The organism is Buttiauxella cochleicola, assembly GCF_021283185.1.
In the GTDB taxonomy this organism is placed as follows: domain Bacteria; phylum Pseudomonadota; class Gammaproteobacteria; order Enterobacterales; family Enterobacteriaceae; genus Buttiauxella; species Buttiauxella massiliensis.
The window spans coordinates 173,015-230,685 of record NZ_JAJSOS010000009.1 but is presented as its reverse complement, the minus strand read 5'-3'; the positions used below and the strand labels follow the sequence as shown (position 1 = coordinate 230,685).

Below are 57,671 nucleotides of genomic sequence, written 5' to 3'. Positions count from 1 at the left end.
CGGCTGGCGGTCGTGCGGCACCAACCGTTGAAATGACGCAGATCGACACCCCGAATGCGAAAACCATCGCTGAGTTGGTTGAACAGTTCAACCTGCCGGTAGAAAAAACCGTTAAGACTTTGATGGTTAAAGCTACCGAAGGCAGCGCTTACCCGCTGGTCGCTCTGCTGGTTCGAGGCGATCATGAACTGAATGAAGTTAAAGCAGAAAAACTGCCACAAGTTGCTAGCCCGCTGACTTTCGCGACCGAAGAAGAAATTCGTGCCGTCGCTAAAGCAGGTCCTGGCTCACTTGGCCCAATCAATCTACCAATCCCTGTTGTGATTGACCGTACCGTTGCTGTAATGAGCGATTTCGCGGCAGGCGCAAACATCGACGGTAAACACTTCGTTGGTATTAACTGGGAACGTGATGTTGCGCTGCCAGAAGTTGCTGATATCCGTAACGTTGTTGAAGGTGATCCAAGCCCGGACGGTAAAGGTACCCTGCTGATTAAGCGCGGTATCGAAGTGGGCCATATCTTCCAGCTTGGCACTAAGTATTCAGAAGCGATGAAAGCTTCAGTTCAGGGTGAAGATGGCCGTAACCAGACGCTAACCATGGGTTGCTACGGTATCGGTGTGACTCGCGTAGTTGCTGCTGCAATCGAACAGAACAATGACGAGCGTGGCATTGTGTGGCCAGATGCAATCGCACCATTCCAGGTTGCGATTCTGCCAATGAACATGCACAAATCTTTCCGCGTGAAAGAACTGGCTGAAGAGCTGTACTCAACTCTGCGTGCCAAAGGCATCGACGTATTAATGGATGACCGTAAAGAGCGTCCAGGCGTGATGTTTGCCGATATGGAACTGATTGGTATTCCTCATACTGTCGTTATCGGCGATCGCAACCTTGATAGCGAAGAAGTTGAATACAAAAACCGCCGTGAAGGTGAGAAGCAGATGATCAAAACCGGCGAAATCATTGATTTCTTGCTGGCACAGATTCAACGCTAAGACTGGCGTATAAAGTAAAAAGCCCCGCTAAGTGATTAGCGGGGCTTTTTTATATCCACTTGTTTATCAATCGTGGCAGCTTTTCTTAGGCTCAAATTTGGCTGCTCGGTCTGCAACGACTGTTTTCTTCAACTCGCCGCTATCTGGTGATGCCTGCAATGTAAAGTGAGCATCAACCACCAGCAATACCGGCTGATAATCCTCACCCCGCGCTGCCGCATATCCACGTTCCAGCTCTGCGTTACTGGCCACAGAGAATGTTTTCCCTGTAGAGCAATCCTGGAAAATCGCCGCATCAGCCATGTACTTATACATGCCTTTCATGGTCATCGGCGTTGCAGGTAACGCTTCTTTACTTGGCGTCAGAGTGTAAGTGAGCTGAGACTCAATCGAGTTACCTGCCCTATCCAACATCTCCAGGTTATCGCCTTTCGGGCGGAAATAGAGTTTTTCGCCGTCGCGTTCAGTGAGAACCAATTTATCCGCGGTACGTGCCCAACTTCCGTAAGAGGCAAAGACTGAAGGTTCTTTCACGCCCTGATAACGTTGATTCATCACCCAGGTACCGTCTTTTTCCAAAAACAGCGACGTTTCAATCCCTGAACAATCCGCGCAAGGTAAAACCCCTTTGTAACTTTGCTGCATTGGCTGTAGCTCTGCGGCTTGAGCAGGCTGTAACGTTTGAACTTCAGCCCGGTTATTACAGCCAAAAAGTGCAAACAAGCTACACACAGCGATAGCTGACAATAGAATCTTTTTCACCATCTCTTCCTTCTTCTGGTCAATATCTTTGCCGTTCGTCATTCAGGGCGACGGACTTTCCCGCGTAATGATTTCGTCGTTGATTTCTGTGATTTAGATGCGAGACGGCGCTCTTTCGATGCACGCGTAGGTCGTGTGGCTCGTCGGTTTTTTTGCTCAACAGTTAACTCTTGAATCAATGAAATCAGCCTTGCTACTGCAGCTTCACGATTCATTTCCTGACTACGGTACTCCTGCGCCTTTATCACCACCACGCCATCGGGCGTAATAAGATGGTGGCTGGCCGCCAGCAAACGTTCTTTATAATACTCTGGCAGGCTGGAGGCCCGGATGTCAAAACGCAAATGAATCGCCGTTGAGGTTTTGTTCACATGCTGGCCGCCCGCTCCCTGCGCGCGGATAGCCGTAATAGTGACCTCACTGTCCGGTATTGCTATCGTTCGTGACACTTCGATCATTAATGATGCTGCCAGGCCGTAAAGTGAATTTCGAGATTATTCTCAGCATCAGATAACCAGATTGCACCGTCCTGAATGGTGGCCTGTAAGTTCATCGAACGTGTACCAAATTCGCACAGCTTCGCCAGTTGCTCATCATCCAGATACCAGATAGACAAGTTTTGGTATTGCTTGAGTTTGTTCTGATGCTGCTGCCACCAGACTTCAGCGGCACGACTGTTATAAGTAAACAGTGCCACTTCACCAGACTGGCTACAGGCTTTTTTCAGGCGTTTTTCATCTGGCAGACCTAGTTCAATCCATAGGTCGATACCCATATGGTCGTTACGCTGCCAGATTTCTGGTTCTTCTTCTGCGCTTAAACCCCGGCTGAATTGCAGACGCTCGTTAGCGTATTTAATCCACGCCAGCAGACGCAGCATCATACGTTCTTGCGTTTCCGAAGGATGGCGCGCAAGCGTCAGATTGCTATCCAGGAATTGATTGCGATCGAGATCGGCAACATTCACCATCGCTTTATAGATTGTTGCTTTTAACGCCATCACACTTCTCCGAACTCAATTAGGCGCTCATTGTAACCAAAACCTCGCTAAAACGCTGTTATGTATTCACTCAAGTAGAGGGGTGCGCTGCTGATATCGGTTTCATGCCTGTGGTATAGTCACCTTGCTAAACAGAGTTTATCTTCGTAGGCTTAACTGGCATCACACGATTAAGTCTGAGGTCGGGACTCTGAAAGGAGGGCGTGTGGAAAAGTATTGTGAATTAGTACGAAAGCGCTATGCGGAAATAGCCAGCGGAGATTTGGGTTACATTCCCGATGCACTGGGCTGCGTCTTGAAGGTGCTGAACGAAGTGGCTTCCAACGAAGCACAACCAGAATCTATTAGGGAACAGGCGGCGTATGCGGCCGCGAACTTACTGGTGAGCGACTATGTCAATGAATGATGCCTATCAACCCATCAATTGTGATGATTATGACAATCTCGAGCTCGCCTGCCAGCAGAACTTAATACTGACGCTGGAGTTGAAGAGCGGAGAAGTTTTCAAGGCGAAAGCCAGTGATCTGGTGTCTCGTAAAAACATCGAATACTTGATTCTCGATGATGCCGGTACCATTCGCGAAGTTCGTCTCGATAAAATTGCCAGCTTCAGCCATCCTGAAATTGGTACTGTCGTAGTTAGCGAATCCTGATACGCAAAGTATCCGCATGCGTGGGCAGCCTTGGGGCTGCCCTTTTTTATGGCTTCATTGAAGCGTAATAAGCAGCCAAATTGCTGATATCCTCGTCGGAAAGGCCACTTACATAAGCCTTCATCACTTCAGCTTGCCCACCACTACGCTCGCCCTTTTTATATGCCTTCAACGAGTGTTCAAGATACGCCTCGTTTTGCCCGGCAAGATTCGGGTACATCGGCACGGAAACTTTCCCCGTAGCCCCGTGGCACGCCACGCACATCATGGCTTTTTGCTCACCTGCAGCGGCATCACCTTTTGCCAGTACCGGTTGAGCACACAATAATATGCCCGCTAAAATAATGATTCTCTTCATGATTTATTCTCCTTTTGCCAGTCGACATGCCAGCATAATTCTTCCGTCGCCTTTCCATCCTGGGTAACAAAAACCCCAAGAGCGGCAATCAATTTTTCGCCGTAATATAACAGCGGCGTTCTTTCGCGCTGCCATGGCGCAATACCTGACTCTTGCCAGATCTTTTTCAAACTACGGCCACGTTCGCGCCCAACGATATGGAACTGTCCGGAAGCCTTAAAACGTACGGTAACGGGCTCGTCAACACCAGGTATGCGAACCTCCTGCCCAATAGATGCCAATTGAAGAGTGCCTAAGCCACCGGGCAATGTTAATGGCGCAAAAGGTGCAGACCAGGAAACGATCTCATCACCCAATCCGTTCATCAACGGCAACCAGTACAATGCCCCCTGATATCGGCGAACTTCAAAGCTGCCAAATTTCAAACGGGGGTTGGCATCTTCACGACTTGTTGCAACTTCATTCCACAGGCGTGCCAGCGCTGCTCGCGAAGGCATAGCTGCTTTCTGACGGCCAAACCAGCGGCGTAGCAACGCCGAACGCCGGATATCACTGAGCGGCTTTAGAGGCTCAATGAGTAATGAGCCATCGTCCTGAATCAGCGCCTCAAGTTGTTCGGCAAGCAACTCATCAAGTAATTGTTCTTGCTCTCCACATAACTCAGCGCTGCGGGCAACGCTTTGTGGGAAATGGGGCCAACGCTGTTGGATTTCAGGAATGACCCGCAACCTTAAGAAATTCCGATCGTAGCTATCATCCTGGTTACTTTCGTCTTCTATCCACGTTAATTGATGTTCATTAGCCCACGCTTCCAGAACTTTGCGCGTCTGCCCCAGCAATGGCCGGATTAATTCTGTCTCACCAAACGGCAAACGTTCAGGCATTGCGGCCAGCCCCGCAGGGCCACTTCCCCGCTTCAGGGCAAGTAGAAATGTTTCACACTGGTCATCAAGGTGCTGCGCCGTCAGCAAAACTTCGTCTGGTCGTATTGTTTCAGCCAGCGCCTGATAACGTGCTGCTCGCGCATGGGCTTCAATCCCTAATCCATCGTCTGCCAACTGCACTCGTTTTACTTCAAACGGTACGTTCCATTGTTCGCAAACTTGCTGGCAATGTTCGGCCCAATTATCGGCATAGGGGCTTAAACCGTGATGAATATGCATCGCACGAATTTGGAAGTTAGCACCATGAAGATCGCGAAGCGTGACCAGTTGATGAAGCAAAACCGTGGAATCCAGCCCACCACTAAACGCCACCAGCAAATGTGTGTGCGGTTGCAGTAATTTGTTGAGAAAACGAAGTGGCATAGTCAGTAATTAAAATAAGGATTTGCCCGGAACGTTACCGGGCAACAAGAAGTGAGGCAAGCGTTACTGCTGGTAAAGTTCTAACGGCAGCCCATCAGGGTCATTAAAGAAGGTAAAACGCTTATCGGTGAAAGGATCGATACGAACCGGCTCACACTTCACGCCGTGCTTTTCGAGGTGAACAATCGCGTTGTCGATATCATCCACGCTAAAAGCCAGATGGCGCAGCCCGCAGGCTTCCGGTCGGCTTGGTCTGGCGGGGGGGGAAGGAAACGAGAACAGCTCAATGACATATTGCCCGTTCAACGCCAAATCTCCTTTCCATGAATCCCGTTCCTCCCGGTACGCCTCAGCCTGTAGCGTGAAACCGAGAATATCGCAGTAAAAATGTTTACTGATCTGATAATCCGACGCGATGATCGCGATGTGGTGAACCTGCTTTAAACCCAGCATAAATGCTCCTTTATCTTTTTTGCACGGCAGTTACACCGATTTTAAAACTCGTACTCGATAGATGCCGTCTTCGCCCAGTTTGGCACCGTGGATATCCGTTTCAAACCCTGGATAATGCTCGCCCACGGAACAGAGCATCAGCAAGAAATCGAGCACTGCGCGGCTTTCATTGGTGATCATCTCACCCGGCATCACCACCGGCACGCCCGGTGGATACGGCAGGATCATGTTTGCTGAAACACGGTTTAGCAGTTGTTCTATTTCGACCGTTTCAACGTTGCCTTTCACCTGCTGCTGATAAGCCTGATGCGGCGTCATTTTCATTTCTGGCAGCACATCAAAAGCACGCAGCATCAGGTCAGAAAGATTGTGCTGCTTAATCAGTTTGTGAATGCCCTGCGCCAAATCCTGAATGCGCATATTGCGGTAAAAATCAGGGTCTTCGGCATACAAATCTGGCAGCATGTTTTTCACCCGCAGATTAAGATCGTAAGAGCGTTTAAACTCCGTCAAACCGCGCAGCAAGCTCAATGCTTTGGTTTTGTCGATACCAATACTGAACAGGAACAGTAAATTATACGGCCCAGTTTTTTCGACGACTACGCCGCGCTCATCGAGGAATTTCGCCACCAGCGCCGCCGGAATCCCCTCTTCTGCCATGCTACCCAGCTCATCCATTCCCGGCGTCAGAATGGTGACTTTTATCGGGTCGAGATACATATGGTCGGCATCAGCATCTTTGAAACCGTGCCAGTCTTCTTCACCTGGCGAGATCGGCCAGCAGGCGGCTTCGTCGATATATTCCGGCTGCCAGATATCGAAGAACCAATCCTCCGATTCTTCACGCAGGCGCTGAACTTCACGGCGAAAATGCAGCGCACGCTCAACGGAACGATTGATCAAACGCTTGCCCGGATTGCCACGTAGCATGGCCGCCGCTGTTTCAATCGACGCCACTATCGGATAGCTCGGCGAAGTGGTGGTGTGCATCATGTAGGCTTCGTTAAACGTCTCTTCGTCGTAATCCCCTTTGATATGGATTAGCGAAGCCTGCGACAGCGCCGCCAGAAGTTTGTGCGTGGACTGGGTTTCGTAGATGATTTTCCCCGGCACACGGTCGCCGCTCATGCCGCTCTTCCCCTGATAAATCGGGTGGAAGTTGGTGTACGGCACCCAGGCTGAATCAAAATGAATCGAAGGCACGTCCAGCGTTTGCTTAATAAATTCGGTGTTGTAGAGCAAACCGTCGTAGGTCGAATTGGTGATCACCGCATGCACCGGCCATTGCGCATCTTTTGTCGCGGCAACTTTTGCCTCGATGCTTTCACGCATAAATTCACGTTTAGGAATGCCACCCAAGATCCCTAATGCGTTACGTGTCGGCTTAAGCCAGAGAGGAACCAAATCCGTCATCATCAGCAAATGAGTCAACGATTTGTGGCAGTTGCGGTCGATAAGCACCGTGCTGCCGGAAGGTGCGGCATACATGCCGACGATTTTGTTCGACGTTGATGTGCCGTTGGTCACCATATAACTCTGTTCGGCACCGAAAGTGCGGGCAATATATTCCTCGGCTTCCAGATGCGGGCCGGTGTGGTCAAGCAACGACCCCAACTCCGTCACCGAAATAGAGACATCAGCCTTAAGCGTGTTTGCGCCAAAGAAATCGTAGAACAGGCAGCCGACCGGGCTTTTCTGGTACGCCGTTCCCGCCATATGGCCCGGCGTGCAAAAGGTATATTTCCCTTCGTTGACATAATTGAACAGCGCCTTAGTCAGCGGCGGCGTGATGTTATCCAGATATTCATTGGTGTACTGACGGATGCGCAGGGCGATATCGTCGGCGGCACTGAGTGCGTATTCAAAGAACCACAGCGCCATGCGCATTTCGTTGACGCTGACATCCAGCGAAGAGTGCGTATTGATAAACGCATATAGCGGCAGATACTCATTCAGCTCATTTATTTCGCTGCATAAATCCAGGCTGTACTCGTCCCAGTCAAAAATGACGCCACAAATACGCGGATTATGTTCGATGAGTTTGAGCAGGTCGGTGCTGTTGGTTGGGTAAATCAGGCGAAAACCTTGTGCTTCCAGAGCCTGATGCAGTTCTTTAATTGGCTCGTCTTTATAGAAAACGCCGTGCGGCCCCATGATTGCAATAATGTTCAACGCTCACCTCCTGGCAAAAAACCTTCAGGTAATCATAGTTTATTGAAAAGGGATGCAGAACAAGCGCAGAAGGGTAAGGTTTCTTAAAGTGTGGAATTGAGATAATAAAAAAGGCCAGAATTTCTTCTGACCTTCTTCTTCAATATACCCGTTAGCATTCGAGTTGCAGGTAGGCGGCCAGGGAGCTTATCCCGATGAGCTTACTAAAGTAAGTGATTCGGGTAAGTGAGTGCAGCCAACGCCCCTGCAGCTTGAAGGATGATGGGTATATCACGCGTAGCCGTAACTCATCAGACGATGATACCGACGAGCCAGCAGCTCTTCGGTATTCAGCACGTCCAGATCGGCTAAATCTGCCAGCAGTTGCGCTTTCAGAGAAGCGGCCATTGCTTCCACGTTACGGTGTGCACCGCCCAGTGGTTCAGGAATGACAGAATCAATCAGTTTCAACTCTTTCAGACGTGGGGCAATAATGCCCATGGCTTCTGCGGCGATTGGCGCTTTGTCAGCGCTTTTCCACAGAATAGACGCGCAGCCTTCCGGGGAGATAACGGAATAGGTGCTGTATTGCAGCATATTCACTTTATCGCCCACGCCGATTGCCAGCGCACCACCGGAGCCACCTTCACCAATCACGGTACAGATGACCGGCACTTTCAGGCCAGACATTTCACGCAGGTTACGCGCGATAGCTTCTGACTGACCGCGCTCTTCCGCGCCCACGCCAGGATAGGCGCCTGGGGTGTCGATGAAGGTAATGATTGGCATCTTGAAACGCTCAGCCATTTCCATCAAACGCAGTGCTTTACGGTAGCCTTCTGGAGCTGGCATACCGAAGTTGCGGCGAATCTTCTCTTTGGTTTCACGGCCTTTCTGATGGCCAATAACCATCACCGGACGACCATCAAGACGCGCAATCCCGCCAACAATAGCTTTATCGTCAGCATACGCACGGTCACCCGCAAGTTCATCGAACTCATCAAAAGCGAGACGCAGGTAATCAAGCGTATACGGGCGCTGCGGGTGACGCGCCAGTTGAGCAATCTGCCATGCTCCTAAATCGGCGAAGATCTTACGTGTGAGTTCTACGCTTTTTTCACGCAGACGCTGCACTTCTTCGTCCAGATTAATATCTAACTTTTCATCCTGACGGCTAACTGCAGTCAGGGAATCAATTTTCGCTTCCAGCTCTGCAATCGGCTGTTCAAAATCGAGGAAATTCAGACTCATAATATTCCTGTATTAGTCAAACTCCAGTTCCACCTGCTCCGAGCCTATCAGCGAGCGAAGCTCATTGAGCAAACGATCGCTTGGGGAAACACGCCATGCCGCGCCGAAGCGCAAACGTGCTCGTGCATCCGCTCTCTGATAGTAGAGATGTACTGGAATGGTCCCCGAACGATGGGGTTCCAGAGACTGACGGAGACGGTTCAAAAGCTGGTCATCAATTTGCCTGTCCGTCAGCGAGATAGCAAGCCCACGCGCATACTTTTCGCGGGCCTCGTCTATGTCCATAACTTCGCGAGCAGTCATTTTAAGGCCACCGCTGAAGTCATCAAAGCTGACCTGTCCACTGACGATCAGGATACGGTCTTTTTCCAACAGATGCTGGTACTTTTCTAACGCATCTGTGAATAGCATCACTTCCAGGCGACCAGAACGGTCATCCAGAGTGCAGATGCCAATGCGATTGCCACGCTTGGTAACCATCACCCGCGAAGCAATCACCAGACCCGCAGCTGTGGTCATTTTACCACGTTCTGTCGGGTGCATCTCTTTCAGGCGCATGCCACCGACATAGCGCTCAATTTCTTTCAGATACTGCGTGATGGGGTGTCCAGTCAGGTATAGACCTAACGTTTCACGTTCGCCATCCAGTACCACTTGTTCTGGCCACGGAGTCACGCTGGCGTAGGACTGCTCAACCTGCTCCGGCTCATCGGCCAGCACACCGAACATATCCACCTGGCCGATAGCTTCGGCTTTCGCGTGTTGATCGGCAGCTTTCAGCGCATCGGGCAGCGCATTCATTAATGCGGCGCGATGCGGTCCGAGGCGGTCAAATGCCCCGGACATCACTAATTTTTCAAGGATTCGTTTATTGAGTTTTTTAACGTCAGCTCGCGCACAGAGGTCGAATAACTCCCGGAAATAACCGCCTTTGTTACGCGCCTCAATTATCGCTTCAATCGGGCCTTCACCGACACCTTTAATCGCACCGATACCGTAAACAATTTCCCCGTCGTCATTAACGTGGAAATGGTACAGCCCGGAGTTGATATCCGGTGGCAGGATTTTCAGACCCATGCGCCAGCATTCGTCGACCAGGCCGACAATTTTCTCGGTGTTATCCATATCCGCGGTCATCACCGCGGCCATAAATTCTGCCGGATAGTGCGCTTTTAACCACAGCGTCTGGTAGGAAACTAATGCATAAGCAGCTGAGTGAGATTTGTTAAACCCGTAACCGGCAAATTTCTCTACCAGGTCGAAGATCTTAATCGCCAGCTCACCATCAATGCCACGAGACTTCGCGCCATCTTCAAAACCACCACGCTGCTTCGCCATCTCGACCGGGTTCTTTTTACCCATCGCACGACGCAGCATATCCGCACCGCCCAGCGAGTATCCCGCCAGCACCTGCGCAATCTGCATCACCTGTTCTTGATACAGGATAATACCGTAAGTCGGCTCCAGCACCGGTTTCAGGCTTTCATGCTGCCATTGAATATCAGGGTAAGAGATGGCTTCACGCCCGTGTTTACGGTCGATAAAGTTATCAACCATGCCTGATTGCAGCGGGCCAGGGCGGAACAGCGCTACCAATGCGATCATATCTTCGAAGCAGTCAGGCTGCAGACGCTTGATAAGATCTTTCATGCCGCGGGATTCTAGCTGGAACACCGCTGTGGTTTCCGAGCGTTGCAGCATGTCGAAGCTTTTCTTATCTTCGAGCGGGATAGCGGCGATATCAATCGGATCTAAACCTTGCTTCGCCCGACGCGGGTTGATCATCTTCAACGCCCAGTCGATGATGGTCAGCGTACGCAAGCCCAGGAAGTCGAACTTCACAAGGCCCGCATATTCCACATCGTTTTTATCGAACTGGGTGACCGGGTTTTGGCCCTGGTCATCGCAATAAAGCGGAGCAAAGTCAGTAATTTTGGTTGGCGCAATTACCACGCCACCGGCATGTTTACCGGCGTTACGCGTTACGCCTTCAAGTTTACGCGCCATGTCGATAAGCGCTTTAACTTCTTCGTCAGCGTCGTACATTTCAGGAAGCTGCGGTTCAACTTCAAACGCTTTAGCAAGCGTCATCCCCGGATCGGGCGGGATCAGCTTAGAAATACGATCGACAAAGCCGTACGGGTGCCCCAGTACACGGCCCACATCGCGGATAACCGCTTTTGCCGCCATCGTACCAAAGGTAATAATCTGTGATACCGCCTCGCGCCCGTACATTTCGGCGACGTGGTCAATAACCCAATCGCGTTTTTCCATGCAGAAGTCGATATCGAAGTCGGGCATCGACACACGTTCCGGGTTAAGGAAACGTTCGAACAGCAGGTCAAATTCCAGCGGATCAAGATCGGTAATCTTCAGAGCATAAGCAACCAGTGAACCCGCACCAGAACCACGGCCAGGGCCTACCGGCACGCCGTTGTCTTTGGACCACTGGATAAATTCCATCACGATCAGGAAGTAGCCTGGGAAGCCCATCTGGTTGATAACTTTAAGCTCAATATCCAGACGCTCGTCGTACGGCGGTCTTTTTGCCGCGCGCTCTTCAGGATCTTTGAACAAGAATTCCAGACGATCTTCGAGCCCTTCCTTAGACTTCATGACCAGGAAGTCTTCGGTCGACATATCACCAGTTGGGAACTGCGGTAGGAAGTACTCGCCCAGACGCACGGTAACGTTACAGCGTCTGGCGATTTCTACGCTGTTTTCCAGCGCTTCCGGGACGTCTGAAAAGAGCTCGCACATCTCCTCTTCGGTACGCAGATATTGCTGCGAAGAGTAATTACGTGGGCGTTTCGGGTCGTCAAGGGTAAAGCCATCGTGAATAGCAACGCGGATTTCATGTGCATCAAAATCTGTGGACTCAATGAATCTTACATCGTTGGTTGCTACGACTGGCAAACCACGTTCATCCGCCAGAGCGACGGCTGCGTGCAAATAGCTTTCTTCATCAGGACGACCAGTACGAATCAGTTCCAGATAGAAGCGATCGGCAAAATATTGCTGGTAGAATTCCAGGCACAAATCAAGCTGTGCTGTATTCCCACGCAACAAGTTTTTGCCAATATCCCCCATACGCCCACCAGAAAGAAGGATTAGCCCTTCGTTCAGTTCGCCAAGCCAGGCTCGGTCGATAATTGGGCCCGCAGCACCGTAACCACGCTGGTAAGCTTTAGAGATGAGCAACGTCAGGTTTTGATAACCGACATTGTTTGCGGCAAGCACGGTTAAATGGCTGAGTTCATCGCCCAGCAATTCATTCGCAACGTTAAAATCTGCACCAATGATCGGCTTAAGCCCTGCACCATGCGCAGCACCATAGAATTTCACCAGCCCGCAGAGGTTGGTAAAATCAGTGATAGCAATTGCTGGCATCCCCATCGCCGCGGCTTTCTTCACCAGCGGAGCTGTTTTTGCCAGGCCATCAACCATGGAGTAGTCGCTGTGCACCCTAAGGTGCACGAAACGTGGTTCAGCCATTTCTCATTCCGTTTAGATGTGTAACGTACGTCCGCAAATCAGGACGCCAGTCCGAGAGCGCGTTTGACCGGAGCAAAGCTACGACGATGATGTTCAGTCGCGCCATGCTCTGCCAGCTTTTCCAGATGGAAAGCTGTGGGGTAGCCCTTATGTTGGGCAAAACCGTATTGCGGGAAAGAGAGATCAAGCTCTGCCATTTCACGATCGCGCGTCACTTTGGCAATTATTGATGCCGCACTTATTTCAGCAACCCGACTGTCACCTTTCACCACCGCCAAAGAAGGCATTGGCAATGCAGGGCAGCGGTTACCATCAATCAATACATATTCAGGAACCACGCACAGGCCTGCGACAGCACGCTGCATCGCAAGCATAGTGGCATGCAAAATGTTTAACTGGTCGATCTCTTCTGGCTCAGCACGGCCAAGGCTCCATGACAGCGCCTTTTCGACGATTTCATCGTACAGCGCATTGCGGCGTTTTTCAGAGAGTTTCTTAGAATCAGCAAGGCCAATGATAGGCTTTGCAGGATCGAGAATAACCGCAGCAGTGACGACTGCGCCAACCAGCGGGCCTCGACCCACTTCATCAACACCTGCGACCAGATGTGTATGAGGGTAAATAAATTCAATCATTGAGCGAGCTCCAGCACGGCATTCGCCGCCTGTTCATCGGCGTTACAACGAATTTGCTGATGCAGTTCGCGGAAGGTGTCATGCATTTGGTGGCTCTGCGCCCCATCTTCAAGCAGCGGGCCAAGCGCCTTTGCAAGCGCATTGGGCTCGCACTCATCCTGCAATAATTCTTTAACCAGTTCACGGCCAGCCAGCAGATTTGGCAGTGAAACGTAATCCGTTTTGACCAGACGCTTTGCAAGCCAGAAAGTGAACGGTTTCATGCGATAACCAACCACCATTGGGCATTTTGCCAGCATGCACTCAAGGGCTGCGGTACCCGATGCCAGCAAGGCAGCGTCACTTGCGACCATCGCTTCACGCCCTTGCCCATTGAGCAGGTGCATCGTCAGGTCAGGTGCGACTTCTGCTTTGATACGCTCAAATTGTTCACGACGTTTTGCGTTAACCAGCGGAACGACAATTTCCAGCCCCGAGAAACGCTCACGCAGTAAAAGAGCTGTTTTCAGGAAATCCGCGCTGAGCATTTCAACTTCTGCACCACGACTCCCCGGTAATAGCGCCAGGCATTTAGCCTCTGGGGAAATTCCCAGAGTCGCGCGTGCGGCATTTTTATCAGGATCAAGCGGCATGGCATCAGCCATGGTATGACCGATAAACCGACAAGGGACATTAAATCTATCGTAAAACGCTTTTTCGAAAGGCAGAAAGGCGAGCACTAAATCCGTTGCTCTGCCAATTTTGAAAACGCGTTTTTGCCGCCATGCCCAAACGGAAGGGCTGACGTAATGAATGGTGCGAATACCCTGCTTCTTAAGATTGCCTTCGAGCGTGATGTTGAAATCAGGCGCATCGATGCCGACAAAAACATCTGGCTGCAATTCGGTGAAACGGCGCGTGAGATCGGCTCGGATATGTAATAAGCGACGCAGGCGACCGAGCACTTCAACAATGCCCATTACCGCTAGCTCTTCCATCTCATACCAGGCTTCGCAGCCTTCAGCCTGCATCAAAGGCCCTGCAACACCAATAAAGCGAGCATCAGGATGACGGGCTTTCAGAGCACGAATCAGACCTGCGCCAAGAATATCGCCGGAAGTTTCTCCGGCGACCAGGGCAATCGTAAGCGGACGACCAGGTTTCATTTAGCGAATCAGACCACGAGTTGAACGTTCAAAAAATTCAACAAATGCGTTCACTTCTGGATGTTGCTCGGCAATCGCAGCAATCTCAGGCTTCGCTTCTTCGAAGGTTTTCCCGCTGCGGTAGAGAATTTTATACGCGTTGCGAACAGCGTGTATCGCTTCTCTTGAGAAACCGCGGCGTTTCAGACCTTCGATATTTACGCCGAACGGCGTTGCGTGGTTGCCCTGCGCAATAACATACGGTGGAACATCTTGTGCCACACCAGAACACCCCCCCACCATCACGTGCGCACCGATAATGCAGAACTGATGCACAGCGGTCATACCACCAATGATTGCGAAATCATCAACGGAAACGTGACCAGCAAGAGTTGCGTTATTTGCGAGGATACAGCGGTTACCGACCGTACAGTCATGCGCTACGTGAGCGTTGACCATCAGCAGGTTATCGCTACCCACCTTCGTCAAACCACCGCCCTGCTCTGTTCCACGATGGATGGTGACGCTTTCGCGAATGCGGTTGCGATCGCCAATTTCCACACGGGTCGGTTCACCAGCATATTTAAGATCCTGGTTAACTTCACCAATGGAAGCGAACTGATAAATCTCGTTGTCACGGCCAATAGTCGTGTGACCATTTACCACAACATGAGATTTCAGAACGGTACCTTCACCGATTTCAACATGCGGACCAACAATACAAAACGGACCAATATGGACGTTAGCACCAATAACAGCACCGTCTTCCACAATGGCTGATGGATGAATAAAGGCGGATTTATCAATCACGTATTAACTCTCCCGGCTGCGGGCACACATCATAGTTGCTTCACAGACAATTTTACCGTCAACAGTTGCCACGCCTTTAAAGCGCGTCAGACCACGGCGGGTTTTCTCGAAAGTAACTTCCATGACCATCTGGTCACCAGGTACGACAGGACGTTTGAAACGTGCTTCATCGATACCAGCAAAGTAATAAAGCTCACCAGGTTCCAGTTTCCCTACGCTTTTGAACGCAAGAATACCGGTGGCTTGCGCCATCGCTTCAAGAATCAGCACGCCCGGGAAAATCGGTTTACCAGGGAAGTGGCCCTGGAAAAACGGCTCGTTTACTGTGACATTTTTTACTGCACGTAAAAAACGCCCTTCTTCAAAATCCAGCACGCGGTCTACCAGCAAGAACGGGTAACGGTGTGGCAGAAGTTCCAAAATCTCTTCGATGTGCAGAGTATGAGTGTCGGTAGTCAAGATACTCTTCCTGTCTAAATGTACCAAATGACAATAATAACACGGCCTGCGACTATCTCGAGATAGCTAGCAGGCCGCAAATCAGTAAGCACTAACGCGTCTTGGGCGGGTGACTTTTAGTCTTGTTGATTGATTTTTTTCTCAACGGATTTCAAGCGTTTGCTGATCTCGTCGATATTCATCACCAACGCGGCTGTTTTACGCCACACTTTGTTCGGCTGTAGTGGAATACCTGATGAGTAAACCCCCGGCTCTGTGATAGGGCGCATTACCATGCCCATTCCAGTCACGGTGACTTTATCGCAGATTTCCATATGGCCATTGATAACACTGGCACCACCAATCATGCAGTAACGGCCAATTTTCAGGCTGCCTGCCATGATCACACCGCCAGCAACAGCAGTATTGTCGCCAATCACAACGTTATGTGCAATCTGGCATTGATTATCAATGATAACACCATTGCCAATAATCGTGTCGTCTAGTGCGCCACGGTCAATCGTAGTACAGGCACCGATCTCGACACGATCGCCAATGATCACGCGGCCAAGTTGGGGGATCTTCACCCAGTTGCCACGATCGTTAGCGTAACCAAAACCATCTGAACCGATGACGGTACCGGACTGAACCAGGCACTGTTCACCAATCTGGATTTCATGGTAAATCGACACATTCGCCCACAGGCGTGTGCCAGCACCAATTTTGGTGTGTTTACCCACGAAACAGCCAGGGCCAATTACGACGTTATCGCCCAGCGCGACACCAGACTCGATAACCGCATTAGCGCCAATGGCTACGTTATTACCCAACGTCGCAGTTGCATCAATCACTGCACTTGGTGCGATGTTTTGAGCAGGTTGCGGCGTGGAATCAAGGATTTGCGCCATGCGAGCATATGTGAGGTAGGGATTCTTCACTACCAGCGCTGCGCTATGTGCGAAAGGGAGGTCGGCTTCAGTCATAACGACGGCAGAAGCCTGGCAAACAGCCAATTGCTCACGGTAACGTGGGTTAACCATAAACGTAATTTGGCCAGCCTGGGCCGTTTGCATAGATGCAACGCCGGTGATGACGAGATCGCCATCACCGTGCAAATCTGCATCCAACTGCTGGGCTAAATCAGCCAGTCGAATTGAAGACATTACTTATTTAACCTGTTTCAGAACATCTGAAGTGATGTCTTTAACACTGCTACCTGCATAAGCAACGGTGTTAGCATCCAGAACTACGTCGATGCCTTTGTCGTCAGCAACTTTCTTCACTGCGCTCTGAATACGAGTAACAAGTTTGCCACGCTCTTCGTTAGAACGACGTTGACGATCTTGTTCGAATGCCTGAGCTTTAGTCTGGAACTGCTGACGTTGAGCCATCAGATCTTTTTCAGCTTTGCTGCGGTCAGCAGATTTCATGGTAGAGCCATCACGTTGCAGCTTTTGCATTTTGGATTGCAGGTCGCCTTCCATATTCTGCAACTCGCTTGCGCGGCCTTTAAACTCGTTTTCAAGAGTTTTAGACACACCGGTGCTCTGTGCTACCTGTTGGAACAGGTTGCCCATGTTTACTACAGCAATGCTGTCAGCTGCTTGAACGCTGGCAGATGCAGCCATAGCGAGGCCAAGACCTGCGGCAAATAACCACTTTTTCACAATAAACTCCTTACCATCCCGAATGTGTCCGAAGACACTCTTTTTTGCGTGTGCCAGTTCTGCATTTCGCGAACTGGCATCAACGCTACACTGCTTTTATACAATCCTTCGCACAGAACAGTTACCAGGTTTTACCAATGTTAAACTGGAACTGCTCCGCTTTGTCGCCTTCGTACTTCTTGAACGGTTGGGCATAAGAGAAGACCAACGGCCCCAGCGGTGACATCCATTGCAATGCGATACCTGCTGACATACGAATATTACTTGGGTCACTGTAGTCCGGAATCCCGTCAGCAGAATACTTGGTATTATCCCAGTTAGTATCCCAAACAGTACCGGCATCCACGAACAGAGAGGTACGAACTGAGTTCGCATACTTCTCGCTCAAGAATGGCGTTGGCGTGATAAGTTCAAGACTTGCCACTGCCATTGCGTTACCACCGACTGCATCATCAGAACTACACACTTCAGTTGATGAAGCTTTGTTACAGTTATCTGTATCATTGCCGCCGTAATAAACAGCTTTAGGACCAATGTTATTGGACTGGAAACCACGAACAGTACTGGAACCACCCGCATAGAAGTTCTCATAGAACGGCATTTCTTTGCCGCCAAGACCATCACCGTAGCCCCAACGAGTACGTCCTAACATGACCCAGGTATGATCTTCATCAATTGGGAAGTAGCTTGCCGTATCCAGAGTGACTTTATAGAACTCGTTATCAGAGCCCGGCACGGTAACTTTACCGTTCAGGTTCACACGTGAGCCTTCCGTTGGGAAGTAACCACGGTCAAGCTTGTTGTAAGTCCAGCCATAGTTCAGCGTGAAGTCATCTGCAGCAAAACCATTGTCATCAGATGACGTGCTAGCCGATTGACCAACAGAATCCAGATAACGCCACATCGCAACCTGCGGTTGCATGTTGGACAGGTCGTTGTGAACGTAACCTAAGCCCAGACGCAATGTGTTGTTTTCGTTAACCGGGAAGCCAAGCGTTCCGTCCACACCATAACTTGTGTTGGTGTAGTCAGAAAGATCCGCATCATCAGCTTTAAAGTCATTGTAGAAGAGACGGCCACCGAGGCTTACACCGTCAACTGTAAAGTACGGATCGGTTACCGACAATTCAGCATATGTCTGATAATCGTTTTTGGTACCGTTGATACCAACCGAGTAGCCTGTTCCTAACCAGTTGTCCTGCTGGACACCGACCTGGAAGCTGATACCACTTTCAGTACCGTAACCCACACCGAAGTTGAAGCTACCGGTGTTACGCTCTTTAACTTTGTAGACCACATCAACCTGGTCAGGGCTACCTGACACACGTTGCGTATCAACATCTACAGTTTCGAAGTAACCCAAACGATTCAGACGATCTTTACCTGAGTTCACAAGATCGCTACCCAGCCAGGTCCCTTCCATTTGGCGCATTTCGCGACGTAGGACTGAATCTTTACTGGTGTCGTTGCCTTCAAAACGAATTTTACGCACGTAATAACGGTTACCAGAATCAACGTTCACATGCAGTTTAACGGTCTTATCTGCATCGTTGATTTCAGGTTGCGTTTGCACACGTGGGTAGGCGTAACCATAACGACCCAATAATTTCTTGATGTCGTCTTCCATCTTGGTCACTTTGGTGCCGTTATAAAGCTCACCTGGTTTGAGTTTAGTCAGCGTTTCAATTTCTGCTGAGTGCCCTGCCAGATTACCGTTCACCGTCACGCCAGCAATCTTGTACTGATCGCCTTCTGTAACGTTGATGGTCACGTAAATGCTTTTCTTATCAGGCGTCAAACTGACCTGAGTCGAATCGATGTTAAAGCGAGCATAACCGCGATCCAGATAGTAACTGCGCAGCGTTTCGAGATCGCCGGCCAGCTTCTGTTTCTGGTATTTACGGTCACCCACCACGTTCCACCATGGCACTTCATCGCGCAACTGGAAATGCGAAATGAGTTCATCAGTCGTAAACGCATGGTTGCCGACGATGTTGATTTGCTGAATTTTGGCAGAAACGCCTTCCTGGAATACCAGTTTCAGGTCAACACGGTTACGCGGCAATGGCGTAACAACGGCTTTCACGCTGGCACTGTACTTACCAACGCTGTAGTAGAAATCTTCCAGCCCTTTTTCAATATCAGCCAGGGTCGTTCTATCCAGTGATTCGCCGACACGCACACTAGAAGCCTCGAGGTTCTGCTTGAGCATGTCGTCCTTCACGGACTTGTTACCGGAGAAGGTAATACTCGCGATTGTCGGGCGTTCTTTCACCTGAACAACTAACGTTTCGCCATCACGAAGTACCCGGACATCTTCGAAGTTCCCGGTAGCAAACAGTGAACGAATAGTATTACTGATATCCTCGTCAGAGACAGTATCGCCTACGCGAACCGGCATGCTGAGGAGGGCCGCACCGACGGCGACTCGCTGCAGGCCTTCGAAATGAATATCCTTCACCACGAACCCGTCTGCACCGTATACGGTGGCGCTGCTAAACAGCAGCGACGCTATGAGCAACTTTTTCATCGCCATCGTTGTTATGCGTTCTTCCTAACCTATTCTCTCTAAAACCGAGAGAAATCATTGAAAAGTGCAAGCCCCATCAACAGCACCAGCAATATAGAGCCAATGCGGTAACTAAAGTCTTGAACTCGCTCGGAAACCGGCCCACCCTTCAGCTTTTCAATCGCCAAAAAGAGCAGATGTCCCCCGTCCAGGACGGGTAACGGAAACAGGTTGATTATCCCCAGATTGACGCTAATCAGCGCCAGGAACATCAGATAGTAAATCAACCCAGATTCCGCTGACATCCCTGCCCCTTGAGCTATAGAGATTGGCCCACTGAGATTATTCAGTTTGATGTCACCGGTTATTAATTTTCCCAGCATGTTGACTGTAAGCTTCATCAGTTGCCAGGTTTTATCCGTGGCTTCCGCGACAGCAGCAAACGGCCCATACTGGCGTACTGTTTTATACTCATCAGGCAGCGGGATAACCTTTGGTACTACCCCCGCAAACCCTTCAGCCTTCGCTTTACCCGGTTTTGTATCCGGTATCAGCGTTAAAGACAAGAGCGCCCCTTGTCTTTCTATTTCTAGCTCCAGTGGGTGACCTGGATTGTCACGCACCTGGCTAACAAATTCTGTCCACTGAGCAAGCGCCGCACCGTTGACTTTAACGATCCTGTCCCCGGCTTGCAAACCCGCTTTGCTCGCTGCGGAATTAGGCTGTACTTCTTGTAATACCGTTTCAATTTGCGGGCGACGTGGCCCGATGCCTAATGAGGTGATCGGATCCTGCTTTTCTGGCTCAAATTGCCAGTGGCGCAAATCTAGCGTTTTCTCACTTTTCAGATTTGAACCTAGTGGTGCCAGCGTAAGATTAACACTGTCATCACCAATCTTTGCCATCAACTCAAGTTGAACCGATTCCCAGTCAGGCGTTTCGATACCATCTATCGCTTTAAGTTCCATGCCTGGTGCAATTTGTGCTTCTGCTGCTATCGAGTTGGGTATTACTTCACCAACAACCGGACGAACACCAGGGACACCGATGATAAACACCAGCCAGTAGGCAAACACAGCGAAGATGAAGTTAGCAATAGGACCGGCCGCAATAATCGCAGCGCGTTGAGAAACGGTTTTGTTATTAAAGGCCTGATGACGTAGTTCCGGCGTAACCGGCTCAACACGTTCATCAAGCATTTTGACATAACCACCCAGTGGGATCAGGGCGATTACAAATTCGGTACCGTGGCGATCGGAACGACGCCAGAGCGCTTTACCAAAACCAATGGAAAAGCGCTCCACTTTGACGCCACAGCGGCGAGCAACCCAGAAATGGCCGAACTCATGCACGGTAATTAATACACCCAGTGCGACAATAAACGCAGCCAAATTCCAGAGTAAGCTCAGCATATAACCTTCCGTTAAATCGTCCTGAATACCAGCAATAACAGACAGGCAAATACCGGTACTGCTGCTGTGAGGCTATCAATGCGGTCAAGGATACCACCATGACCGGGGATCAGGTGACCGCTATCTTTAATCCCTGCTTCACGCTTAAACATGCTTTCGGTTAAATCGCCCAATACTGATGCAAGAGCGGCTATCACCGAACAGGTCAACAGAATAGCCGGCGACACATCCAGATTCGCCCACATGCCGAACAGCACGGAGATAATCGCAGAAGTGAACAACCCACCAAAAAAGCCCTGCCATGTTTTACCCGGAGACACTTTCGGCGCTAATTTGTGTTTGCCAAACATTTTGCCAAACATATAAGCACCGGAGTCTGCACCCCAGACCAGAACCATCACATACAATAGCCAGATTGAGCCAGTGTAGTGGTTAATATCGTAATGCCAGTTGCGCAGCACAATCATGCCCCAGAAAAACGGCACAATAGTTAATACGCCAAACAACAGACGCAACGTTTTTGAGTTGCGCCAGATTGATGCTGAACCCGGATAAAACAATACCAGTAACAGCGCGGCAAACCACCAGGCAAGTGATGCCCATAGCGAAGCCTCAATCAACGGAATATGAACCGTACGCTGGTATTCGGGTAATGCATAAAGCATTAATGCCAGTAACAGACCACACAACACAGCAAGCCAAACACGTTGAGAACGTGCTTTAAAACCTGCCAATTGTCCCCATTCCCAGGCTGCCAGCATACATACCACGAGGGTTGTAATAGCAAATCCTACTGGTGGAAGCCAGAATAACGCGGCAATAACCACCGGGATTAAAATAAACGCAGAAAGCAGGCGATACTTCAGCAAAAGTGACCCCCAACAGGCTTACTCACTACCAGGTGCTGTGCCGCCAAAACGACGCTCTCGATTTGCAAAAGCATTTAGTGCACCTTCAAAGTCTTGTTCATCGAAATCAGGCCAAAGAACATCGGTGAAATAAAGTTCTGCGTAGGCAATCTGCCAAATCAGAAAGTTACTAATACGATGCTCTCCCCCTGTCCTAATTACTAAATCTACGGGAGCCAGTTCATTCATGCAGATTTGCTTACTCAGCATCTCTTCATCTATCTGGTCTGGACGCAGTAAGCCTTCTTGTACCTGTTCGGCAAGATGCCGCACACCTTGAATAATATCCCAACGACCGCCATAGTTCGCGGCAATATTGAGAGTCAAACCTGTGTTGGCACTCGTTAAGTCTTCGGCTTTTTTGATACGTTCTTGCAGGCGAGCATTAAATCGGCTGATATCGCCGATAATACGCAAACGGACATTGTGACGATGCAAACTTTTGACTTCACTGTCTAAAGCCCACACAAACAACTCCATTAGTGCGCTAACTTCTTGAGCTGGACGATTCCAGTTTTCACTACTAAAAGCATAGAGCGTAAGGGCATCTATACCATTATTTGCCGCAAAACTTACCGCCCGGCGAACAGATTTCGCCCCCGCCTTATGGCCGGAAACCCTCATCTTCCCTTGTCGTTTCGCCCAGCGACCGTTGCCATCCATAATAATGGCAACATGGCGCGCGCCATGTTCGGATTGTGTTTCGCTTAATTGTTGGTTTGCAGACAACATAACGCGTAATTATTCCCAGATAAGGATTAAGCGGTACTCAGAATGATCTCAGCTTTTACATAAAAAAGCCGTGCTATAACACGGCTTACCAATCTTTCAGTCAGTTATTCCCGGCTGAAAGATGGCGCAGACTATATCACTGAAGCACAAAGCTAACAAATAGAGGCATATCAGCTGAATAAATAATCATCGAGAAGCGATGCGCGTCACCAAACCTCGGGCAACCTCGCGTGCTTTCGCATCAACAGCAAGAACCTCTTCCACACTCTTCGGCTCAGTCAATTCAACACTATCAAGGACGGCACGATTTAAGGAAGCAATGTCTGTAAAACGTAGTTGTTGTTGCAAGAAAGCCTCAACCACAATTTCATTTGCAGCGTTCAGTACGGTCGTTGCGGCCTGCCCTTGCTCAAATGCTTCCATCGCAAGCTTCAGGCAAGGATAGCGATGATAGTCCGGTTCCATAAAGGTGAAAGTACCGATTTTACAAAAATCGAGTGGTTCAACACCTGACTGCACGCGCTCAGGAAATGCCATGGCGTGCGCGATAGGCGTGCGCATGTCTGGAGCGCCTAACTGCGCCAGCACACTACCATCACGATAACGAACCATCGAGTGGATAACCGACTGCGGATGTATCAGTACTTCCATTTGTTTAGCTGAAGCATTGAATAGCCAACGAGCTTCAATGTATTCGAGACCTTTGTTCATCATGGTGGCCGAGTCGACTGAGATTTTACGTCCCATCGACCAGTTCGGATGGCTACAAGCCTGGTCCGGAGTCATTGCTGTCAGTTCACCTAACGGCGTCTCACGGAATGGGCCACCTGACCCGGTAAGAATAATCGACGAAACGCCATTACCCTCAAGTTCAGCGTACCCGAGGTTTTGCTGAATTGTTTCCGGTAAACTCTGAAAAATTGCGTTGTGTTCGCTGTCGATAGGCAGAAGTTGAGCGTGGCTTCGTTGTACAGCATCCATAAACAGACGCCCACAAGTCACCAGTGCTTCTTTATTTGCCAGTAACACTTGCTTGCCTGCCGCAATCGCCGCAAGAGTGGGTAACAGGCCTGCAGCACCAACAATAGCCGCCATAACCTGGTTCACTTCGTCCAGCGCAGCCATTTCACAAGCTGCCTGCTGCCCTGCCAGAACTTCAGTGCTACTCCCCTGCTCTTTAAGCAAACGGCGTAACTCACCGGCAGAGATTTCATCATCCATTACTGCCCAGCGAGGCTTGAACTCCAGACACTGCTCAGCCATGCGCACAACATTTTTCCCGGCTACGAGGGCCGTGACGGAAAACTTATCAGGATTATGACGAACAACGCTAAGGGTACTGGTACCGATAGATCCGGTAGAGCCAAGAATGGTCAGTTGCTTCATGGGGCGCTCTGGAGTTTTAATTTTAACAATCATATATCCAAAATAATTCGAGTTGCATTTAGGCGGCAAGAGAGCAAGTCCCGATGAGCTTACATGAGTAAGTGATTCGGGTGAGTGAACGCAGCCAACAAAGATGCAGCTTGAATTAAGACGGGTATAAAAACAAAACGCCGTAGACAATTACCGTGGCGTGAGCCACGGCTTGCATACGGCGTTTGATCCGTCATCTCAACGGATTAGAACTGCATCAACTCAGCTTCTTTCTCAGCAAGCGCAGCATCTACTTTCTTGATAGCAGCATCAGTCATTTTCTGAACGTCGTCCTGAGAACGGCGATCGTCATCTTCACTGATTTCTTTATCTTTCAGCAGCGCTTTAACTTTGTCGTTAGCATCACGGCGAACGTTACGAACCGCCACACGTGCGCCTTCAGCTTCGCCACGTACAATTTTGATCAGATCTTTACGACGCTCTTCAGTCAGTGCAGGTAGTGGAACACGAATGTCAGTACCAGCAGAGCTTGGGTTCAGACCGAGGTCGGAAGTCATGATCGCTTTCTCAACGGCCTGGCTCAAAGAGCGGTCAAACACGTTGATCTTCAGTGTGCGAGAATCTTCAACCGTTACGCTTGCCAATTGGCGCAGTGGAGTCGGGGTGCCGTAATACTCCACAATGATGCCGTCCAGCAGAGATGGAGAGGCGCGGCCGGTGCGGATTTTACTGATTTGGGTTTTGAATGCTTCTACGCATTTTTCCATACGCACTTCGGCATCTTTTCTGATATCGCTAATCACGTTACGAATCCTTGAAAACTGGTTTAGGGCAGACCACACTTCACGCCGCTATGCAGACGCTGCGAGCTAAGTATAGCCCTGTTTATTCATGGCGCCCGTGGGGGTTGCCTGTTAACACTATCTGAAACTGAATCTTACCCTGATTAAGCATCGACTGAAATTATTCAGTGATCAATGTGCCTTCTTTTTCACCCATGACCACACGGCGAAGCGCACCAGGTTTGTTCATATTGAAAACACGAATCGGTATTTTGTGATCGCGGGCCAGCGTAAACGCCGCCAAATCCATCACTTTCAGTTCTTTTTCCAGTACTTCGGTATAGGTCAATTGCTCACAAAGAGTGGCGGTAGGATCTTGTACCGGATCCGCAGTAAACACGCCATCTACTTTCGTGGCCTTCAGTACTACGTCCGCTTCAATCTCAATACCACGCAAACACGCAGCAGAGTCAGTAGTAAAGAATGGATTACCGGTACCAGCTGCCAGGATAACTACGCGGTTATTGCGCAGCAAGCTGATAGCTTCTGCCCAGCTGTAGTTATCACATACGCCATTCAATGGAATAGCAGACATCAGGCGGGCGTTCACATAGGCGCGATGAAGCGCATCACGCATTGCCAGGCCGTTCATTACGGTTGCCAGCATGCCCATGTGGTCGCCCACAACACGGTTCATACCGGCTTTTGCCAGGCCAGCACCGCGGAATAAGTTGCCACCACCAATCACCACCCCGACCTGAATACCCAATTCAACCAGCTCTTTAATTTCCTGAGCCATACGATCAAGGATGCTTGCATCAATACCGAAGCCTTCGGTACCTTGCAGCGCTTCGCCGCTTAGCTTGAGCAGAATGCGTTTGTAGACAGGTTTTGCATTGGTAGCCATGATTCTTTCCTGGGAACAGTCAACGAATGGGGATGGTAAATTCAGACGACATAATGTCGCATATCAACAAGATCTGTATCAGAGCAGGCTGATTTTTAAAGCCAGATAAAAAGGAACCGCCAATTGGCGGCTCCCTTTAAAAATTAAGACTGCTTGGACATTGCAGCAACTTCTGCTGCGAAGTCAGTCTCAACTTTCTGGATGCCTTCGCCCACTTCAAAGCGGATGAAGCCAGTTACGTCAGCATTGTGCTCTTTCAGCAACTGACCAACAGTTTTGCTTGGCTCGATAACGAAAGGCTGACCAGTCAGAGAAACTTCACCGGTGAATTTCTTCATGCGGCCTTCAACCATTTTCTCTGCGATTTCTTTCGGCTTGCCAGACTGCATAGCGATGTCCAGCTGAACCTGGTACTCTTTCTCAACAACTTCGGCAGACACGTCTTCTGGCTTAACGAATTCTGGCTTGCTTGCAGCAACGTGCATAGCGATTTGCTTAACCAGCTCTTCGTCAGCGCCTTTAGCTGCAACAACAACACCGATGCGAGCACCGTGCAGGTAGCTACCCAGAACATCACCTTCCAGAACAGCAACACGACGAATGTTGATGTTCTCACCGATTTTAGCAACCAGTGCAACACGCTCTTCTTCGAACTGTGCTTTCAGTACTTCGATGTCAGTAACTTTGCCTGCAGCAGCAGCGTCCAGCACTTTGTCAGCAAATGCCTGGAAACCACCATCTTTAGCAACGAAGTCAGTCTGGCAGTTAACTTCCAGAATCACAGCGTAGCCGTCTGCGATCTTAGTTTTGATCACGCCGTCAGCAGCTACGTTGCCTGCTTTCTTAGCCGCTTTGATCGCACCAGACTTACGCATGTTTTCGATTGCCAGCTCGATGTCGCCATTAGCTTCAGTCAGTGACTTTTTGCAATCCATCATGCCTGCGCCAGTACGTTCACGCAGTTCTTTTACCAGAGCAGCAGTAATATCAGCCATTCTAAAATCCTCGGTTATCTCGTAGAGAGAGATAAGCCCTGGTCCACGGAATAGACGAACCCTGGCTCAAAATAAAAAGGGGCCTGTACAGGCCCCCTAACCAAACTATTCAATATACCCGTTATCTTTCTAGCCGCAGGGGCGTTGGCTGCACTCACTCACCCAGTCACTTACCTAAGTAAGCTCCTGGGGATTCTTGAGCTTGCCGCCTGGCTGCAACTCGAAATCTAAAGGGTATACTTGGTTAATAAGAGCTCAAATAAGAGCGAACCTTATTATTCAGCTTCTACGAAGCTTTCTTCTGCCTGAGAAGCCAGATCCTGAGAGCGGCCTTCACGAACGGTAGCAGCTACAGCACCCAGATACAGGGTTACAGCACGGATTGCATCGTCGTTACCAGGGATAACGAAATCAACGCCATCTGGATCGGAGTTAGTATCAACGATAGAGAATACTGGGATACCCAGGTTGTTCGCTTCTTTGATTGCAATGTGTTCGTGATCAGCGTCGATTACAAACAGTGCATCCGGCAAGCCGCCCATGTCTTTGATACCACCGAGGCTGTTTTCTAACTTAATCAGCTCACGGGTACGCATCAGCGCTTCTTTCTTGGTCAGTTTGTCGAAGGTACCGTCCTGAGACTGGATTTCCAGGTCTTTCAGACGTTTGATGGACTGACGAACAGTTTTCCAGTTAGTCAGCATACCGCCCAACCAGCGATGGTTCACGAAGAACTGATCGCAGCTCAGAGCAGCTTCTTTTACTGGTTCGCTTGCAGCACGCTTAGTACCAACGAAAAGGATTTTGCCTTTACGAGAAGAAATCTTGCTCAGTTCAGCCAAAGCTTCGTTGAACATAGGTACAGTTTTTTCAAGGTTGATGATGTGAACTTTGTTACGAGCGCCGAAGATGAAAGGCTTCATTTTCGGGTTCCAGTAACGGGTTTGGTGACCGAAGTGAACACCAGCCTTGAGCATGTCGCGCATGGAAACAGTTGCCATGATTAAAACCTCTATATAAAAGTATGGGGTTAAGCCTCCACGTATCCCATATTACCGACCCCTAAGGGCACCCCGGAATATGTGTCGATACGTGTGTGTTATTTACACAAAGTGAGAGTGTTGGCTGTATCCGAAAAATCGGAATACAAGTCCGGCGCGCTTTATACCATAAAACAGACCCGGACTCCAATAGTTGTTAGTTGATAGTGCGCACACTGATTCTCGATTTGGCACCGATCGTAGGCCCTGATACCATTGCCCCACTACTGCTCAATTATTGTCGATAACGACGACACCTGCGGATCGAATTAATGGCTATCTCAATTAAAACACCTGAAGAAATCGAAAAAATGCGCGTCGCGGGCCGTCTTGCCGCTGAAGTGCTGGAAATGATTGAACCCCACGTACGACCGGGCATCAGCACTGGTGAACTGGACCGTATCTGTAGCGATTACATCATTAACCAGCAGCATGCTATTTCTGCTTGCCTGAACTACCACGGCTTCCCGAAATCCGTGTGCATTTCCATTAACGAAGTGGTCTGCCATGGTATTCCAGATGACGCTAAACTCCTGAAAGATGGTGACATCGTCAACATCGACGTTACCGTTATCAAAGACGAATACCACGGCGACACCTCAAAAATGTTCATCGTAGGCAAACCGACTATTCTGGGTGAGCGCCTGTGCCGTGTTACCCAAGAAAGCCTGTATTTGTCACTGCGCATGGTAAAACCAGGCATTCGCCTACGCACTCTGGGTGCTGCAATTCAGAAGTTCGTTGAAGCTGAAGGTTTTTCTGTGGTTCGCGAATACTGTGGACACGGTATTGGCCGCGTATTCCACGAAGAACCGCAAGTGCTGCATTATGATGCTGATGATGGTGGCGTGGTGCTGCAACCGGGTATGACTTTCACTATCGAACCGATGGTGAACTCCGGCGATTACCGCATTCGCACCATGAAAGACGGTTGGACGGTGAAAACCAAAGATCGCAGCTTGTCTGCACAATACGAGCATACTATTGTGGTGACAGATAACGGCTGCGAAATTCTCACTTTACGCAAGGATGACACCATCCCCGCGGTGATTTCGCATAACGAGTGATATGCCTGGCGAAAGTCAGCAATCGAAGCCGGCTTATGCCGGCTTTTTTTATGGATGGCGACATGACACCGAGCTTACCCGAGCAGTACGCAACCACAGTGCTTCCTGAGATTTCCGGGCAACCTGAATACCCCGTCAACTGGACAGATTCAGAGCTTAATTGCGCCGAAATTAAAGCCCGCCTCGACACCTTCCAGCAGTGGTTGGGGACAGCATTTGACGACGGTATTTCCGCCGAAAAACTTATCGATGCCCGCACCGAGTTTATCGACCAGTTACTGCAACGGTTGTGGTTAAACTATGGTTTTGGTGATATCGCTGAAACCGCGCTCGTCGCGGTGGGTGGTTACGGGCGCGGTGAACTTCATCCGTTATCTGACATTGATTTGCTGATACTCAGCCGTAAACGTCTGAGCGAGCCACAATCCCAGAAAATCGGTGAGCTTCTCACGCTGCTGTGGGACGTAAAATTAGAAGTTGGCCACAGCGTACGCACGCTTGAAGAGTGCCTGCTCGAAGGTCTGTCTGATTTAACAGTTGCCACCAACCTGATTGAGTCGCGCTTACTAATTGGCGATGTCGCACTCTTCCTTGAACTGCAAAAACACATTTTCAGCGACGGTTTCTGGCCATCCGCCAAATTCTTTGCTGCAAAAATTGATGAGCAAAATGTTCGTCATCAGCGTTACCACGGCACAAGTTATAACCTCGAACCAGATATCAAAAGCAGCCCCGGCGGTTTGCGTGACATCCATACGCTGCAATGGGTCGCGCGTCGCCATTTTGGCGCCACGTCCATGAGTGAAATGGTCGGCTTTGGTTTTTTAACCGAAGCAGAAAGAAATGAACTGGATGAGTGCCAACATTTGCTGTGGCGTATTCGCTTCGCTTTGCATCTCGAAGTAAATCGCTATGACAACCGTTTGTTATTCGACAGACAACTTAGCGTTGCTCAGCGTCTGGATTACAACGGTGAAGGCAATCAGCCGGTCGAACACATGATGAAAGATTTCTATCGTGTGACCCGTCGCGTCGGTGAGCTTAACCAAATGCTGTTGCAGTTGTTTGATGAAGCGATTCTTGCGCTAGATGCCAGCGAAAAACCGCGCCCACTGGACGATGACTTCCAGTTACGTGGCACTCTGATTGATCTTCGTGACGAAACGCTATTTATGCGTGAACCGCAGGCTATTTTGCGCATGTTTTACATGATGGTGCGTAACCGTGACATCACGGGAATTTACTCAACCACCCTACGCCATTTGCGCCATGCGCGTCGCCATTTAGTACAGCCGCTTTGCTACATTCCGGAAGCGCGCGATCTCTTCCTCACCATATTGCGCCACCCCGGCGCCGTGAGCCGCGCCTTATTGCCAATGCATCGTCACAGTGTGTTGTGGGCGTATATGCCGCAGTGGTCACATATCGTCGGGCAAATGCAGTTTGACCTGTTTCATGCTTATACGGTCGATGAACACACCATTCGCGTGCTGCAAAAACTGGAAAGCTTCGCGAAAGAAGAAACTCGTCCGAAGCATCCATTATGTGTCGATCTCTGGCCGCGCCTGTCGCATCCGGAGCTGATCCTGATTGCCGCTCTGTTCCATGATATCGCCAAAGGCCGTGGCGGAGATCACTCGGTTCTCGGCGCACAGGACGTTTTAAAATTTGCTGAGCTTCACGGGCTGAATTCTCGCGAGACGCAACTTGTCGCGTGGCTGGTGCGCCAACATTTGCTGATGTCGGTCACCGCGCAGCGCCGTGATATCCAGGACCCGGAAGTGATTAAGCAGTTTGCCGAAGAAGTGCAGACTGAAAACCGTTTGCGTTATCTGGTCTGCCTGACCGTCGCTGATATCTGTGCGACCAACGAAACTTTATGGAATAGCTGGAAACAGAGCCTGTTGCGTGAGCTCTATTTCGCTACCGAAAAACAGCTGCGCCGTGGAATGCAAAACAGCCCGGATATGCGTGAGCGTGTTCGCCACCACCAGCTTCAGGCGCTGGCATTACTGCGTATGGATAACATCAACGAAGAGGCACTGCATAATATCTGGCGTCGCTGCCGGGCGAACTATTTTGTTCGCCACACGCCAAACCAAATTGCATGGCATGCGCGCCACTTGCTCAAGCACGACCTCAGCAAACCGATGATTTTGCTGAGCCCGCAGGCAACGCGCGGTGGCACAGAGATTTTTATCTGGAGCCCTGACCGCCCTCACCTGTTCGCCGCTGTTTGTGCCGAGCTGGACAGGCGCAACCTCAGCGTTCATGACGCCCAAATATTTACTACGCGCGACGGCATGGCAATGGACACCTTTATTGTGCTCGAACCGGACGGCAGTCCGCTTTCAGCCGACAGGCATGACCTTATCCGCCACAGCATTGAACAAGCCATTACGCAGGCAAGCTGGCAAACACCTCAACCGCGCCGCCAGTCTGCCAAACTGCGTCACTTTACCGTCGATACTGAGGTGAATTTCTTGCCAACGCATACCGACCGAAGAACGTTCCTGGAGCTGATTGCTCTGGATCAGCCAGGCTTGTTGGCGCGAGTGGGAGAAGTGTTTGCCGATCTCGGAATTTCGCTATACGGGGCGAGAATTACGACAATTGGCGAGCGAGTAGAAGATTTATTTATAATAGCCACCGCCGACCGGCGTGCTCTTAATAATGAGTTGCAAGAGGAAGTACAGCAACGGTTGACAGCGGCCCTTAATCCAAACGATAAATAACAGTCTGTTAATTTCGTCACAATCAGGAAAATGTTCACAATGCCAATGCAGCAGCTACAAAACGTAATTGAAACCGCTTTCGAGCGCCGCGCCGAAATCACTCCGGCAAATGCTGATACCGTCACTCGTGAAGCGGTAAACCAGGTCATCTCCCTGCTCGACAGCGGTGCGCTGCGCGTTGCCGAAAAAATTGATGGCCAGTGGGTTACCCACCAATGGCTGAAGAAAGCCGTTCTGCTTTCTTTCCGTATCAATGACAACCAGGTTATTGATGGTGCCGAAAGCCGCTACTTCGATAAAGTGCCGATGAAATTCGCCAACTATGACGAAGCACGCTTCCAGAAAGAAGGTTTCCGCGTTGTACCACCAGCGGCAGTTCGCCAGGGCGCATACATCGCGCGTAATACCGTTCTGATGCCTTCTTACGTCAACATCGGCGCATACGTTGATGAAGGCTCAATGGTTGATACCTGGGCAACAGTCGGTTCTTGTGCGCAGATTGGTAAAAACGTTCACCTGTCTGGTGGCGTAGGCATCGGTGGCGTTCTGGAGCCATTACAGGCTAACCCAACTATCATTGAAGATAACTGCTTCATTGGCGCGCGTTCAGAAGTTGTGGAAGGCGTTATCGTTGAAGAAGGTTCTGTGATTTCCATGGGCGTTTACATTGGTCAAAGCACGCGTATTTATGACCGTGAAACCGGCGAAGTGCATTACGGCCGCGTACCAGCAGGTTCCGTGGTTGTTTCCGGCAACTTGCCATCAAAAGATGGTAAATACAGCCTGTACTGTGCAGTTATCGTGAAAAAAGTCGACGCGAAAACCCGCGGCAAAGTTGGAATCAACGAGCTGCTTCGCACTATCGACTAATAAAATGTGCAAAAGGCGGGCTTCCCCGCCTTTTTAGCATTTAGGGCTAGCGGAAAAGGATTTTTCCGTTAATTATCTTGATATTGCTGATATCGAAAAAGGTAACACTATGTACGATAACTTGAAAAGTCTGGGTATTACCAATCCTGATGAGATCGATCGTTATAGCCTCCGGCAGGAAGCCAACAACGATATCCTGAAAATCTATTTCCAGAAGGATAAAGGCGAGTTTTTCGCTAAAAGCGTGAAGTTTAAATACCCACGCCAGCGCAAAACTGTCGTTGCCGATGGCGTCGGCCAGGGTTACAAAGAAGTGCAGGAAATCAGCCCGAATCTGCGCTATGTAATTGATGAATTAGATCAACTTTGCCAGCGAGATCGCACTGAAGTGGATCTGAAACGCAAAATTCTCGACGATCTTCGCCATCTGGAATCCGTAGTTGCTCACAAGATCAGTGAAATTGAATCCGATCTTGAAAAGTTAACCCGCGGTAAATAATGCAAAAGGGCCGGAATCTCCGGCCCTTTTATTATCTTTGCTCATCCAGTTGCAACGCCACATACAGCAGCAATCTATCGTCAAAATTCCCTAAATCTAACCCTGTTAATTCCGAAATACGGTTAAGTCGGTACTCGAGCGTATTACGATGAATAAACAATGCCTTAGATGTTGCCAGCGGCTGTACGTTATGGCGGAACCACGCGCTTAACGTTCGGCGCAGTAGCCCGTTGTTATCCATTGATTTCAGGCGAGCTAAAGGTCGCGCCAGTTCATTCGCCTGCCAGCCGCCCCGCAAACTATCCAGCAGCACTGGCAACATCAAATCCTGATAAAAATAGCCCCTGCTTTCCGGCATACGCTGTTTGCCGACCATCATGGTAGTGCGAGCGGTTCGATACGAGCGCGCAATACTGCCAGGCCCGGTAAAATAGTTGCCCAGTGCGACGCGAAAGCGTAGCTGACCATTTTCTTTCATACGGTTGATTAGCTGCTCTACTCGCTTGCGATGATCTTCTGCATCCCAACGGCCAAAGGGATTTAGCGCAGGTTTCAACACCACCATTTCCGTTAACGACACAATGGCTATCAAATTATTCCGCTCAGGTGTCGTGAGTGCAGTTTGCAGCTGCTGTAACTCTTCCATAGCGCTTTCCACGCCAAGCTGCCCACTATCTACTTCCACAACGGCGACCACACGAGGTTGATTCAGATCGATACCCAAGCGTTGTGCCCATTCGCTCAACGCTGGCGTTTGTTCTTCGGCCTGAATCAAATTCATCACTAACTCCTCACGCAGACGAGTGTCTTGTGCCAGCAAGTGCATCAGGCGAGATTGTTCAAGCATCATCTCCGCCGTCATACACACTAGCTCACCGTACTTACGCAGCGAGCCCGGCTCCCCTGTCAGACCGATAACACCGACAATTTCACCTTCGATGCGCAGTGGCAGGTTAATCCCCTGACGCACGCCGTGCAGATGCCGGGCCACGGCATCATCAATATCAACCACACGCCCCTGAGAGAGCACCAGCAATGCACCTTCGTGCAATTCACCAATACGTTCTTTATCACCGCTACCAATGATTCGCCCACGCGCATCCATCACGTTTATGTTGGTATCAATAATGGTCATGGTACGCGCCACAATGTCCTGCGCCATTTTGGTATCAAGGTGCCAGCCTGCCATGTGTCCTCCTGAGTCGTGCTAATGGCCTAGCATAGGCGAGATGGATCGCCTCAGCATTGTGCGAATGCACAAAGCACCGATGAAGAGTATGGAGTTGTGGTAAGGCTCACAAAAAAGGGCCGCAATTTGCGGCCCTGATGGTTTCAGGAGAACTTAGTGGCAATTAATTACTGCATCAACAGATAGATGGTGCTGTCGCCACGCTGAATATTAAGCGCCATTACAGACGGTTTGGTGTCCAGAATTTTGCGCAGTTCAGCGATGTTATTTACAACCTGCTGGTTAACACCAATGATGATGTCGCCTTTTTTCAGGCCAATACGTGCAGCCGGGCTATTGCCTTTTACGTTATTGACGATGACACCCTTCTCATCTTTACCGCTGCGGTTGCTCATTTCCGCACCTTCGATACCAGTGAAGATGGTGGCTGAATCAACCTGAGTCTGGCTGCTTTGTTGCAGTTCCAGGTTTACTGAAACTGGTTTGCCATCACGCAACAAGCCAAGGGTCAATTTGCTGCCGACTGGCATAGAACCCACTTCAGCGCGCAAGGCAGCGAAACTACTAATTGCTTTACCGTTCATGGAAACCACAACGTCACCGGCTTTAACGCCCGCTTTCGCAGCAGAAGAGTTCGGCATAACCTGGCTGACGAATGCACCACGTTGCGCATCAACTTTCATCGCTTTTGCTAACTCGGAGTTCAACTCAGTCCCAAGGATACCCAGTTCGCCACGCTTAACCTGGCCGTATTGCACCATCTGCGCGGTCAGGTTTTTCACCATGTTGCTTGGGATAGCAAAACCGATACCGATGTTGCCACCGTCTGGTGCCAGAATCGCAGTGTTAATCCCGATCAGCTCACCATTAAGGTTAACCAGTGCACCACCGGAGTTACCACGGTTGATTGCCGCATCGGTCTGGATAAAGTTCTCATAATTTTCAATGTTCAAGCCACTACGACCCAAGGCTGAAACAATACCGGAGGTCACGGTTTCGCCCAGACCATACGGGTTACCGATAGCCACGGTGTAATCGCCAACGCGCAGTGTGTCGGAGTCAGCCATTTTAATCGCGGTCAGGTTTTTCGGGTCCTGAAGTTGCAACAGTGCGATATCAGAACGTGGATCTTTACCGACCACTTTTGCTTCGAACTTACGTCCATCACTCAGGGAAACCTGAATTTTTGTTGCATTATCAACAACGTGGTTATTTGTCACCACGTAGCCTTTAGCGGCGTCAATAATTACACCAGAACCCAGTGCTGCAAATTTCTGCTGCTGACCGCCGCCCTGAGGGCCTTGGTCAGCTGGTCCACCCTGGCAGAATGGAGAGCTCTGGAATGGAGAGCCTTCCTGACAGAATGGTGAATTATCGCCAAAGAACTGCTGGAAGTTACGCCCCATACGCGGCGTATTAACAGTGGTGCTCCCCTCAACGTTAATACTCACTACGGAAGGCATCACTTTTTCCAGCATCGGCGCAAGGCTTGGCATAGGTTGCCCAGCGGTTGCAGGTACAGAAGAAGCGGTCTCTGCCGCAATTGCAGATACAGGACTCAGCGCCAAACCCAGGCTAAGAGCCAGCGCGCTCATTGCTAAAGTTGTTTTTTTCATCGATTTCAGTCTCAAGTTAATAAGTCACGCAAAATTGCTGTGTAGGCCAATATAGAGTGACAATTGAGGCGCTAAGTTCCGCCGATAAGTCACTGGAAAAAGTAAAAATTTATTGTCCGTCTTTACAAAACTCAATGAGAAACTTATTCCACCGCCATCAGGCGCCGATACTCATCCCAGGCGAATAAGTCCGTCATTCCACTGATATAATCCTGAATTAGACGACAGCGGTAATAATATTCCCATACCGGGAAATCACTGGCTGACGGCGTCAAATTACTGACTGCTTCAACATACGCAAGCCTATGTTTTGTCGATAATTTGTGGAACAATCGAGTTTCAATCGGTAGACGACGTAAACTTTCTTTCTCCACCAGTTCAGCAAAATCCTCAACTGATATATTGAGTAATGGACTGTAAATTTCAAGTAAGCCACTGATAACGCGATAACCTTGTAACTCAAGTTGCTCAACTTCTGGGTGACTAAATACATGTTTAAATGCAACCTGCTTATATAGCTCCAACAGGCGTGCAAAGGGGCTGTCATCTTCTAGTAGTGCGTGATTGAACTCGCCGCTAAATATATCGCTGATATTATCGATAAAACGTTGCGCGGCATAAGGCACCAACTGGTTTAGCGTGTTGACGCGCAAATACATAAAGAACTGATCTTCGGTACTGCGGCGCATCTGATTTGAACGGGATTTCTCCCAGGCCTCATCCACTACACGCTCAAAAAGATCGCCTTTGCTATGCTCGCCCCAGGCATCACATAAGTGCTGATAAAGTTGTTCAACGCTAAAAATGCGCTTCTCAACCGCATCTTCCAGATCCGCCACACAGTATGAAATATCGTCCGCAGCTTCCATTATCCATGTCAGCGGAAAACGGCTGTATTCTCCCAGTTCAAGCTCTGTACGCAAACGGGCAATGTACGACTCCTCAGAAAGATAGAAGCCTGGTTTTTTCATCAGATAGGCATGGCTTTTCGGCGGCTCGCCAACAAACCAGGCCGGGCGCGTATATTTGAGAATGCAACCAACCTGTGCCCAGGTCAGATTCATGCGCAGTAGACTATGCACCAGGCGAATACCCTGCGCATTGCCTTCGAACTGACAAAGATCCTGGCGTACCTTGTGGCGCAAGCCATTCAGTTGATCTTCACCTTCACGCAGGCGTAAAGCTTCAACCCGGCAACGATCGTCGCTGCGCGGCTGGCTTCCGGCATCTGTTGGGAACAAACGCTGGCGGAACCAGTCATTAATAGCTGACTCACCGAAATGACCAAACGGCGGGTTGCCAATGTCGTGCATCAGGCAGGCCATTTCAACAATGCTTTCAAACGGGCCGGTGAGTTCATGCAGCCCAAAGCGCTCGAGATCTTGCTGCTCCTTCAGGCGGCTCAGCACTTCTTTGGCGATGTAGCGCCCGACTTGCTGAACTTCCATCGAGTGAGTCAAACGTGTGCGAACAGAGGCATTACGCTCCAGAGGGAAAACTTGAGTTTTCTGCTGCAAACGGCGAATGGCAGGAGAGTTGACGATCCGCCCGCGATCGCTTTCAAAAATACGCAGAATTTCGTGTTCGTTCTTCTGCCCTTCAGGAGAGCGGAAACGGCGGTGCCAATTAATTTTCTTACGGAAATCTATTTCACTCATGCCCTCTCCTGCGCCTTTTAACAGCGGATTAATTCCTTGATGCCAGCCATGATAGACTATGAAGGTAATTTAACACTTTAGCGAGAATCACTATGAAAGTAGGCATCATTGGTGCAATGGAAGAAGAAGTTACGCTGCTGCGTGACAAAATTGAAAGCCGTCAGACTCTGAAGCTTGCAGGGTGTGAAATTTACACCGGCTCCCTGAATGGCGTTGGAGTCGCTTTACTGAAATCAGGTATTGGCAAAGTTGCAGCGGCAATGGGTGCAACTCTCCTGCTTGAGCATTGCAAACCAGATGTAGTGATCAACACCGGTTCTGCGGGTGGTCTCGCATCCACACTTAAAGTTGGCGATATCGTGGTTTCTGATGAAGTGCGTTACCACGACGCAGACGTTACCGCTTTTGGCTATGAATATGGCCAACTGCCAGGTTGCCCGGCAGGTTTTGCTGCTGACGCCAAACTGATTGCCGCGGCCGAAGAGTGCATTGCCGAGCTGAACCTGAACGCTGTGCGCGGTTTGGTTGTTAGTGGTGATGCGTTTATTAACGGTTCTGTGGCACTGGCAAAAATCCGCCATAACTTCCCACAGGCAGTTGCCGTGGAAATGGAAGCAACAGCAGTTGCTCACGTTTGCCATAACTTCGGTACCCCGTTTGTCGTGGTGCGCGCGATCTCTGATGTTGCCGATCAGCAATCCCATCTGAGCTTCGAAGAGTTCTTAGCTGTTGCGGCGAAGCAGTCCACGCTGATGGTTGAAAACCTGGTGCAGAAACTGGCTCGTGGTTAATAAGAACTTTTGGCGCGCTATCACCGCGCTTCTGTGTTGTCTCCCGGCGTGGCTTTTTGCCGCGCCGCGGGTTATCTCATTATCGCCGAGCAATACTGAACTGGCATTTGCGGCTGGTATCACGCCAGTAGCGGTCAGCGCCTGGTCAGACTATCCGGAAGCCGCCAAAAAGCTTGAGCAAGTCTCAAACTGGCAGGGAATGAACCTTGAGCGCATCGTGGCGCTAAAACCTGATGTGGTTCTTGCCTGGCGCGGTGGAAATGCTGAGCGCCAGGTCAACCAACTAAAAGCATTGGGTATTAAAGTTGTCTGGCTTGATCCGGCAACGGTCGAAGGTGTGGTTGCCGCATTGCGTCAATTGAGCCAATACAGCCCTACTCCGCAAACGGCCCACAACGCCGCAGATAAACTGGCAAAAGAGTTTGCCGATTTGAAAGCACACTATTCTCAGCACCCGAAGAAAAAAGTGTTTCTGCAGTTTGGCCAGCAGCCGCTATTTACGTCAGGCAGTGGTTCGATTCAGAACGAAATTCTGGAAGTATGCGCAGGGCAAAATATCTTTGCTGATAGCCGGGTTCCATGGCCGCAAGTGAGTCGTGAACAGGTGCTAAGCCGCCGCCCGCAGGCTATTATTATCACCGGCGATGAAACGCAAATCCCTCCGGTTGAACAATTCTGGAATACCCAGCTAAAAATTCCGGTTATTGCAGTGAATGATGACTGGTTTAGTCGCTCAGGCCCACGTATTATCCTCGCCGCAAAACAGCTCTGTGAGGAGCTGGCAGAAAAATAACCTTTTTTATGAGGATAACACCCACATGCTCGTCTATTGGCTGGACATCATTGGCACAGCCGTCTTTGCAATATCCGGCGTACTGCTGGCAGGTAAGCTACGTATGGACCCGTTTGGTGTTCTGGTTCTTGGCGTAGTGACAGCAGTTGGCGGCGGAACTATTCGCGATATGGCACTGGATAATGGCCCGGTATTTTGGGTTAAAGACCCAACCGATTTAGTGGTCGCAATGGTCACTTGTATGCTGACTATTGTGTTGATTCGACAACCGCGTCGGCTACCAAAATGGATTTTGCCAGTGCTCGATGCCGTGGGGCTTGCGGTGTTTGTGGGTATTGGGGTGAATAAAGCGTTTCTGGCTGGCACCAGCCCACTGATTGCTATCTGCATGGGCGTGTTGACCGGTGTTGGCGGCGGGATTATTCGTGACGTTTTAGCGCGTGAAATCCCGATGATCCTGCGTACCGAAATCTACGCCACGGCGTGTATTGCAGGCGGCATTGTGCATGCCACTGCGTATTACACCTTCCACGTTCCGCTGGAACAGGCGAGTATGATTGGTATGGTCGTCACCCTCGCAATCCGTCTGGCCGCCATTCGTTGGCATCTCAAATTGCCGACGTTTGCACTCGATGACAGACAATAGAGAATAAAAAAGCCGGATGACGCTTTCGCTTATCCGGCCTACAAGAATTTTTATAACTAACCATTTAAACCGAATAATTCGAGTTGCAGAAAGTCGACAAAGTCGTAAGTCCCCAGGAGCATAGATAACTATGTGACTGGGGCGAACGGGTGCAGTCGACGCATCTGCAGCTTGAAGTATGAAGGTTTAAACGCTGAAGGAGGAACCACACCCACAGGTGCTTTTCGCATTCGGGTTGGTCACCACAAAGCGCGAACCTTCCAGACCTTCAGTGTAATCCACCGCACCGCCTACCAGATATTGCAGGCTCATTGGGTCAACTACCAGCGCAACGCCTTGCTTCTCGATAGTCATATCGCCGTCGTTAATCTGATCGTCAAAGGTAAAACCATACTGGAAACCGCTGCAACCACCACCGGTGATGTATACGCGCAGTTTCAGATTCGGGTTCTCTTCATCCGCGATCAGGTTTTTTACTTTATTGGCTGCTGCTTCGGTAAACTGCAACGGCAGCACTGCTACGTCATCACTCATCATTTGCTCCCAACGAAATAAGAAGTCGGGTAAAGTTTAACCCAGCCTTTGGGGGTCATTATCTAATACCCGAGTAAATCGTTCAAGTATTCTCCCCGGCAGGGGTTTGCTGTTCTTTGTTCTGCTTTTCCGCTTCCTGTTTAGCAAGCGTACGCGCGAGAATCGAGGAGTATAGCGGTTTCCCACCCAGGAATTGTGCCAATAGTGTCGCGCCAAGGCAGGTAATAATCATTGGCAGAATGAGCTGATAATTGTCCGTCATTTCCAGAACCAACACTATTCCGGTCAATGGCGCACGCACTGATGCGGCAAACAACGCCCCCATTCCGGCGATGGCAAATGTCCCAACTTCAAGATGATAGGCCGGGAACCAGGCCGCACTAGCCATACCAAATGCAGTGCCAAGTAATGTGCCCAAAGCTAGCATAGGTGCAAAAATCCCGCCAGGCGCACCGGATGCAAAACACAGCAACGTGGTAATCACACGAGCAATAAAGATAAACAGCAGCATGCCAAGGGTGTAATTGCCTGCGGCGGCAATGGGGATCAGATTAAAACCGCCACCAGCCGCTGCGGGTTGGATAAGACCAAGGATCCCGCAAATACCGCCCAGCAAGCCACCGATAATCACCCATTTTTTCAGATTGCCGCCGTGAATACGCTGGAACATATCCTGAGTGCGGAACACCATCGCGTTAAAGAACACGCCGACGATGCCAAATACCATCCCCAACACCAGATACAACCACAGCGTGTTAACCGGCGCGTTAGCCAGTTTCCCGACTTCGATAACCGCATTTTCACCGTTAAAAATACGGAACACCACGCTCGACATAATCACTCCGATAAACACGGCTTTTATCGAAATCAGGTTATAGCGAAATTGCGGGCGCATCTCTTCAATGATGAACAGAATCCCCGCCAATGGGGCGTTAAATGCAGCGGATAAACCCGCTGCCGCACCGGTCGCTAACAGTGAATGGCGAGCTTCAGCACCACGCAAGCGGAAAATATCCAGCACCATGCGGCCGATATTCCCACCTAATTGCACCGTTGGCCCTTCGCGCCCGAGTACCATGCCAGCACCAAGTGTTCCCATGCCACCGATAAATTTAACCGGGATGACACGCCACCAGCGCACCGGACGCAACTCTTCCAGCGCCCCCTCAATTTCAGGGATACCAGAGCCCCCTGCTTCCGGCGCATAACGGCGCACCAGATAGTAGCCAACCATTGCCAAAAGCATTGAGCTAATGAATGCCAGCGGCCAGACAATAAGGCTGTGATCAGCCACATGAGCCAGCATTGCCAGGCGATTTTGTTGAACCCAGGTGACCGCTTTTTCAAAAGCGACACCCACCAAACCGGCTAACGTCCCTACTATCGCGGCCATGAAAAGAATAGCGACTGGAGTTTTATCCTGTCGAATTAGGCGACGCACCATGTCGCCCCTACGTAAGCGCACTACCTGTTGCGCTTCAAAAGAGGGGTGGGAGTGATTCATTAGGCTAATCATTTATTGGTAATACAAATCGAGTGGGCATTCTACTCTCTCGACGCGATTGGGCAAAACTTTCATAACTTCGGGCGTTTCCCTTAGAATAGTGCGTTGCCACAATAATACGAATCCTGGAGCCACTTCATGAGTAAGTCTGAAAACCTGTACGCTGCCGCACGCAAAGTCATCCCTGGCGGCGTGAACTCGCCGGTTCGTGCTTTTACTGGCGTCGGCGGTGTGCCGCTGTTTATCGAACGCGCTGACGGGGCTTACCTGTATGACGCTGACGGCAAAGCCTATATCGATTATGTTGGTTCATGGGGGCCAATGGTTCTCGGTCACAACCACCCGGCAATTCGCAATGCCGTGATTGAAGCGGTTGAACGTGGTTTAAGCTTTGGCGCGCCAACCGAGATGGAAGTAAAAATGGCGGAGCTGGTGACTGAACTGGTTCCAACAATGGATATGGTGCGCATGGTGAATTCCGGCACCGAAGCGACCATGAGCGCAATTCGCCTGGCGCGTGGCTTCACCGGCCGCGATAAAATCATCAAGTTCGAAGGCTGCTACCACGGCCACGCTGACTGCCTGCTGGTGAAAGCCGGTTCTGGTGCACTGACTCTCGGCCAGCCAAACTCTCCGGGCGTTCCTGCTGATTTCGCCAAACACACGCTGACCTGCACCTATAACGATCTCGCGTCCGTTCGCGCAGCGTTTGAGCAATATCCGCAAGATATTGCCTGCATTATCGTTGAACCCGTTGCAGGCAACATGAACTGCATTCCCCCAAACGATGACTTCCTGCCAGGCCTGCGTGCGCTGTGCGACGAGTTTGGTGCGTTGTTTATTATCGATGAAGTGATGACCGGTTTCCGTGTCGCACTGGCGGGCGCGCAGTCTTACTACGATGTAGAGCCAGACTTAACATGCCTGGGCAAAATCATCGGTGGTGGTATGCCGGTAGGTGCATTCGGCGGTCGTCGTGAAATCATGGATGCGCTGGCACCAACTGGCCCGGTTTATCAGGCGGGTACGCTTTCCGGTAACCCAATTGCGATGGCCGCAGGCTACGCTTGCCTGACTGAAGTCGCGCAACCTGGCATTCACCAGACATTGACAGAACTGACCGAAATGCTGGCAAACGGTTTGCTGCATGCAGCGAAAGAAGAAAACATTCCACTGGTCGTGAACAATGTGGGCGGCATGTTTGGTTTGTTCTTCACGGATGCGGAATCTGTGACGTGCTACCAGGACGTGATGGCGTGTGACGTTGAGCGCTTTAAGAAGTTCTTCCATCTGATGCTGGAAGAAGGTGTTTACCTGGCACCATCTGCGTTTGAAGCAGGCTTTATGTCAGTTGCGCATTCGAAAGAAGATATTCAGAAGACTATCGACGCTGCACGTCGGGTGTTTGCGAAGCTGTAATATTTACGCCCTCTTCAGTGAAGAGGGCGTGTTAATCACCGCGTCTGCTTACGCAGCAAATAGATGAAATAAGGCGCGCCGATAAAGGTCGCCAGTAAGCCCGCAGGCACCTGATCCGGGAAAAGGATCATTCTTCCGCACCAGTCCGCCGCAACCATCAGCATCCCACCTAATAACGCCGATATTATCAGCTGCGGCATCGCACGCCGGAACCCCAGCATACGCGCGATATGTGGTGCCATTAAGCCAACAAAACTGAGTGGCCCGACGGTCATCGTTGCCGCCGCGGTTAAGGTTGCAGCGAGCAAAAGCAGCGCAAAACGTGATGGTGTCAGCGCCATGCCGATTGCCCTTGCGGTCGCTCCGCCTAGCGGAAGTATCATCAACCAACGGCGACACAGCGGCGTCAGGGCAAAAAGAATCACCATTAGAATAAGCGTTCTGACGGCTTGATCGCCGGTAACGTTATACGTTGAACCAGAAATCCACGTCAGAATCCCCGCCATACGTGGATCGCCACTCGCCATCAGCAACATCAACAACATGGTAAACGCGGTACTCAGTGCCATCCCGGCGAGTAACATGCGTTGCGGGGAAAAACCGCCACGACTGGCTGTGATCATAATCACCAACAGCGTTACAGCTGCACCCAGGCTACCTGCCGGGAACAACCAACCGAATGCATTTCCAGGTACGATAAACAACATCACCACCACGCCGAATGCCGCACCAGAGCTGATACCTAACACTTCGGGGCTTGCCATCGCATTACCGGTCAGTCGTTGGATAACGCTGCCAGCAACCGCCAGCATCATGCCCGCAGTCAGTGCCGCTAATACACGTGGCCAACGCCACTGTAATAACTCATGGAATAACGAACCGCTTACCCAGTTCCAGCCATACGCATCGCGTCCAAGCGTTAGCGCAGTGACAAGAACCAAGGCTAACACACCGCTACCGACTAACACCCACCATGCCAGATGCTGGCGTTCGCTCGGAACGTTATCGCCCTGGTTCATCGCTGGCGTGCCAACAGTACGCAAGCGTGGTAGCAGCCACAGCAATAATGGTGCTCCAATAAGAGCGGTCACCGTACCGGTAGAGATCTCACGCCACACGCTGGTAATCCAGATAACTGATTGATCTGACAACCATAAAATCAATGCACCGATGATTGGTGCAAGGAATAAACGCGCAACCAGGCGACGGGCTCCGAGCATTTTCGCCAACAGAGGCGCGAACAGGCCGATAAAGCCGATAATCCCAACCGCATTAACCAACAGCGCACTGATGGCAATCGCCAGTACCAGCGTTGCGAGACGCACCATGGAAAGAGCCAGCCCAAGGTTACGCGCCACACCATCGTCGAGGCCCATCAATGTTAGTGGGCGCAACAGCAGCAGTGTTAACAGCAAACCGCCCACCAGGCGAGGCCAGAGGCCGTTGACGATGTCCCAGTCTTGTTGGTTTAACGAGCCAGTGCTCCACAGGAACATGTTCTGCAACTGGTCGTGATGGAAAATAGCCAGCAGCTGGTTTACTGCTCCGCAGTAAAGGCTCAGCACTAACCCTGCGAGGATCAGCGTGACCGGAGATAACCGCTTGCCCCAGGCGACGCCAAACACCAGTAGCCCCACAACGCCTGCCCCTACAAGAGCGGCAAACTGTTGTGTAGCAAACCCACCGGGCAATGCCCACAGTGTGGCAACCGTGATACCAAGTTGCGCGCCACTTGCCACACCAAGCGTAGTCGGCTCTGCAAGCGGGTTTCGTAACACTTGCTGGAATAACACGCCCACTAATCCAAGCCCTGCCCCAACTAACAACGAGATGGCAAGGCGCGGCAGCAAACTGTAGTGGAATAACATCTGATTGATGTCATCAATATTGGGCTGCCACCAGGCCGCACTCCACTGCGCAGAAGGCAACTGTGCATTCAGGTTGTGTAGCGTCAGCGCACAGGCAATAACAAAAAGCAGAGATAAAAGCAGCGCGGGGAGCAAAGCATAACGATGTTTCACGTCTGGCTCCCTATGGCTTTAGCAAGCGTAGTGGTGAAGTTCATGGCGGAAAGTGTCGCCCCGTAAAGCCATACTGGCGGGACGCGTTGGAAGCGGTTTTGACGAACAAAAGGCATCGAGTTCCACAATGGTGTTGCGGTTACGCGGGCCATTTCAGCATCGTTATTATGATCAAAGCAGATAACATCGGCGTCTTTGACTTCGGCTAAGCGCTCAAGACCAACGACTGCGCTGCCCCAGAAGTTGGTTTCACCTGCCCACGCGTTTTTCACGCCTAGCAACTCCATCACCTGTTGGAACAGACTGTTTTTGCCAATAACCAGCGCGTGGCGGGAATCTAACAATGTCATCAGCAAGACGGGCTTATCCCCGCGGGAAGCAAAGCGGGGTTTCATCTGCTCGATAAATTGATCAAATTTCAGCAGGTGATCGCGTGCTTCCTGCTGCATACCTAATTTTTCGCCCAGTTCTGTCAATGACTGGCGAGCAACGGTCAGCGGTTTCCCGGAACCATCGTTGAAACTAAAACCCAGTCCCGGTGCGATACGCGCTAACTTTTCCGGTGATGGGCCGTAGCCGGCAGAATAGAGAATCAGAGACGGTTTTAACTGTGTCAGAAGTTCAAGATTTGGTTCGGTGCGTAAACCCACTTCAATTATGCCATCGGGCAGTTTCGGCTCGCCGACCCAGGCTTTGTAATTGGTGGTATCCGCCATCGCGTAAGGCGTTATCCCCAACGCCAGCATCAGTTCCACCGGTAACCATTCCAGAGCAACAATGCGCTGAGGATCGATTGAGGCCGCATGTACATTGCCCATTTTGAGCAACAGCGGTGAGAGCGCCAGTGCCGTTAACAACTGGCGACGGCTCAGCAAAGGGTTAATCAGCTCACTCATCAGTAGACAAAGCTCACCGGAGCAGCACCCGCCGGATGCGGCAGAATGCCCATCGGGATGCCGTAAATCTGTTCCAGCGTTTCACTTTGCATCAGTTCTGCAGGAGAACCCTGCGCAATCATTTCACCACCACGCAATGCAACAAGATGATCGCAGTAGCGAGCCGCCATATTGATATCGTGCAAAACGGCAATTACCGTCAGACCGCGTTCCTGGCTAAGACGATGTATCAGTGCCAACACATCAACCTGATGGGCAATATCCAGCGCTGATGTCGGTTCATCCAATAACAGGCAGCGACTATCTTGCGCCACCAGCATGGCAATCCACGCACGCTGGCGTTCACCACCGGAAAGGCTATCTACCAGACGATGAGCAAAAGGTTTCAATCCAACTAAAGAGATAGCTTCTTCAACCAGTTCTCTGTCCGCCACGCCAAAACGACCAAGCGCACCGTGCCACGGATAGCGACCAATCGCCACCAGCTCACGTACAGTCATCCCTTCAGCCGCCGGGAGTTGCTGCGGTAAATATGCGACTTTGCGCGCAAATTCCTTACTGCTCCAGCTATCCAATGGTTGATTGTTAAGACTGATTTCCCCATCAGAGGACTTCTGATGGCGGCCAAGCATTTTCAGCAGTGTCGATTTGCCGGAGCCGTTGTGTCCAATCAGGCCGGTGACTTTTCCGACAGGAAAGGTCATCGACAGAGGATGGAGAAGCGTGCGACCGGGTACGCGGAAGGTAACGTCAGTGAGGCTAAACGTGGTATCGGGATGAACGAGTTTGTCCTGCATGGCAGCCATCTTTGTTGATGGGCACGGCGAACCGTGCCCGAATGCACTTAGAAGCGGAATGTTGCAGTCGCAACAACCTGACGCTCAGCGCCCCAGAAGCAACCGTAAGTGTTGAAGCAACTGGCTACATATTCACGATCGAATAGGTTATTCACGTGAACAGCCACGTTGGAACCAGCCATACCAACACGCGCCAAATCGTAGCGCACCAGGGCATCGACAACGGTATAACTTCCCACTTTGAAGGAGTTCGCCGGGTCGCCATAGCTGGATCCGGTGAAGCGTCCACCAGTGCCTAACGTCAGACCAGACAGTGCGCCATCAAAGAAGGTGTAGTCAGCCCACAGTGAAGCCATATGTTTTGGCACCTGTGCTGGCGTGTTGCCTTTGTAGTTGGTATCCGTGGTGTACTCAGCCTCGGTGTAGGTGTAAGAACCAACCACGTTTACGCTCGCAGACAGTGCCGCTTTCGCTTCAACTTCAACGCCACGCGCACGAATTTCACCACCTTCAACCGAGAAGAATGAGCCCGCAGGGTCAGCCATCAGGTTGTTGGTTTTGGTCAATTGGTACACCGCGCCGGTCAATACAATCGGACGATCGCTCGGCACATATTTCAGGCCCGCTTCATACTGCTTACCTGTAGAAGGTGAGAAAAGATTACCCTGCGCGTCGGTCTGTGAAGCAGGTTCAAACGATTCACTGTAGCTGAAATACGGTGTGATACCGTTATCAAACAGATAGTTAACACCACCACGCCAGGTAAACTGAGTGTCATCGCGTTTGGAAGTGGTACCAGCCACGCGGTTGTAGGATTCCTGATCGGCCCAGTCATAACGACCGCCCAACGTCACCAGCACTTTATCCCATTGCGCCTGGTCCTGAACATAGAGGCCCGTTTGCTTCTGTTTGTTCAATACCTGATACGCGCCTGACGGCCCAGGGTGTGAACCGAAATCGAAATCGCTGCTGTCAATGTTGTAGATATCGGATGGCGCAACGGAACCGGCATAGCCAAACCAGGAATCGATGTCATTGCGCATGCGCATGAAGTCAACGCCGGTCAACAGCGTGTGATCGACAGAACCAGTGGCAAACTTGCTTTGCAGTTGCGTATCAACAGAGAAATTCTCTAATTTCTCATTATCGATAACATACTGACGGGTCAACGTATGGCCCCACTCGGACTGCGGAACGTTAGCGCAAGGACTGGTTTTCGGATCTTTCGAATAGAGCGGATCGGAACACATACCGTAACCGTACACGCTATTCTGCGACACTTTAACTTGCGCGTAACGCAGGTTCTGACGCACCGCGAAGGTATCGTTGAATTCGTGGTCAAAGCTGTAGCCAACCATTTTCTGGTTGCGCGAGTATGTATTGTTTTCTGCACCTTCATTGAAGTCAGTAGGCAGACGATCGCCGTTTGGCAGCGGATCGACCGTTCCCTCTTTTGGCAGCCAGCCGTAGTAACCGGTTTCCGGTTCATTCTGGAAGTAAGAGAGGAAGGTAAAGTTAGTTTTGTCATCAGGACGCCATGAGAAAGACGGCGCGATGGTATAACGCTGCTCTTCAGCACGCTCCTGCTGAGCATTGTTCGAACGAGCCAGACCCGTTAAGCGGTACGAGTACACGCCGTCGTCATCTATTGCATCGCTGAAGTCAAAGCCGGTCTGGAACAGGTTATCGGTGCCCATTTTGAACTGGATCTCTTTCAGCGGTTCCGTGGTCGGACGCTTACTTACCATGTTCAGCAAACCACCCGGGCTGCTTTTTCCGTACAGAACGGAAACCGGACCACGCATGATTTCAGCGCGCTCCAGCATATAAGGATCTACCACCGCGTCGTTATAGAAGTTGCCCTGCATCTTCATACCGTCGAGGTAGTTATTCTGACTCTGACCATCCGCCGCAAATCCGCGAATCACCAAATAGTCATAAGTATTTGAAGCGCCACGAGTTCCCACAGCAACACCTGGGGTATAGCTCAATGCTTCTTTCACCGATCTTGGTTGATGTAACGCCATCTCTTCAGCGGTCACCACAGAAATAGACTGAGGTACCTTTTCAATAGGCGTATCGGTTTTGGTCCCGGTCGCAGACTGACGCGCCGCGATGGTGGCCGCAGGTCCCCAGGCACTCTCTTGCGGGGCTGAGGCAGAAACAGTGATGGTGTCTTCTTTAGTAGTTGTGTTGTCTGCTGCAAAGCTTGATGCACTCACGCCACTGACGGCGGCCGCAACAAAGAATGCAAGTTTACGGATTGAGGTGTTGACTGGTTGTCCAGTTCTTAAACGCGCCATTGGTTTTTCTCTGATGAAGTAGTGACGAATGATAACGTAAACGATAATTATTATTAGCCGCAGAATAATAGACGAAACGGAAAGTGCATAGCAAGCAGGAAACGCCCCTGGTAAGCGCGAGGGAATAATAATTAACCAGAGTGATTGCATGGGATTAATAAAAAAGAAAAGCCCCCGTGGTAAACGGAGGCTTTATGGAAAAACCTTGAGGTTTATTTGCTGCCGAACATGTCCTTAATCCAACCTGCAACACCATCACTTGATTCAGGCTGCTGCTGCGGTTGTTGTTGCTGTTGTTGCGGCTGCTGAGTCTGTGGTGGCTGTGACTGACTAAACGGATTGTTGTTCTGCTCAGCCTGCTGGCTTTGCTGGCACAACCCGTCCGGATTAGTGGTCCACACTGGCAACACACGATCCCCGCCACCGCCACACTGGAAGTAGCCTGCGCTATCAACGCCCATATCAACGATGTCTTCCGGTGGATTAAGTACCAGCGGAATTGGCGTCTGGTTAGCCAGATAACGTTGATAAAGCGACATCGCCCCGCTCGCACCATACAACTTGGTCGGCTGGTTGTTGTCACGCCCTACCCATGTAATGGCGACTTCTTTGCCATCAATGCCCGCAAACCAGGTATCCACGTTATCGTTGGTGGTACCCGTTTTTCCTGCTAAGTGCAGGTTCGGATATTTGCCACCTAACGCACGACCAGTACCGCGAGCCATAACCTGCTGCATGGTAAACAGCGTCATGTATGCGGCCTGTGGTGGAACAGCCTGCTCCGCCTGTGGGAAGCTTTGGTACAGCACGGTGCCATCTTCAGCAATAACCGAACGCAAGGCTGAAAGCGTTGCCCGGTTGCCGCCGCTGGCGATGGTCTGGAATGCCTGAGCCACTTCAATTGGCGTCAGGTTCAGCGCACCCAGCAACATCGCAGGAACCGGATGTAACTGGTTCTGCGGCACGCCAAGCTTGACCCAAGTGTCGGTGACCGCAGGCAGGCCCAGCGCCATCCCCAGGTTGACGGTTGGCACGTTCATGGAACGCGTCAGCGCATCCACTAGCATGACCTTGCCGCTCTCACTGTAACGACGGTCATCGTTTTGTGGCGACCACACTTGCCCGTTCGGTTGCTTCAGCGCGATTGGCGCATCGGCAATCCAGGTATTCAGACGGTAAGCGTCCGGCTGGCTTAATGCCGTCAGATAGGTCGCTGGTTTTGCCAGAGAACCGATAGAACGGCGTGCCTGCATCGCGCGGTTAAAGCCCGCAAACTGCGTTTCCGCTCCGCCGACCATCGCACGAACTTCACCGGTTGAACGGTCAACAATGACCATTGCCGCTTCAAGATCTTTCAGTTTGCGCGAGTTACGCAGAACCGGAACCCCTTCACTCACCGCTTTTTCTGCCGCATCCTGAGAAACGGAGTCGAAAGTGGTGAAGATCTTCACGCCGGACAAGTCTTTAACTTTGTCGCCAAGTTTGGTCTGGAGCTCATTACGAACCATCTGCATAAAAGCAGGCTGCGGTGAAATCACACCACCACGCGGTTGCACACCCAGAGGGCGTGCGCTCAGCATGTCGTAAAGTTCCTGGTCAATCACCTTCTGCTCTTGCAGCAAGCGCAATACAAGGTTACGACGTTCCAGCGCCAGTTTCGGGTTACGCCATGGGTTATAAATCGACGCGCCTTTTACCATGCCCACCAGCAATGCTTGCTGATCGAGGCTCAGTTCTTCTACCGGGCGGCCAAAGTAATACAGGCTCGCCAGTGGGAAACCGCGAATTTCATTGTCACCGCTCTGGCCGAGGTACACCTCGTTCAGGTACAGCTCAAGGATGCGATCTTTGCCGTAACGCGCATCCATGATCAGCGCCATGTACGCTTCGTTCGCTTTACGCCAGTAAGAACGCTCGCTCGATAAGAACAAGTTTTTGACCAACTGCTGCGTCAGCGTACTTGCGCCCTGCACGGTACGGCCAGCAGTCAGGTTCGCCAGCACCGCACGGCCAATGGAGAAGAAGCTAATCCCATCGTGCTCATAGAAATGGCGGTCTTCTGTTGCGATCAACGTGTCGACCAACAGCTCCGGGAAACCGGTGCGCGGCACAAACAGGCGCTGTTCACCGTTCGGTGAAGACAACATGGTGATCAAGCGTGGATCCAGACGGAAGAAACCGAAGCTGCGGTTGTTATCCATGTTCTGGATGGATTCCAGATGGTCACCATCAAAATTCAGACGTGCGCGGATCTGCCCTTCTTTACTGTCAGGGAAATCAAACGGACGGCGGATCATCTCAATGCTGTTGCCCTGTACCGTAAACTCACCAGGGCGCGTCATCTTCGTCACCTGACGGTATTGGGTCGCTTCCAGCAGGTTAACCATCTCTTTTTTGCTGTACGGCATGTCTGGTTCAAGGTTCACCATACGGCCATAGACTGCCGCCGGGAGCTGCCAGACTTTCCCATCAATACGGGTACGGATCTTCTGATCCAGGTAAACACCGTAAATCACGAACAGCACAGCAAAGACAACAAACAGTTTTACCAGGAACCAGAACCAACGGCGCTTTTTACGTGGCGGGCGGCCATTGCCATTGCCACTACCTTTTCCTTTACGTGGCGGCATCGGTTCCTCGTCTTCATAATCATCATCGTAATCCGCGTCATATTCCTCTTCACGGACACGACGACGGCTTACTTTCTCTTTCACAGGACGTGAAGGTTTTCCTTTACGTCCAATCGGTTCGCGGTCATTCCCCGCCATTGCTTTCTCCACCAAAAATAAGGCGCACGGCCTGATTCTCCTCATCTCAACTCAAGTCGAAAGAGGAAATCTCTCAAAGTTATTGGTACTTTTTGGTACGCCGCGTAGGCAGCGCGTCTGCTGGCGAGTCCGGCCAGACGTGTTTTGGATAACGTCCTTTCATCTCTTTTTGCACTTCCCGATACGCACCGTTCCAGAATGCGGTTAAATCACGCGTAATCTGCAATGGGCGCTGTGCCGGGGAGAGCAACTCCAGAACCAGTGGCACACGGCCTTCGGCAATCACCGGAGTTTGAGCTTCACCAAACATTTCTTGCATACGCACCGCAAGAACTGGCGGGTTTTCATCATCATAGCGAATGGCTATCTGGCTTCCAGTCGGCACAGTGTAATGAGTTGGCAGCGCACTATCCAGACGTACGCGTGCGTTCCAGTCGATCAGGTTCTGTAACGCCCGTGTGACATCAATGTTTTTTAACGCGCGAAGCGAGTGTACACCATGCAGTTCGGGTAATAACCAGCGGTCTAAATCACGCAGCAATGCCTCGTCTGACACGTCTGGCCATTTAAGTTCTGGCAACCATTTTGCTGCACATACCAGGCGTGTTCTTAACTGATGCGCATGTGCCGGCCAGTTAAGCACTGACAGACCTTTCTCACGAATACCATTAAGCATTGCCTGGTGGAGCTCATCTTCGGAAGGTTTCGCCAGTGGCTGAACTTTCACTACAAGTTTGCCTATCTGAGTGCGGCGAAACGCCTTTAAAGTACCTTGAGTTTCATCCCACTCAACGGTGTCACTTTCGGTCAGCAACGCCGGGCACTGTAGCGTTAGCGACTCAATATCCAGCGGGATAGCCTGCAAAATACGCGCATCAGGCGTATTGCTGCCCTGCAATAATAGCGGTGCTAACAGCCATTCGTAGCGAGTTAGCGGATCATCCTGGTTAAGCATCGCGCCCATGCCGTTAGCTAGCTGGTAACGACCATCCAGTCCACGACGACGGGCAATTCTGTCGGGGAAAGCTTGTGCCAGTAACGGTGCGGCAAGAGAAAAATCTGCTTCTCCACCACGGCTGTTAAGACGCTTAAGAAGCTGAGAACTACGCTGCTGCCAATTCTCCTGACGTCGGCTAAAAGCGTTACGCAAATCACTGTCCTGACCACGTGGTGGCTCCTCAAGAATCGCGACAAGCCGTGCAGCGGTTGCCTGTTGGTCGGCATCTTTAGCGTTAACCAGCATCGCGGCCAGACGAGGTTCGTTACCCATGTTCGCCATTTTTTGGCCGACTGGCGTGAGTTTGTTTTGCTCATCGAGCGCTTTGAGCTGGCGCAACAGGGTTCTTGCAGCCACTAAATTGGCGACAGGCGGTGCATCAAGCCAGGTCAACTGGTCCGGTTCCTGGCAACCCCATTGCAGTAAATCGAGTAGCAGGCCAGAGAGGTCGCTTTGCAGGATTTCTGGTTCACTTTGCAGGCTCGCGCGTTCTGCCTGCTCGGCGCTGGTTAAATGCAAACAGATGCCAGGCTCAAGACGACCCGCTCGACCGGCGCGTTGAATCATCGACGCCTGGCTAATTCGTTGGGTGATAAGCCTTGTGAGCCCAGTGCGAACGTCAAAACGCGCGACGCGCTCCTGGGCGCAATCCACCACCAGGCGAATACCTTCAATCGTCAGGCTTGTTTCGGCAATGTTAGTCGCCAGCACCACTTTGCGAGTGCCGTTTGCCGCCGGGAGAATTGCTTTGCGCTGTTCGCTTAAAGGCAGTGCACCGTATAACGGACAAAGCTGAATATCACTTGTGACGCGCTCTTGCAGCTGTTGCATAACACGCTGAATTTCACCCACTCCGGGTAAAAACAGCAACAGAGAGCCCGACTCATCGCGCAGTAAATTCGCCACGGCAATGGCAACGGCTTCATCAAAACGCTGATGAGTAGAGAGCGGGCTATAGCGGCGCTCGACAGGAAAAGCTCGCCCTTCAGAACTGATTACCGGAGCTTCCGGTAAACATTGCTGAAGGCGCGCATTATCAAGCGTTGCCGACATAATCAGCAGTTTAAGATCGTCACGTAACCCTTGCTGGACGTCGAGTAACAACGCCAGCGCCAGATCGGCTTGCAGGCTACGTTCATGGAATTCATCGAGGATCACCAGCGCAACACCTGAAAGCTCAGGATCGTGCTGAATCATGCGCGTCAAAATACCTTCGGTTACCACTTCAAGCTGAGTGTTCGGCCCAACACAGGTTTCGGCACGCATCCGGTAGCCGACTGTTTCACCAGGTTTTTCACCCAATAACTCAGCCAGGCGCTGTGCAACATTACGCGCAGCCAGGCGACGTGGTTCCAGCAGTAGAATGCGACCGCCTAGGTTTGCCTGCCGTAAAATCTGCAACGGTAGCCACGTCGATTTACCCGCCCCCGTTGGGGCGCTCAGTAAAACCTGGGACGCATTTTGCAAGGCGTTAAGAATATCGGGTAGCACTGCGGCAACCGGTAATGACGGCACAAACGGCTCCAAACGGGTATGATGCGAAGTTCGCTATTGTAGCATCAAGCCAATTCATAACGAGAGACCACTATGGCTGAAACTCGCCGTCTGTTTTTTGCCCTCGAATTACCTAAAGAGGTACAACAACAGATTATCCAGTGGCGCGCCACACAGTTTCCAGAAGATTCCGGGCGACCGGTCGCTGCTGCAAATTTGCACCTGACGCTCGCCTTTTTAGGTGATATCAGTGCTGAAAAGCAAAAAGCACTCAGCCTGCTCGCCGGGAGAATCCGCCAAAGCAGTTTTACCCTGACAATTGATGATGCAGGGCAGTGGTTGCGGTCAAACGTGGTGTGGATTGGCCCACGTCACGCCCCTTTAGGACTTATTCAACTTGCGAATATGTTACGCTCCCAGGCGGCGCGCAATGGTTGTTACCAGAGCCCGCAGCCTTTTCATCCGCATATCACGCTTTATCGCAATACACCGCGCGCGGTTTCTATTCCTCCACCCAATTTTCGCTGGCAATACAAAGTTGAAGACTTCGTATTGTATGAGTCAGTTTTCAAGCACGGGCGAACGCATTACCTGGAGCTACAGCGCTGGTCATTAAGCAATAAGGAAGAGTAAATGGAGTTTAGTCCCTCACTACAACCGGCCACACTCATCAAACGCTATAAACGCTTTCTTGCCGATGTCGTTACGCCTTCCGGTGAAGAATTGACGCTACATTGCCCAAACACCGGCGCGATGACCGGATGTGCAACACCTGGCGATACAGTGTGGTATTCCACATCAGATAGCCCGACTCGAAAATATCCCCATACCTGGGAAATAACCCAGACGCAAAACGGCGAGTTTATTTGCGTTAATACGCTGCGCGCTAATGCGGTCGTGAAGGAAGCATTAAGTTCGGAAAGCATTTCAGAATTAATTGGTTACACAACCATTAAAAGTGAAGTGAAATACGGTGCAGAGCGCAGCCGCATTGATTTTATGTTACAGGCAGATTGCAAGGTTAACTGCTATATTGAAGTAAAATCAGTCACGTTATCAGAACAAGGAAATGGCTATTTTCCGGATGCCGTAAGCCTGCGAGGGCAGAAGCATTTGCGAGAGTTGATGAACGTGGTTATGCAGGGCGAACGCGCGGTGCTGCTATTTGCAGTATTGCATTCTGCTATCACCCAGGTTTCCCCGGCACGCCACATCGATGCCAAATACGCGCAATTATTATGCGAGGCGCAACAGTGTGGAGTTGAAGTTATCGCTTATAAGGCTGAACTTTCAGCCCTTGGGCTTACTCTAATTTCGCCGTTGCCTGTCTGTTTATAATTTTTTAATAAAGAGCAGTTAACGTTTGTCTGTTTTGTGTGCTGGTGGCTCGCGTAAATACGCTTTTCTTCACAGGCTTGTCAAGAGAGGAATTTATATAATTGCCATCCTGAAAAGCATCTGCTATTTATAGCGGCCTGATTTTCCCCCGAACAGGGGACCGATAGTGCGTGTTAAGGAGAAACAACATGCAAGAAGGGCAAAAGCGTAAAACATCGTCCCTGAGTATCCTCGCCATCGCTGGGGTGGAGCCATATCAGGTGAAAGCGGGCGAAGAGTATATGAACGAAGCCCAGCTGTCGCACTTCAAGCTTATTCTTGAAGCCTGGCGTAGCCAACTTATGGATGAAGTTGATCGCACGGTAACGCATATGCAAGACGAAGCAGCAAACTTCCCGGACCCGGTAGACCGTGCAGCCCAGGAAGAAGAGTTCAGCCTCGAACTGCGTAACCGTGACAGGGAACGTAAACTGATCAAGAAAATCGAGAAGACACTCAAGAAAGTAGAAGACGAAGACTTCGGTTTCTGCGAGTCCTGTGGTGTTGAAATCGGCATCCGCCGTCTCGAAGCTCGCCCGACAGCTGATTTGTGCATTGACTGTAAAACGTTGGCAGAAATTCGCGAAAAACAAATGGCCGGTTAACGGCTCGCAATTTCAGATTACTCATAATGGCGGGATACTCTCCCGCCTTATTTATTTCTGGCCTACCGCAGCAAATCATGAACACACCGCACTACATTGGGCGCTTTGCCCCCTCACCTTCGGGTGAACTCCATTTCGGCTCGTTAATTGCCGCACTCGGCAGCTACCTGCAAGCACGCTCAAAACAAGGCCAATGGCTGGTACGTATTGAAGATATCGATCCGCCACGTGAGGTACCGGGCGCTGCTGCTACTATATTGCGGCAACTGGAACATTACGGTTTGGAGTGGGATGGTGACGTTTTATGGCAATCCCAACGACACGAAGCCTACCGCGAAGCACTCTCATGGTTACATCAGCAAGGGCTGAGTTATTACTGCACTTGCACGCGCAGCAGAATTCAGCAAATTGGCGGTTTTTACGATGGCCATTGCCGCACGTTAAACCATGGTCCTAATAATGCCGCGTTGCGTTTAATGCAACATCACCCGGTATTAAGTTTTGAAGATAAACTTCACGGGACGTTAATAGCCGACGAACAACTGGCTCGTGAAGATTTCATCATTCACCGCCGGGATGGGTTATTTGCCTATAATCTTGCTGTGGTAGTGGATGATAATTATCAAGGTGTGAGCGAAATTGTACGTGGCGCAGATTTAATTGAGCCAACGGTAAGACAAATTTCGCTGTATCAACAATTTGGTTGGACGGTGCCTGATTACGTGCATTTGCCCTTAGTACTTAATGAGAATGGGGCAAAACTTTCTAAGCAAAATCACGCGCCAGCCCTACCGCAAGGCGATCCACGTCCGGTTATTCATGCTGCGCTGGCATTTTTGAATCAACCAGAAATTGCCCATTGGCAAGATTTGACGCTCAACGAGTTACTCAGTCAGGCGGTGCAAACCTGGTCGCTTGAGGCTATTGAACCAGGCTCGGCGTGAATACGCCATTCTCAAATGCCACGCACTGAGCTATGATTAGCCGCTGTTTTTTTTGTCCCTATGATTGACACTGCCGAGGTGTACTATTTTTACCCGAGTCGCTAATTTTTGCCGCAAGGTGCTTAACCGCGATGACGTCGTGGTCGAGGAGATTGAAGATCTCCCGCAAATCACGGTAATTCCGCGTGACCAGCACGCTCTGTCCCGCAAAGATATCAGTGAAAATGCCCTCAAGGTGCTCTATCGTCTGAACAAAGCAGGCTACGAGGCTTACCTCGTGGGCGGCGGTGTCCGTGACCTTTTGCTCGGCAAACAGCCGAAAGACTTTGATGTCACGACCAGTGCTACGCCAGATCAAGTGCGTAAACTGTTCCGCAACTGTCG

Annotated in this window: 50 protein-coding genes and 1 pseudogene (2 of these 51 running past the window's edge); 16 read left to right on the top strand and 35 right to left on the bottom strand. The window is 50.7% G+C overall.

Features of this window, described 5'->3' with window-relative positions; translation table 11 throughout:
* Positions 1–998 carry the 3' portion of a proline--tRNA ligase gene (gene proS, locus LVQ76_RS15710; protein ID WP_232866198.1) on the top strand. It extends 721 nt beyond the left edge of the window, so only the last 998 of its 1,719 coding nucleotides appear in the window; its start codon lies beyond the left edge, outside the window; it ends in the stop codon at positions 996–998.
* A gap of 66 nt (positions 999–1,064) precedes the next feature.
* On the opposite strand, the gene nlpE is transcribed toward proS, so the two are convergent.
* Genes nlpE through LVQ76_RS15695 form a run of 3 tightly spaced genes read right to left on the bottom strand, consistent with a single transcriptional unit; the run spans position 1,065 to position 2,760 of the window.
* Complete coding sequence (gene nlpE / locus LVQ76_RS15705) at positions 1,065–1,760, bottom strand: envelope stress response activation lipoprotein NlpE (RefSeq protein WP_232922022.1); 696 nt, start codon at positions 1,758–1,760, stop codon at positions 1,065–1,067.
* 38 nt (positions 1,761–1,798) lie between these two features.
* Positions 1,799–2,218 carry an alternative ribosome rescue aminoacyl-tRNA hydrolase ArfB gene (gene arfB, locus LVQ76_RS15700; protein WP_151995014.1) on the bottom strand — a complete coding sequence of 140 codons (420 nt, stop codon included), beginning with the start codon at positions 2,216–2,218 and terminating at the stop codon, positions 1,799–1,801.
* On the bottom strand, positions 2,218–2,760 hold the full coding sequence (locus LVQ76_RS15695) for a YaeQ family protein (protein ID WP_151995013.1): 543 nt from the start codon (positions 2,758–2,760) through the stop codon (positions 2,218–2,220). Before LVQ76_RS15695 ends, arfB begins: the two co-directional genes overlap by 1 nt.
* Positions 2,761–2,965: 205 nt before the next feature.
* Here LVQ76_RS15695 and LVQ76_RS15690 point away from each other — a divergent pair, with 205 nt between their 5' ends.
* Together LVQ76_RS15690 and rof are read left to right on the top strand one after the other, a co-directional pair.
* Positions 2,966–3,166, top strand: coding sequence for a YaeP family protein (locus tag LVQ76_RS15690; protein WP_064540227.1), 201 nt, complete (start codon positions 2,966–2,968; stop codon positions 3,164–3,166).
* The gene (rof, locus tag LVQ76_RS15685; RefSeq protein ID WP_232922021.1) at positions 3,153–3,413 is read left to right on the top strand and encodes a Rho-binding antiterminator; all 261 of its coding nucleotides are present in this window, start codon (positions 3,153–3,155) and stop codon (positions 3,411–3,413) included. Before LVQ76_RS15690 ends, rof begins: the two co-directional genes overlap by 14 nt.
* 46 nt (positions 3,414–3,459) lie before the next feature.
* Here the strand turns inward: rof and LVQ76_RS15680 are convergent, their stop codons facing one another.
* The 21 genes from LVQ76_RS15680 to rpsB all read right to left on the bottom strand — a co-directional run bounded on the left by LVQ76_RS15680 (position 3,460) and on the right by rpsB (position 27,725).
* Complete coding sequence (locus LVQ76_RS15680) at positions 3,460–3,771, bottom strand: c-type cytochrome (protein ID WP_233338012.1); 312 nt, start codon at positions 3,769–3,771, stop codon at positions 3,460–3,462.
* Entirely contained in the window at positions 3,768–5,078 is a 1,311-nt protein-coding gene (tilS, locus tag LVQ76_RS15675; RefSeq protein WP_232922020.1) for a tRNA lysidine(34) synthetase TilS, read from the bottom strand. Before tilS ends, LVQ76_RS15680 begins: the two co-directional genes overlap by 4 nt.
* A 63-nt stretch (positions 5,079–5,141) precedes the next feature.
* The gene (locus LVQ76_RS15670) at positions 5,142–5,531 is read right to left on the bottom strand and encodes a VOC family protein (RefSeq protein WP_232866195.1); all 390 of its coding nucleotides are present in this window, start codon (positions 5,529–5,531) and stop codon (positions 5,142–5,144) included.
* A gap of 30 nt (positions 5,532–5,561) precedes the next feature.
* Positions 5,562–7,703, bottom strand: coding sequence for a lysine decarboxylase LdcC (locus LVQ76_RS15665; RefSeq protein ID WP_232922019.1), 2,142 nt, complete (start codon positions 7,701–7,703; stop codon positions 5,562–5,564).
* A 270-nt stretch (positions 7,704–7,973) separates the two neighbouring features.
* On the bottom strand, positions 7,974–8,933 hold the full coding sequence (accA, locus tag LVQ76_RS15660) for an acetyl-CoA carboxylase carboxyl transferase subunit alpha (protein ID WP_064516346.1): 960 nt from the start codon (positions 8,931–8,933) through the stop codon (positions 7,974–7,976).
* Positions 8,934–8,945: 12 nt separating this feature from the next.
* Positions 8,946–12,428 carry a DNA polymerase III subunit alpha gene (dnaE, locus tag LVQ76_RS15655; RefSeq protein WP_232922018.1) on the bottom strand — a complete coding sequence of 1,161 codons (3,483 nt, stop codon included), beginning with the start codon at positions 12,426–12,428 and terminating at the stop codon, positions 8,946–8,948.
* Between the two features lie 38 nt (positions 12,429–12,466).
* Positions 12,467–13,063: a ribonuclease HII gene (rnhB, locus tag LVQ76_RS15650; RefSeq protein ID WP_134186980.1), complete on the bottom strand. Its 597-nt coding sequence runs from the start codon at positions 13,061–13,063 to the stop codon at positions 12,467–12,469.
* Positions 13,060–14,208, bottom strand: coding sequence for a lipid-A-disaccharide synthase (lpxB, locus tag LVQ76_RS15645; RefSeq protein ID WP_232905109.1), 1,149 nt, complete (start codon positions 14,206–14,208; stop codon positions 13,060–13,062). Before lpxB ends, rnhB begins: the two co-directional genes overlap by 4 nt.
* A complete protein-coding gene (gene lpxA, locus LVQ76_RS15640; protein WP_232922017.1) occupies positions 14,209–14,997 on the bottom strand; it encodes an acyl-ACP--UDP-N-acetylglucosamine O-acyltransferase in 789 nt (262 codons plus the stop codon).
* A gap of 3 nt (positions 14,998–15,000) precedes the next feature.
* A complete protein-coding gene (fabZ, locus tag LVQ76_RS15635; protein WP_064516336.1) occupies positions 15,001–15,456 on the bottom strand; it encodes a 3-hydroxyacyl-ACP dehydratase FabZ in 456 nt (151 codons plus the stop codon).
* 116 nt (positions 15,457–15,572) lie between these two features.
* Positions 15,573–16,598 carry a UDP-3-O-(3-hydroxymyristoyl)glucosamine N-acyltransferase gene (gene lpxD, locus LVQ76_RS15630; RefSeq protein ID WP_232922016.1) on the bottom strand — a complete coding sequence of 342 codons (1,026 nt, stop codon included), beginning with the start codon at positions 16,596–16,598 and terminating at the stop codon, positions 15,573–15,575.
* 3 nt (positions 16,599–16,601) lie between these two features.
* Positions 16,602–17,102: a molecular chaperone Skp gene (gene skp, locus LVQ76_RS15625; RefSeq protein ID WP_232866188.1), complete on the bottom strand. Its 501-nt coding sequence runs from the start codon at positions 17,100–17,102 to the stop codon at positions 16,602–16,604.
* A gap of 121 nt (positions 17,103–17,223) precedes the next feature.
* A complete protein-coding gene (gene bamA, locus LVQ76_RS15620) occupies positions 17,224–19,638 on the bottom strand; it encodes an outer membrane protein assembly factor BamA (protein WP_232905111.1) in 2,415 nt (804 codons plus the stop codon).
* Between the two features lie 32 nt (positions 19,639–19,670).
* Positions 19,671–21,023, bottom strand: a complete 1,353-nt coding sequence (gene rseP, locus LVQ76_RS15615) for a sigma E protease regulator RseP (RefSeq protein WP_232866184.1) — start codon at positions 21,021–21,023, stop codon at positions 19,671–19,673.
* 11 nt (positions 21,024–21,034) lie between these two features.
* A complete protein-coding gene (cdsA, locus tag LVQ76_RS15610; protein ID WP_064516326.1) occupies positions 21,035–21,892 on the bottom strand; it encodes a phosphatidate cytidylyltransferase in 858 nt (285 codons plus the stop codon).
* Between the two features lie 18 nt (positions 21,893–21,910).
* On the bottom strand, positions 21,911–22,663 hold the full coding sequence (ispU, locus tag LVQ76_RS15605) for a (2E,6E)-farnesyl-diphosphate-specific ditrans,polycis-undecaprenyl-diphosphate synthase (RefSeq protein WP_064516324.1): 753 nt from the start codon (positions 22,661–22,663) through the stop codon (positions 21,911–21,913).
* A gap of 186 nt (positions 22,664–22,849) precedes the next feature.
* Complete coding sequence (gene ispC / locus LVQ76_RS15600) at positions 22,850–24,049, bottom strand: 1-deoxy-D-xylulose-5-phosphate reductoisomerase (protein ID WP_232866182.1); 1,200 nt, start codon at positions 24,047–24,049, stop codon at positions 22,850–22,852.
* Between the two features lie 236 nt (positions 24,050–24,285).
* Positions 24,286–24,843 (bottom strand): ribosome recycling factor, encoded by a 558-nt coding sequence (gene frr, locus LVQ76_RS15595; protein WP_034460857.1) that lies wholly within the window; start codon positions 24,841–24,843, stop codon positions 24,286–24,288.
* A 160-nt stretch (positions 24,844–25,003) separates the two neighbouring features.
* Positions 25,004–25,729, bottom strand: a complete 726-nt coding sequence (gene pyrH / locus LVQ76_RS15590) for a UMP kinase (protein ID WP_064516322.1) — start codon at positions 25,727–25,729, stop codon at positions 25,004–25,006.
* A 143-nt stretch (positions 25,730–25,872) separates the two neighbouring features.
* A complete protein-coding gene (gene tsf, locus LVQ76_RS15585; RefSeq protein WP_064516320.1) occupies positions 25,873–26,724 on the bottom strand; it encodes a translation elongation factor Ts in 852 nt (283 codons plus the stop codon).
* A gap of 275 nt (positions 26,725–26,999) precedes the next feature.
* Positions 27,000–27,725, bottom strand: coding sequence for a 30S ribosomal protein S2 (rpsB, locus tag LVQ76_RS15580; RefSeq protein ID WP_064516318.1), 726 nt, complete (start codon positions 27,723–27,725; stop codon positions 27,000–27,002).
* Positions 27,726–28,036: 311 nt separating this feature from the next.
* On the opposite strand from rpsB, the gene map reads away from it, so the two are divergent.
* The 4 genes from map to LVQ76_RS15560 all read left to right on the top strand — a co-directional run bounded on the left by map (position 28,037) and on the right by LVQ76_RS15560 (position 32,935).
* The gene (gene map, locus LVQ76_RS15575) at positions 28,037–28,831 is read left to right on the top strand and encodes a type I methionyl aminopeptidase (protein WP_154151424.1); all 795 of its coding nucleotides are present in this window, start codon (positions 28,037–28,039) and stop codon (positions 28,829–28,831) included.
* A gap of 62 nt (positions 28,832–28,893) precedes the next feature.
* Positions 28,894–31,566 (top strand): bifunctional uridylyltransferase/uridylyl-removing protein GlnD, encoded by a 2,673-nt coding sequence (gene glnD / locus LVQ76_RS15570; protein ID WP_232905113.1) that lies wholly within the window; start codon positions 28,894–28,896, stop codon positions 31,564–31,566.
* Positions 31,567–31,611: 45 nt separating this feature from the next.
* Positions 31,612–32,436: a 2,3,4,5-tetrahydropyridine-2,6-dicarboxylate N-succinyltransferase gene (gene dapD, locus LVQ76_RS15565; protein WP_034461055.1), complete on the top strand. Its 825-nt coding sequence runs from the start codon at positions 31,612–31,614 to the stop codon at positions 32,434–32,436.
* Between the two features lie 109 nt (positions 32,437–32,545).
* Positions 32,546–32,935 (top strand): DUF3461 family protein, encoded by a 390-nt coding sequence (locus tag LVQ76_RS15560; protein ID WP_034460862.1) that lies wholly within the window; start codon positions 32,546–32,548, stop codon positions 32,933–32,935.
* A 31-nt stretch (positions 32,936–32,966) separates the two neighbouring features.
* Here LVQ76_RS15560 and LVQ76_RS15555 read toward each other — a convergent pair whose 3' ends face one another.
* The 3 genes from LVQ76_RS15555 to dgt form a co-directional block, all read right to left on the bottom strand.
* Positions 32,967–34,124 carry a CdaR family transcriptional regulator gene (locus LVQ76_RS15555; protein WP_034460863.1) on the bottom strand — a complete coding sequence of 386 codons (1,158 nt, stop codon included), beginning with the start codon at positions 34,122–34,124 and terminating at the stop codon, positions 32,967–32,969.
* A gap of 167 nt (positions 34,125–34,291) precedes the next feature.
* Positions 34,292–35,740, bottom strand: coding sequence for a serine endoprotease DegP (gene degP, locus LVQ76_RS15550; RefSeq protein WP_232922015.1), 1,449 nt, complete (start codon positions 35,738–35,740; stop codon positions 34,292–34,294).
* Positions 35,741–35,883: 143 nt separating this feature from the next.
* Complete coding sequence (gene dgt, locus LVQ76_RS15545; RefSeq protein ID WP_232866180.1) at positions 35,884–37,398, bottom strand: dGTPase; 1,515 nt, start codon at positions 37,396–37,398, stop codon at positions 35,884–35,886.
* A gap of 92 nt (positions 37,399–37,490) precedes the next feature.
* Between dgt and mtnN the strand changes: the two genes are divergently transcribed.
* The 3 genes from mtnN to LVQ76_RS15530 are packed head-to-tail and all read left to right on the top strand — an operon-like array spanning position 37,491 to position 39,628.
* Complete coding sequence (mtnN, locus tag LVQ76_RS15540) at positions 37,491–38,189, top strand: 5'-methylthioadenosine/S-adenosylhomocysteine nucleosidase (RefSeq protein WP_232922014.1); 699 nt, start codon at positions 37,491–37,493, stop codon at positions 38,187–38,189.
* Complete coding sequence (btuF, locus tag LVQ76_RS15535) at positions 38,182–38,982, top strand: vitamin B12 ABC transporter substrate-binding protein BtuF (protein ID WP_232922013.1); 801 nt, start codon at positions 38,182–38,184, stop codon at positions 38,980–38,982. Before mtnN ends, btuF begins: the two co-directional genes overlap by 8 nt.
* Positions 38,983–39,007: 25 nt before the next feature.
* A complete protein-coding gene (locus tag LVQ76_RS15530; protein ID WP_151994993.1) occupies positions 39,008–39,628 on the top strand; it encodes a TRIC cation channel family protein in 621 nt (206 codons plus the stop codon).
* Between the two features lie 186 nt (positions 39,629–39,814).
* Here the strand turns inward: LVQ76_RS15530 and erpA are convergent, their stop codons facing one another.
* Both erpA and clcA read right to left on the bottom strand, forming a co-directional pair.
* On the bottom strand, positions 39,815–40,162 hold the full coding sequence (gene erpA, locus LVQ76_RS15525; RefSeq protein WP_034460870.1) for an iron-sulfur cluster insertion protein ErpA: 348 nt from the start codon (positions 40,160–40,162) through the stop codon (positions 39,815–39,817).
* An 82-nt stretch (positions 40,163–40,244) separates the two neighbouring features.
* On the bottom strand, positions 40,245–41,666 hold the full coding sequence (gene clcA, locus LVQ76_RS15520; protein ID WP_232866178.1) for a H(+)/Cl(-) exchange transporter ClcA: 1,422 nt from the start codon (positions 41,664–41,666) through the stop codon (positions 40,245–40,247).
* 138 nt (positions 41,667–41,804) lie between these two features.
* On the opposite strand from clcA, the gene hemL reads away from it, so the two are divergent.
* Entirely contained in the window at positions 41,805–43,085 is a 1,281-nt protein-coding gene (gene hemL / locus LVQ76_RS15515; RefSeq protein WP_232866176.1) for a glutamate-1-semialdehyde 2,1-aminomutase, read from the top strand.
* A gap of 35 nt (positions 43,086–43,120) precedes the next feature.
* Here hemL and fhuB read toward each other — a convergent pair whose 3' ends face one another.
* From fhuB to hrpB, 6 genes are all read right to left on the bottom strand, one after another.
* Positions 43,121–45,106 carry a Fe(3+)-hydroxamate ABC transporter permease FhuB gene (gene fhuB / locus LVQ76_RS15510; protein WP_232922012.1) on the bottom strand — a complete coding sequence of 662 codons (1,986 nt, stop codon included), beginning with the start codon at positions 45,104–45,106 and terminating at the stop codon, positions 43,121–43,123.
* A complete protein-coding gene (fhuD, locus tag LVQ76_RS15505; protein ID WP_232866173.1) occupies positions 45,103–46,002 on the bottom strand; it encodes a Fe(3+)-hydroxamate ABC transporter substrate-binding protein FhuD in 900 nt (299 codons plus the stop codon). Before fhuD ends, fhuB begins: the two co-directional genes overlap by 4 nt.
* Complete coding sequence (gene fhuC, locus LVQ76_RS15500; protein WP_232922011.1) at positions 46,002–46,799, bottom strand: Fe3+-hydroxamate ABC transporter ATP-binding protein FhuC; 798 nt, start codon at positions 46,797–46,799, stop codon at positions 46,002–46,004. The genes fhuD and fhuC overlap by 1 nt, the downstream gene beginning before the upstream one ends.
* Before the next feature lie 47 nt (positions 46,800–46,846).
* The gene (gene fhuA / locus LVQ76_RS15495; RefSeq protein ID WP_232922010.1) at positions 46,847–49,102 is read right to left on the bottom strand and encodes a ferrichrome porin FhuA; all 2,256 of its coding nucleotides are present in this window, start codon (positions 49,100–49,102) and stop codon (positions 46,847–46,849) included.
* A 212-nt stretch (positions 49,103–49,314) separates the two neighbouring features.
* Positions 49,315–51,870, bottom strand: coding sequence for a bifunctional glycosyl transferase/transpeptidase (gene mrcB / locus LVQ76_RS15490; protein WP_232922009.1), 2,556 nt, complete (start codon positions 51,868–51,870; stop codon positions 49,315–49,317).
* A 79-nt stretch (positions 51,871–51,949) separates the two neighbouring features.
* Positions 51,950–54,382 (bottom strand): ATP-dependent helicase HrpB, encoded by a 2,433-nt coding sequence (gene hrpB / locus LVQ76_RS15485; RefSeq protein WP_232922008.1) that lies wholly within the window; start codon positions 54,380–54,382, stop codon positions 51,950–51,952.
* Between the two features lie 72 nt (positions 54,383–54,454).
* Here hrpB and thpR point away from each other — a divergent pair, with 72 nt between their 5' ends.
* The 5 genes and pseudogenes from thpR to pcnB form a co-directional block, all read left to right on the top strand.
* On the top strand, positions 54,455–54,994 hold the full coding sequence (gene thpR / locus LVQ76_RS15480) for an RNA 2',3'-cyclic phosphodiesterase (RefSeq protein WP_232866163.1): 540 nt from the start codon (positions 54,455–54,457) through the stop codon (positions 54,992–54,994).
* Positions 54,995–55,699, top strand: a complete 705-nt coding sequence (gene sfsA, locus LVQ76_RS15475) for a DNA/RNA nuclease SfsA (RefSeq protein ID WP_232866161.1) — start codon at positions 54,995–54,997, stop codon at positions 55,697–55,699.
* Positions 55,700–55,887: 188 nt separating this feature from the next.
* Positions 55,888–56,343, top strand: coding sequence for an RNA polymerase-binding protein DksA (gene dksA / locus LVQ76_RS15470; protein WP_064556776.1), 456 nt, complete (start codon positions 55,888–55,890; stop codon positions 56,341–56,343).
* A 77-nt stretch (positions 56,344–56,420) separates the two neighbouring features.
* Positions 56,421–57,316 (top strand): annotated as a pseudogene (gene gluQRS, locus LVQ76_RS15465) (tRNA glutamyl-Q(34) synthetase GluQRS).
* A gap of 56 nt (positions 57,317–57,372) precedes the next feature.
* Positions 57,373–57,671, top strand: partial view of a polynucleotide adenylyltransferase PcnB gene (gene pcnB, locus LVQ76_RS15460; RefSeq protein WP_226812135.1) — the 5' portion only. It continues 1,099 nt past the right edge of the window; only the first 299 of its 1,398 coding nucleotides appear in the window; the start codon lies at positions 57,373–57,375; its stop codon lies beyond the right edge, outside the window.

What these genes read in the sequence shown, in the direction of transcription:
- tilS (WP_232922020.1), bottom strand. Translation starts at nt 5,078, where the DNA reads ATGCCACTTCGTTTTCTCAACAAATTACTGCAACCGCACACACATTTG.
- map (WP_154151424.1), top strand. Translation starts at nt 28,037, where the DNA reads ATGGCTATCTCAATTAAAACACCTGAAGAAATCGAAAAAATGCGCGTC.
- glnD (WP_232905113.1), top strand. Translation starts at nt 28,894, where the DNA reads ATGACACCGAGCTTACCCGAGCAGTACGCAACCACAGTGCTTCCTGAG.
- erpA (WP_034460870.1), bottom strand. Translation starts at nt 40,162, where the DNA reads ATGAGTGATGACGTAGCAGTGCTGCCGTTGCAGTTTACCGAAGCAGCA.
- hemL (WP_232866176.1), top strand. Translation starts at nt 41,805, where the DNA reads ATGAGTAAGTCTGAAAACCTGTACGCTGCCGCACGCAAAGTCATCCCT.
- rpsB (WP_064516318.1), bottom strand. Translation starts at nt 27,725, where the DNA reads ATGGCAACTGTTTCCATGCGCGACATGCTCAAGGCTGGTGTTCACTTC.
- fhuD (WP_232866173.1), bottom strand. Translation starts at nt 46,002, where the DNA reads ATGAGTGAGCTGATTAACCCTTTGCTGAGCCGTCGCCAGTTGTTAACG.
- LVQ76_RS15670 (WP_232866195.1), bottom strand. Translation starts at nt 5,531, where the DNA reads ATGCTGGGTTTAAAGCAGGTTCACCACATCGCGATCATCGCGTCGGAT.
- clcA (WP_232866178.1), bottom strand. Translation starts at nt 41,666, where the DNA reads ATGAATCACTCCCACCCCTCTTTTGAAGCGCAACAGGTAGTGCGCTTA.
- LVQ76_RS15680 (WP_233338012.1), bottom strand. Translation starts at nt 3,771, where the DNA reads ATGAAGAGAATCATTATTTTAGCGGGCATATTATTGTGTGCTCAACCG.
- rseP (WP_232866184.1), bottom strand. Translation starts at nt 21,023, where the DNA reads ATGCTGAGCTTACTCTGGAATTTGGCTGCGTTTATTGTCGCACTGGGT.
- mrcB (WP_232922009.1), bottom strand. Translation starts at nt 51,870, where the DNA reads ATGGCGGGGAATGACCGCGAACCGATTGGACGTAAAGGAAAACCTTCA.
- accA (WP_064516346.1), bottom strand. Translation starts at nt 8,933, where the DNA reads ATGAGTCTGAATTTCCTCGATTTTGAACAGCCGATTGCAGAGCTGGAA.
- dgt (WP_232866180.1), bottom strand. Translation starts at nt 37,398, where the DNA reads ATGAGTGAAATAGATTTCCGTAAGAAAATTAATTGGCACCGCCGTTTC.
- bamA (WP_232905111.1), bottom strand. Translation starts at nt 19,638, where the DNA reads ATGGCGATGAAAAAGTTGCTCATAGCGTCGCTGCTGTTTAGCAGCGCC.
- dksA (WP_064556776.1), top strand. Translation starts at nt 55,888, where the DNA reads ATGCAAGAAGGGCAAAAGCGTAAAACATCGTCCCTGAGTATCCTCGCC.
- fhuC (WP_232922011.1), bottom strand. Translation starts at nt 46,799, where the DNA reads ATGCAGGACAAACTCGTTCATCCCGATACCACGTTTAGCCTCACTGAC.
- lpxB (WP_232905109.1), bottom strand. Translation starts at nt 14,208, where the DNA reads ATGAAACCTGGTCGTCCGCTTACGATTGCCCTGGTCGCCGGAGAAACT.
- rof (WP_232922021.1), top strand. Translation starts at nt 3,153, where the DNA reads ATGTCAATGAATGATGCCTATCAACCCATCAATTGTGATGATTATGAC.
- LVQ76_RS15530 (WP_151994993.1), top strand. Translation starts at nt 39,008, where the DNA reads ATGCTCGTCTATTGGCTGGACATCATTGGCACAGCCGTCTTTGCAATA.
- thpR (WP_232866163.1), top strand. Translation starts at nt 54,455, where the DNA reads ATGGCTGAAACTCGCCGTCTGTTTTTTGCCCTCGAATTACCTAAAGAG.
- mtnN (WP_232922014.1), top strand. Translation starts at nt 37,491, where the DNA reads ATGAAAGTAGGCATCATTGGTGCAATGGAAGAAGAAGTTACGCTGCTG.
- tsf (WP_064516320.1), bottom strand. Translation starts at nt 26,724, where the DNA reads ATGGCTGATATTACTGCTGCTCTGGTAAAAGAACTGCGTGAACGTACT.
- sfsA (WP_232866161.1), top strand. Translation starts at nt 54,995, where the DNA reads ATGGAGTTTAGTCCCTCACTACAACCGGCCACACTCATCAAACGCTAT.
- arfB (WP_151995014.1), bottom strand. Translation starts at nt 2,218, where the DNA reads ATGATCGAAGTGTCACGAACGATAGCAATACCGGACAGTGAGGTCACT.
- fhuA (WP_232922010.1), bottom strand. Translation starts at nt 49,102, where the DNA reads ATGGCGCGTTTAAGAACTGGACAACCAGTCAACACCTCAATCCGTAAA.
- LVQ76_RS15560 (WP_034460862.1), top strand. Translation starts at nt 32,546, where the DNA reads ATGTACGATAACTTGAAAAGTCTGGGTATTACCAATCCTGATGAGATC.
- ispU (WP_064516324.1), bottom strand. Translation starts at nt 22,663, where the DNA reads ATGTTGTCTGCAAACCAACAATTAAGCGAAACACAATCCGAACATGGC.
- LVQ76_RS15555 (WP_034460863.1), bottom strand. Translation starts at nt 34,124, where the DNA reads ATGGCAGGCTGGCACCTTGATACCAAAATGGCGCAGGACATTGTGGCG.
- lpxD (WP_232922016.1), bottom strand. Translation starts at nt 16,598, where the DNA reads ATGTCTTCAATTCGACTGGCTGATTTAGCCCAGCAGTTGGATGCAGAT.
- degP (WP_232922015.1), bottom strand. Translation starts at nt 35,740, where the DNA reads ATGAAAAAAACAACTTTAGCAATGAGCGCGCTGGCTCTTAGCCTGGGT.
- dapD (WP_034461055.1), top strand. Translation starts at nt 31,612, where the DNA reads ATGCAGCAGCTACAAAACGTAATTGAAACCGCTTTCGAGCGCCGCGCC.
- rnhB (WP_134186980.1), bottom strand. Translation starts at nt 13,063, where the DNA reads ATGATTGAATTTATTTACCCTCATACACATCTGGTCGCAGGTGTTGAT.
- LVQ76_RS15695 (WP_151995013.1), bottom strand. Translation starts at nt 2,760, where the DNA reads ATGGCGTTAAAAGCAACAATCTATAAAGCGATGGTGAATGTTGCCGAT.
- ispC (WP_232866182.1), bottom strand. Translation starts at nt 24,049, where the DNA reads ATGAAGCAACTGACCATTCTTGGCTCTACCGGATCTATCGGTACCAGT.
- dnaE (WP_232922018.1), bottom strand. Translation starts at nt 12,428, where the DNA reads ATGGCTGAACCACGTTTCGTGCACCTTAGGGTGCACAGCGACTACTCC.
- pyrH (WP_064516322.1), bottom strand. Translation starts at nt 25,729, where the DNA reads ATGGCTACCAATGCAAAACCTGTCTACAAACGCATTCTGCTCAAGCTA.